52 protein-coding genes and 2 pseudogenes (1 of these 54 running past the window's edge) are annotated in these 57,671 nt (G+C 42.8%); 49 read left to right on the forward strand and 5 right to left on the reverse strand.

All coding sequences use genetic code 11. The features are described 5' to 3' along the window. Positions 1-229: 229 nt before the first annotated feature. From ACZ42W_RS10095 to ACZ42W_RS10105, 3 genes are all read left to right on the forward strand, one after another. On the forward strand, positions 230-391 hold the full coding sequence (locus ACZ42W_RS10095; RefSeq protein ID WP_464170448.1) for an aspartyl-phosphate phosphatase Spo0E family protein: 162 nt from the start codon (positions 230-232) through the stop codon (positions 389-391). A gap of 165 nt (positions 392-556) precedes the next feature. Then, positions 557-1,006 (forward strand): hypothetical protein, encoded by a 450-nt coding sequence (locus ACZ42W_RS10100; RefSeq protein WP_464170450.1) that lies wholly within the window; start codon positions 557-559, stop codon positions 1,004-1,006. A 117-nt stretch (positions 1,007-1,123) separates the two neighbouring features. Next, positions 1,124-1,309 carry a Spo0E family sporulation regulatory protein-aspartic acid phosphatase gene (locus ACZ42W_RS10105; protein WP_464170452.1) on the forward strand — a complete coding sequence of 62 codons (186 nt, stop codon included), beginning with the start codon at positions 1,124-1,126 and terminating at the stop codon, positions 1,307-1,309. A 120-nt stretch (positions 1,310-1,429) separates the two neighbouring features. Here ACZ42W_RS10105 and ACZ42W_RS10110 read toward each other — a convergent pair whose 3' ends face one another. Continuing rightward, positions 1,430-1,588, reverse strand: coding sequence for a hypothetical protein (locus tag ACZ42W_RS10110; RefSeq protein WP_464170453.1), 159 nt, complete (start codon positions 1,586-1,588; stop codon positions 1,430-1,432). 641 nt (positions 1,589-2,229) lie between these two features. Here ACZ42W_RS10110 and pylB (ACZ42W_RS10115) point away from each other — a divergent pair. From pylB (ACZ42W_RS10115) to ACZ42W_RS10135, 5 genes are all read left to right on the forward strand, one after another. Next, complete coding sequence (gene pylB, locus ACZ42W_RS10115) at positions 2,230-3,327, forward strand: methylornithine synthase PylB (RefSeq protein WP_464170455.1); 1,098 nt, start codon at positions 2,230-2,232, stop codon at positions 3,325-3,327. Continuing rightward, on the forward strand, positions 3,318-4,514 hold the full coding sequence (pylC, locus tag ACZ42W_RS10120; RefSeq protein WP_464170457.1) for a 3-methylornithine--L-lysine ligase PylC: 1,197 nt from the start codon (positions 3,318-3,320) through the stop codon (positions 4,512-4,514). The genes pylB (ACZ42W_RS10115) and pylC (ACZ42W_RS10120) overlap by 10 nt, the downstream gene beginning before the upstream one ends. After that, a complete protein-coding gene (gene pylD, locus ACZ42W_RS10125; protein WP_464170459.1) occupies positions 4,511-5,398 on the forward strand; it encodes a 3-methylornithyl-N6-L-lysine dehydrogenase PylD in 888 nt (295 codons plus the stop codon). Before pylC (ACZ42W_RS10120) ends, pylD (ACZ42W_RS10125) begins: the two co-directional genes overlap by 4 nt. Further along, the gene (pylSn, locus tag ACZ42W_RS10130; protein WP_464170946.1) at positions 5,361-5,681 is read left to right on the forward strand and encodes a pyrrolysine--tRNA(Pyl) ligase small subunit; all 321 of its coding nucleotides are present in this window, start codon (positions 5,361-5,363) and stop codon (positions 5,679-5,681) included. The genes pylD (ACZ42W_RS10125) and pylSn (ACZ42W_RS10130) overlap by 38 nt, the downstream gene beginning before the upstream one ends. Positions 5,682-5,780: 99 nt before the next feature. Beyond that, the gene (locus ACZ42W_RS10135; protein ID WP_464170461.1) at positions 5,781-6,416 is read left to right on the forward strand and encodes a corrinoid protein; all 636 of its coding nucleotides are present in this window, start codon (positions 5,781-5,783) and stop codon (positions 6,414-6,416) included. A gap of 190 nt (positions 6,417-6,606) precedes the next feature. On the opposite strand, the pseudogene mttB (ACZ42W_RS10140) reads toward ACZ42W_RS10135, so the two are convergent. Continuing rightward, positions 6,607-8,067 (reverse strand): annotated as a pseudogene (mttB, locus tag ACZ42W_RS10140) ([trimethylamine--corrinoid protein] Co-methyltransferase). Between the two features lie 355 nt (positions 8,068-8,422). Further along, the gene (locus ACZ42W_RS10145; RefSeq protein ID WP_464170463.1) at positions 8,423-9,865 is read right to left on the reverse strand and encodes a sigma-54 interaction domain-containing protein; all 1,443 of its coding nucleotides are present in this window, start codon (positions 9,863-9,865) and stop codon (positions 8,423-8,425) included. Positions 9,866-10,273: 408 nt separating this feature from the next. On the opposite strand from ACZ42W_RS10145, the gene ACZ42W_RS10150 reads away from it, so the two are divergent. The 28 genes and pseudogenes from ACZ42W_RS10150 (at position 10,274) to eutH (ending at position 36,783) form a co-directional block, all read left to right on the forward strand. Continuing rightward, positions 10,274-11,272: a DMT family transporter gene (locus ACZ42W_RS10150; RefSeq protein WP_464170465.1), complete on the forward strand. Its 999-nt coding sequence runs from the start codon at positions 10,274-10,276 to the stop codon at positions 11,270-11,272. Between the two features lie 18 nt (positions 11,273-11,290). Next, complete coding sequence (locus ACZ42W_RS10155; protein WP_464170467.1) at positions 11,291-11,599, forward strand: hypothetical protein; 309 nt, start codon at positions 11,291-11,293, stop codon at positions 11,597-11,599. Positions 11,600-11,690: 91 nt separating this feature from the next. Continuing rightward, a complete protein-coding gene (locus ACZ42W_RS10160) occupies positions 11,691-12,029 on the forward strand; it encodes a BMC domain-containing protein (protein WP_464170948.1) in 339 nt (112 codons plus the stop codon). A 34-nt stretch (positions 12,030-12,063) separates the two neighbouring features. Next, entirely contained in the window at positions 12,064-12,399 is a 336-nt protein-coding gene (locus tag ACZ42W_RS10165; RefSeq protein WP_464170469.1) for a BMC domain-containing protein, read from the forward strand. 46 nt (positions 12,400-12,445) lie between these two features. Continuing rightward, the gene (gene eutL / locus ACZ42W_RS10170; RefSeq protein WP_464170471.1) at positions 12,446-13,093 is read left to right on the forward strand and encodes an ethanolamine utilization microcompartment protein EutL; all 648 of its coding nucleotides are present in this window, start codon (positions 12,446-12,448) and stop codon (positions 13,091-13,093) included. A 17-nt stretch (positions 13,094-13,110) separates the two neighbouring features. Continuing rightward, positions 13,111-14,637, forward strand: coding sequence for an acetaldehyde dehydrogenase (acetylating) (locus tag ACZ42W_RS10175; RefSeq protein ID WP_464170473.1), 1,527 nt, complete (start codon positions 13,111-13,113; stop codon positions 14,635-14,637). A gap of 26 nt (positions 14,638-14,663) precedes the next feature. Next, positions 14,664-14,975, forward strand: a complete 312-nt coding sequence (locus ACZ42W_RS10180) for a BMC domain-containing protein (protein ID WP_464170474.1) — start codon at positions 14,664-14,666, stop codon at positions 14,973-14,975. Positions 14,976-15,054: 79 nt separating this feature from the next. Continuing rightward, positions 15,055-16,458: a phosphate propanoyltransferase gene (gene pduL / locus ACZ42W_RS10185; protein ID WP_464170476.1), complete on the forward strand. Its 1,404-nt coding sequence runs from the start codon at positions 15,055-15,057 to the stop codon at positions 16,456-16,458. Beyond that, positions 16,455-17,162: a hypothetical protein gene (locus tag ACZ42W_RS10190; protein ID WP_464170478.1), complete on the forward strand. Its 708-nt coding sequence runs from the start codon at positions 16,455-16,457 to the stop codon at positions 17,160-17,162. The genes pduL and ACZ42W_RS10190 overlap by 4 nt, the downstream gene beginning before the upstream one ends. After that, on the forward strand, positions 17,159-17,449 hold the full coding sequence (locus tag ACZ42W_RS10195; RefSeq protein ID WP_464170480.1) for a EutN/CcmL family microcompartment protein: 291 nt from the start codon (positions 17,159-17,161) through the stop codon (positions 17,447-17,449). The genes ACZ42W_RS10190 and ACZ42W_RS10195 overlap by 4 nt, the downstream gene beginning before the upstream one ends. 18 nt (positions 17,450-17,467) lie before the next feature. Next, entirely contained in the window at positions 17,468-18,793 is a 1,326-nt protein-coding gene (locus tag ACZ42W_RS10200; protein ID WP_464170482.1) for a 4Fe-4S dicluster domain-containing protein, read from the forward strand. Beyond that, entirely contained in the window at positions 18,790-19,341 is a 552-nt protein-coding gene (locus ACZ42W_RS10205; RefSeq protein ID WP_464170484.1) for a BMC domain-containing protein, read from the forward strand. The genes ACZ42W_RS10200 and ACZ42W_RS10205 overlap by 4 nt, the downstream gene beginning before the upstream one ends. Positions 19,342-19,357: 16 nt before the next feature. Then, positions 19,358-20,041, forward strand: coding sequence for a cupin domain-containing protein (locus tag ACZ42W_RS10210; RefSeq protein WP_464170486.1), 684 nt, complete (start codon positions 19,358-19,360; stop codon positions 20,039-20,041). A 30-nt stretch (positions 20,042-20,071) separates the two neighbouring features. After that, positions 20,072-21,436 carry an ethanolamine ammonia-lyase subunit EutB gene (locus ACZ42W_RS10215; RefSeq protein WP_464170488.1) on the forward strand — a complete coding sequence of 455 codons (1,365 nt, stop codon included), beginning with the start codon at positions 20,072-20,074 and terminating at the stop codon, positions 21,434-21,436. A 17-nt stretch (positions 21,437-21,453) separates the two neighbouring features. Beyond that, positions 21,454-22,356 (forward strand): ethanolamine ammonia-lyase subunit EutC, encoded by a 903-nt coding sequence (eutC, locus tag ACZ42W_RS10220; RefSeq protein ID WP_464170490.1) that lies wholly within the window; start codon positions 21,454-21,456, stop codon positions 22,354-22,356. Between the two features lie 22 nt (positions 22,357-22,378). Further along, the gene (locus ACZ42W_RS10225) at positions 22,379-23,851 is read left to right on the forward strand and encodes an ethanolamine ammonia-lyase reactivating factor EutA (protein ID WP_464170492.1); all 1,473 of its coding nucleotides are present in this window, start codon (positions 22,379-22,381) and stop codon (positions 23,849-23,851) included. A 151-nt stretch (positions 23,852-24,002) separates the two neighbouring features. After that, a complete protein-coding gene (locus ACZ42W_RS10230) occupies positions 24,003-25,277 on the forward strand; it encodes a PocR ligand-binding domain-containing protein (RefSeq protein ID WP_464170494.1) in 1,275 nt (424 codons plus the stop codon). A gap of 33 nt (positions 25,278-25,310) precedes the next feature. Beyond that, on the forward strand, positions 25,311-25,958 hold the full coding sequence (locus ACZ42W_RS10235; protein ID WP_464170496.1) for a cobalamin B12-binding domain-containing protein: 648 nt from the start codon (positions 25,311-25,313) through the stop codon (positions 25,956-25,958). A gap of 221 nt (positions 25,959-26,179) precedes the next feature. After that, complete coding sequence (locus ACZ42W_RS10240; protein ID WP_464170498.1) at positions 26,180-27,391, forward strand: phosphotransferase enzyme family protein; 1,212 nt, start codon at positions 26,180-26,182, stop codon at positions 27,389-27,391. A 52-nt stretch (positions 27,392-27,443) separates the two neighbouring features. Continuing rightward, on the forward strand, positions 27,444-28,886 hold the full coding sequence (locus ACZ42W_RS10245; protein ID WP_464170500.1) for a trimethylamine methyltransferase family protein: 1,443 nt from the start codon (positions 27,444-27,446) through the stop codon (positions 28,884-28,886). 66 nt (positions 28,887-28,952) lie between these two features. After that, complete coding sequence (locus ACZ42W_RS10250; protein ID WP_464170502.1) at positions 28,953-29,576, forward strand: corrinoid protein; 624 nt, start codon at positions 28,953-28,955, stop codon at positions 29,574-29,576. A 91-nt stretch (positions 29,577-29,667) separates the two neighbouring features. Beyond that, positions 29,668-30,471, forward strand: coding sequence for a methyltetrahydrofolate cobalamin methyltransferase (locus tag ACZ42W_RS10255; protein WP_464170504.1), 804 nt, complete (start codon positions 29,668-29,670; stop codon positions 30,469-30,471). An 88-nt stretch (positions 30,472-30,559) separates the two neighbouring features. Then, entirely contained in the window at positions 30,560-31,183 is a 624-nt protein-coding gene (locus ACZ42W_RS10260; protein ID WP_464170506.1) for an HAD family hydrolase, read from the forward strand. Between the two features lie 209 nt (positions 31,184-31,392). Continuing rightward, complete coding sequence (locus ACZ42W_RS10265; protein WP_464170508.1) at positions 31,393-31,704, forward strand: DUF6951 family protein; 312 nt, start codon at positions 31,393-31,395, stop codon at positions 31,702-31,704. A 285-nt stretch (positions 31,705-31,989) separates the two neighbouring features. Continuing rightward, positions 31,990-32,829 carry a pyrrolysine--tRNA(Pyl) ligase large subunit gene (pylSc, locus tag ACZ42W_RS10270; protein WP_464170509.1) on the forward strand — a complete coding sequence of 280 codons (840 nt, stop codon included), beginning with the start codon at positions 31,990-31,992 and terminating at the stop codon, positions 32,827-32,829. Positions 32,830-33,152: 323 nt separating this feature from the next. Next, positions 33,153-33,788: a cobalamin B12-binding domain-containing protein gene (locus ACZ42W_RS10275; protein WP_464170511.1), complete on the forward strand. Its 636-nt coding sequence runs from the start codon at positions 33,153-33,155 to the stop codon at positions 33,786-33,788. A gap of 114 nt (positions 33,789-33,902) precedes the next feature. Beyond that, positions 33,903-35,318 (forward strand): annotated as a pseudogene (gene mttB, locus ACZ42W_RS10280) ([trimethylamine--corrinoid protein] Co-methyltransferase). Between the two features lie 214 nt (positions 35,319-35,532). Next, a complete protein-coding gene (eutH, locus tag ACZ42W_RS10285) occupies positions 35,533-36,783 on the forward strand; it encodes an ethanolamine utilization protein EutH (protein ID WP_464170513.1) in 1,251 nt (416 codons plus the stop codon). 46 nt (positions 36,784-36,829) lie between these two features. Here the strand turns inward: eutH and ACZ42W_RS10290 are convergent, their stop codons facing one another. Beyond that, positions 36,830-38,287, reverse strand: coding sequence for a sigma-54 interaction domain-containing protein (locus ACZ42W_RS10290; RefSeq protein ID WP_464170515.1), 1,458 nt, complete (start codon positions 38,285-38,287; stop codon positions 36,830-36,832). Between the two features lie 655 nt (positions 38,288-38,942). Between ACZ42W_RS10290 and ACZ42W_RS10295 the strand changes: the two genes are divergently transcribed. From ACZ42W_RS10295 to pylSn (ACZ42W_RS10315), 5 genes are all read left to right on the forward strand, one after another. Next, positions 38,943-39,740 carry a methyltetrahydrofolate cobalamin methyltransferase gene (locus ACZ42W_RS10295; protein WP_464170516.1) on the forward strand — a complete coding sequence of 266 codons (798 nt, stop codon included), beginning with the start codon at positions 38,943-38,945 and terminating at the stop codon, positions 39,738-39,740. Positions 39,741-39,944: 204 nt separating this feature from the next. Then, the gene (gene pylB, locus ACZ42W_RS10300; protein WP_464170518.1) at positions 39,945-41,045 is read left to right on the forward strand and encodes a methylornithine synthase PylB; all 1,101 of its coding nucleotides are present in this window, start codon (positions 39,945-39,947) and stop codon (positions 41,043-41,045) included. Beyond that, positions 41,036-42,364 (forward strand): 3-methylornithine--L-lysine ligase PylC, encoded by a 1,329-nt coding sequence (pylC, locus tag ACZ42W_RS10305; protein ID WP_464170520.1) that lies wholly within the window; start codon positions 41,036-41,038, stop codon positions 42,362-42,364. Before pylB (ACZ42W_RS10300) ends, pylC (ACZ42W_RS10305) begins: the two co-directional genes overlap by 10 nt. Beyond that, positions 42,267-43,046 (forward strand): 3-methylornithyl-N6-L-lysine dehydrogenase PylD, encoded by a 780-nt coding sequence (pylD, locus tag ACZ42W_RS10310; protein WP_464170949.1) that lies wholly within the window; start codon positions 42,267-42,269, stop codon positions 43,044-43,046. Before pylC (ACZ42W_RS10305) ends, pylD (ACZ42W_RS10310) begins: the two co-directional genes overlap by 98 nt. 67 nt (positions 43,047-43,113) lie before the next feature. Beyond that, complete coding sequence (pylSn, locus tag ACZ42W_RS10315; protein ID WP_464170522.1) at positions 43,114-43,440, forward strand: pyrrolysine--tRNA(Pyl) ligase small subunit; 327 nt, start codon at positions 43,114-43,116, stop codon at positions 43,438-43,440. A gap of 120 nt (positions 43,441-43,560) precedes the next feature. On the opposite strand, the gene rmuC is transcribed toward pylSn (ACZ42W_RS10315), so the two are convergent. Beyond that, entirely contained in the window at positions 43,561-44,907 is a 1,347-nt protein-coding gene (gene rmuC, locus ACZ42W_RS10320; RefSeq protein WP_464170951.1) for a DNA recombination protein RmuC, read from the reverse strand. A gap of 215 nt (positions 44,908-45,122) precedes the next feature. Between rmuC and htpG the strand changes: the two genes are divergently transcribed. The 8 genes from htpG to ACZ42W_RS10360 form a co-directional block, all read left to right on the forward strand. Next, the gene (htpG, locus tag ACZ42W_RS10325) at positions 45,123-46,973 is read left to right on the forward strand and encodes a molecular chaperone HtpG (RefSeq protein ID WP_464170524.1); all 1,851 of its coding nucleotides are present in this window, start codon (positions 45,123-45,125) and stop codon (positions 46,971-46,973) included. A 382-nt stretch (positions 46,974-47,355) separates the two neighbouring features. Next, complete coding sequence (locus tag ACZ42W_RS10330) at positions 47,356-49,926, forward strand: molybdopterin-dependent oxidoreductase (RefSeq protein WP_464170525.1); 2,571 nt, start codon at positions 47,356-47,358, stop codon at positions 49,924-49,926. Continuing rightward, on the forward strand, positions 49,923-50,609 hold the full coding sequence (locus tag ACZ42W_RS10335) for a 4Fe-4S dicluster domain-containing protein (protein WP_464170526.1): 687 nt from the start codon (positions 49,923-49,925) through the stop codon (positions 50,607-50,609). Before ACZ42W_RS10330 ends, ACZ42W_RS10335 begins: the two co-directional genes overlap by 4 nt. 34 nt (positions 50,610-50,643) lie before the next feature. Then, positions 50,644-51,948, forward strand: coding sequence for an NrfD/PsrC family molybdoenzyme membrane anchor subunit (nrfD, locus tag ACZ42W_RS10340; protein WP_464170528.1), 1,305 nt, complete (start codon positions 50,644-50,646; stop codon positions 51,946-51,948). Between the two features lie 206 nt (positions 51,949-52,154). After that, positions 52,155-55,130 carry an FAD-binding and (Fe-S)-binding domain-containing protein gene (locus ACZ42W_RS10345; protein ID WP_464170530.1) on the forward strand — a complete coding sequence of 992 codons (2,976 nt, stop codon included), beginning with the start codon at positions 52,155-52,157 and terminating at the stop codon, positions 55,128-55,130. Positions 55,131-55,488: 358 nt separating this feature from the next. Beyond that, on the forward strand, positions 55,489-56,151 hold the full coding sequence (locus ACZ42W_RS10350; RefSeq protein WP_464170532.1) for a hypothetical protein: 663 nt from the start codon (positions 55,489-55,491) through the stop codon (positions 56,149-56,151). Positions 56,152-56,288: 137 nt separating this feature from the next. Next, complete coding sequence (locus ACZ42W_RS10355) at positions 56,289-56,759, forward strand: MarR family winged helix-turn-helix transcriptional regulator (protein ID WP_464170534.1); 471 nt, start codon at positions 56,289-56,291, stop codon at positions 56,757-56,759. Between the two features lie 12 nt (positions 56,760-56,771). Then, positions 56,772-57,671, forward strand: partial view of an MFS transporter gene (locus tag ACZ42W_RS10360; protein WP_464170536.1) — the 5' portion only. Its footprint extends 282 nt past the window's final position; only the first 900 of its 1,182 coding nucleotides appear in the window; its start codon is at positions 56,772-56,774; its stop codon lies beyond the right edge, outside the window.

Here is a 57,671-nt window from a genome sequence, read left to right on the forward strand (position 1 = left end):
AAAGCGGATGAGCTCCAAGAACGCAAAGATACTGACCCAGGATAAATTATAAGTAGATTGCCCTCTCTCGCCTTAGTGCGGGAGAGGGTTATTCTATTTGAATCATCTTTTTCTTACATAAATTTCGATTTTAATTTGAAGAAACTTTCATGTTACCCCGAATAAAAATCACAAATTGCGTATAGCTAAGTGGATTGTATTGTTAACATTGAAAGGGTGTCTGAGTTACATGAAATGTCAGGTTGAAGATTTATGCAAAGATATTGTTGAAGTTCATCAGGATCTTATCAAATTAGGCAAGTGCAAACCGCCTACGGATCCAGAGGTAGCTGAACTGCGCCAACTTTTTGATAGATTGCTCAAAGAATATCTACGAATAGCGAAGCAATAGTATCCCTATAGTATTCTATATGAGATTTCCTTCTTATTCCGGAGCCTAGGCTTCGGCCTTTTTGTATTATTTACAAGGCTACATACACAATGGTAGTGTGGTTAGAATAGCATCATCCTTAATTGGAACACTATATCTTAACGATAAACTTAAGGAGGAAATTCCGTGAGATTTGATAAACCTTTAGTAGCCTTTTTAATAGGAGCATTGGCAACAATACCGCAGGAAATCTATACATGGATATTACTTTATCTTGGGGTGGGAAGGTACTCTGTGTATCAGCTGAATAGTTTAGTAATTACAATAAATCGACCTAACGAAGTTTTAGGAATACTATCAACATTTTTGACAGGTGGAGTCATTTCAGTCATTTTATATTATTTACTTAATAGGATTGGAACTGACTATATTGTGTTAAAGAGTTTATCGGCGGGTTTGCTAAGTTGGATATTTACTGAGGCAATTTTTACTTGGCTGTTGGAAGGACCAGGACAAATTCAACATCGTCCGATAAGTGATTATTTTTTACAATCATCTGGATCAGCTGTATTCGGCTTAGTTCTCGGTTTTCTTTATAAAAAGTATTTAATTGCGGATTCTCGTATTCAGAGTTGAGCAACTCTTTATTTTTAGGCTCATCTAACAAGGTTGTGGTGTGACCCTGTTCACTTTTATTCGACAAAGCTTCCTATAGATTCGGCGGACAACCTTGTAGTACAATAGGATTCGTGAGTGCCAAAGAAAGGAAGTTTGAGTACCGTGGTATACCAAGTCGCACGATTGCGAATAGCTATTGAAGAAATGCGCAGGGAGCTGCTCAATTTAGGTAAACGCAAACCTCTTACTGATCCAGAGGTCGTAAATCTAAGCCAGAGATTAGATCGGTTACTAAACGAATATTATCGTGTAGCAATATGATTATGATGCTCCTGCCGAAAGGTAGGGTTTTTTTATGTTTAGTTTTTGATTACTGGGTGTATGAATTAATAAAAGGCTATCACCTTTTTTTATGATAGCCAGTTTTTTCAAAAGAATTTTTTAGAAGATCACACCTAAAGCGATAAGAATTAATATAGCAATTGCAATAATTCCTACACCGACGCCACTACCGATGCCGCCACATGGGACAACAGGGGGATGACAACATGCTCCACCCATTCCACCGTAACCTACTCCACCGTAACCCATTCCAAACATTAATATTTCCTCCTTTCTATTTAGAATACGATTCCCAATGCGATAAGCAGAAGAATAATTACGACAACTACAGCGATACCTGCGCCCAAACCACGTCCTGTTCCGCAAGCAGCTCCATCAATACCACCAAATGCCATTTGCATTTCCTCCTTTGTTAAGAGATAGTTCATTATATGCATGGTTTGGGATATATGGAACAATATGGAAATAAAATGACACTGTATAAAAAAGACGCCGAAGATTAACCACGGCGGCTTTGATCTTAGCCCTCACTGTAATGGTGGGCTTATTTATTTACTTTTCTCCCAAAACAGGAAAAAGCTCAACAAGGATTCCCATCAGCACCGATTATTGCAATATACAAAAAGCCATGGAAGCCATGAAATATCCGCATCTCAAGTTAAGAATGACTTAAGTACCGTATTCTCGACTCGAATTTTAACTCACTAAAAGCTTACTGCTTGTTTTTTTAAGAATCTTAGATGTTCTTTCTTCGGTATTCATAGGGTTTTCCATAATTCCCAAGGGTGTATGAAGGCTGGCACAAGATTTGCAATAAGTTAAAGGATAAAAGTAAAGTTCTGATAATCGAAATTGTATACTAATAGAACAAGTTTCATCATGGCAGAGGAGGTAGCTACATGCAAGCGTTAAAATTGGACGAAATTCTCAAGAAAGCGGAGCAAGAAACTCAAATTACCCATGAAGATATTTTGAGCTTGTTGAGCATAACCTCGCAAAATGAGCTAAATCAAGTTTCTCTCGTCGCACGGAAAATTCTAAATCGCTATTTCAAGAATAAGGTATTTCTGTATGGCTTTGTTTACTTCTCGACACACTGTCGGAACGATTGTACCTTTTGCCTCTACCGTAAGTCAAACCAAAGTAATCCGCGTTATCGAAAAACCCGTGAAGAAATCATCTATACAGGGCATTGTCTAGTAGATTCAGGGGTACATCTGTTAGATCTGACAATGGGTGAAGATCCCCTATATCATAATTCAAAGCATGGATTTAACGACCTTGTACAAATAGTTAGAGATATCAAACGAGAAACGAACACGCCTATTATGATTTCCCCTGGTGTGATTTCTCCAGAAATACTTTGGCAGTTCAAGGAAGCAGGTGCCGATTGGTACGCATGTTATCAAGAAACTCATAATATAACCCTTTATAACCGATTGCGAATTGAGCAGTGTTATGACGAACGAATGAACCGGAAGTTACTCGCTAAGGAAATGGGCTATCTAATCGAAGAAGGCTTGTTGAGCGGAGTGGGCGATAGTAATGAAGATATTGCAAATTCTATACTCACCATGAAAAGGATGGGAGCTGATCAAGTTCGAGTCATGAGTTTTGTTCCTCAGAAAAACACACCATTAGCGAACTGGGAAGCTCATTCTCATTTTCGCGAGTTGTTGATCATCGCGATCATGCGTCTGGTTATGCCAGACCGCCTGATCCCTGCATCTTTAGATGTCGATGGATTGAAAGGATTAGAACAACGGCTAAATTCTGGGGCGAACGTGATTACTTCGATTATCCCGCCTACATCGGGCATGGCAGGTGTTTCCCAAAGTTCTCTCGATATTGGTGAGGGGAACCGTACAGTGGAAAAAGTCCTTCCCGTAATAAAGGCCAATCACTTAGAACCTGCTACTTGCGCTGAATATCAAGCTTGGGTTAAATCTCGTCAAGCTTACACTACCCAAGAGAAAGGCGGTATTCTATGCGTGTAGCGATTATTGGAGGGAAATTGCAAGGGGTTGAAGCATGCTATTTAGCGAAAAAAGCAGGTTGGGAAGTCGTCTTATTTGACCGAAGGGAACAAGCACAAGCGGTTGGACTTGCTGATGCGTTTTATTGTTTGGATATTCTCACTTCTTCGGAAGAAGTTATCACTCACCTTGTGGGAGTCGATGTTATCCTTCCGGCGATAGAGGATATTGAGGTCTTGAATGCTCTAGGAGAAATATCAATAATCACCCGGATTCCGTTGGCTTTTGATTTCGATGCCTATGCTGTATCTTCCTCAAAGCGGATTTCCAATCGTCTGTTTCGCGATCTAGATATTCCATCACCTCGTCCCTGGCCCGATTGCCAATTTCCGGTCCTTCTGAAACCTTCAGGGCGAAGTGGAAGCGAGGGCGTTCAAATTATTCATACAAGGGAAGAGTTAGATAACCTCTGTAATCAGAATTCTGATGAAGATTGGATCATAGAAGAGTATCTGGCTGGTCCATCCTTCTCGATTGAGGTTTTTGGATTCGCTGGAGAGTATCGGGTATTTCAGGTCACCGAATTAGAAATGGACAGCGAATATGATTGCAAACGTGTTCTAGCTCCAACAGGGCTTGACTATCCTACCATAGATGAATTCGAAGAGCTTGCCCTTAAAATAGCTAGTGAACTCTCACTGAATGGGATTATGGATGTTGAGACAATTCTTCATAATGGAAAGTTAAAGGTTTTAGAAATCGACGCTCGTTTGCCGAGCCAGACCCCAACTGCAGTCTATCAATCATCAGGAATTAATATGGTCGAGTGCTTGGGGTATTCCTTTGTACAGGAAAACCTGTATATTCCTATTCCGAAACGACCTGCGCAGAACGATCGATATGTTATTTACGAGCATCTCCAAGTGACTCCTGAAAAAATCGAGATTTTTGGTGAGCATATCTTGGCAGAGGCAGGTCCGCTACGTCAGATGACTGACTTTTTGGGGGCAGATGAAGTTCTCACTGACTATACTCACGATAAGAAAGAATGGGTATTAACCTTAATAACAAGGGGAACGACCCCCGAGAATACATGGAAGAAACGCGATGAGGTTCTTCATAGAATTCAGATCGAATTCAATATTCCGAAGCTTCAAGATTCATATCCATCGAACGTTCTGGACTTAAGGAGTTGGAAGATGGCATGACTCGTCTAAAAGAGAGTGACATAGATCAAATTGTTTGTCAAATGAGACAGTACAATCATGAACTCATGAGTAAAACTGGACATACACTTTCCGAAATAGCGGCCCATGCTGTCGGAATGAGTCGTGTGGATGGGTCAGAAGTTCGTGACCATGGTCCGATTGCTGTCATCCCGATGACCTGTGGACAGGGAGTTATAGGAGGGTTCTCTGAGACAGTCGCGGGTATATTAACCTTTCTTGGTATGGAGGCTTTTGTTCCAGACTCATCTGATGCCAAAGGTTTTGCCGAAGCTCTCGAGCGAAAGGCTGAAATTATTTTCATGGCAGATGATGACCGATTTATTGCTGTTCATTTAAAGACGGGCCACTGTTCGGATAATAGTGAGGCTACAGGTATGGGGTACGTTGCCGCTTTAGATTACATGACCGGAGGACTAAAGGATCAAAGCGTTCTCATTTTGGGTGCAGGTCCTGTAGGTTGTGCTGCGGCGTTCTCCGTTCTCAAATTTGGAGGGGAAGTTCATATTTACGATACAAACAATAAAGCAAGTGAAAAACTCGCTAAGGATGTTCTGCAATGTAATAAGAAGACTGTATATATTGAGAAGGATTTGGATTCAGCCTTAAAAGGACACCGGGCTGTCGTTGATGCATGTCCTGATGCAGAATTTATCACACGGGAGTATCTTTATCCAAATAGTTATATTGCAGCCCCAGGAGTGCCTTTAGGAATCCACGCAGAGGCCATAGAGCAAATTCAATCAAGGCTAGTTCATGATCCACTTCAATTGGGAGTTGCAACTATGCTCTATGACGTCTTAAAGGAGGTGGAGTCAAGTGAATCAGGTGACAAACTCCCAAGAAAAGAAGAGGTATTATCGTAAAAATGTTGACTTTTTCAATTTTGTTGAAAAAGTTAAGCTTTGGCCATCTCGTAGTGGAACTTTACATGGAATCAAGTCCATAAACCGAAGAGGAGATAGAGCAGAAATTGTGACTCACTGTAATCGAACCTTTATTATATACAATTCCAGGCACAGCCGTGCTGCTCGATGGATGAGAAACAAGTGGTTTTTTGGTCTTTGTCCAACTTGTAGGGTGCCAGAATGGAAACTGCAGAAATATTCATCGACTGTAATGAGCCAACATTATGGTGCACATCTTTAAAAGTTTTCCTCTAGCTTACTGACTCCATTTAATTCGCTTATTGTAGTAAGCAAGGGGTTAAATCAAATTTAAAATTTGAAATCCAAGGGAGGAAAAAGAATGCCCACATTTAACGACCTTGCCCAAAGCGTAATCGATGGTAACGTAGATCAGGTTAAAGCTCAAGTCAATTTCTTGATTTCCAGTGGATCTGATCCCCTAGAAATCATCAACCAAGGTTTAATTGGCGGAATGAATGTGGTCGGAACCCGTTTTAAGGCAGGGGATATGTATGTTCCTGAAGTTCTCATGTCTGCACGCTCGATGGGTTCTGGACTCGAATTGGTTAAGCCATTAATCGCAGATCAAGACATTAAAAGTCAAGGAAAAGTTATCTTGGGCACGGTTAAAGGGGACCTCCATGATATCGGGAAGAATCTCGTTTCCATGATGATGGAAAGCGGTGGGCTGGAAGTAGTTAACTTGGGCATTGATGTTCCACCAGAAAAGTTTATCGAAGCAGTTAAAGAACATAATCCGGATATCGTGGCTATGTCCGCTTTGTTGACGACGACAATGCCTGGAATGAAAGAGACCATTGAGCTTCTAGAGGAAGAAGGACTTAGAGACAAAGTGAAAGTCATCATTGGTGGCGCTCCAGTTTCCAGGGAATTTGCAAATTCTATCGGTGCAGATGGCTATGCTCCAGATGCTGCTTCAGCTACGGATCTTTGTAAAGAACTTATGAGTGTATAAGATTTACATAATCTATAAGCCGGTAATGGTTAAGGTTATCTCGATGGGATAACCTTTTTCCTGTTTACGACCAGTTGAAGCAATAATGTTAAAGAATTAGAAACTCGAATTCCTAAGTTAGTGAAGTGATAAAGGGAGGAAACCCAAATCCTCTTTGGCTTCCCTCCCTAATCGTCCGATAGGAATATCTTTAGAACTTTGCTTTTTTTCGTGAAGCTTCTTTTTCTTTTGCTTTAATTTCAGTCGTTTCTGCCTCAGCTTCTTTAACAATTTCGTGAAGTTGCCGTTGAATATCCTCGGGAAGGGGGCTTGGATTCTTGAAGTTCTCGAGAATATCCTGGGCTTTTTCATAGGAGCGCTCGACGATATCTTTGCCGCCGTCAGCTAACCAAGCCTCTCGGTTCCTGCGGTCAAGCAATTGAGCTCTCGAAAGCTCCTTGAAATTCTTATAGGTATGATCATGGCTAATGAATTCTCCGCCGGGTCCTACCGCGCGAACAACTTCGACAGCCATCTTATCATCCGTAACAGGAATTCCTTTAACAGTGTGCAGTATCATTCGGGCCATTTCATTCTGCATCACCAGTTGAGCGTAGTCCCAAGTCAGGCCGCCTTCGAGCATTCCTAAGCCGTAAATCATGTTAGCACCTGCTAATGCCGGTAATAAGGCTGTAAGAGTGAACTCATGGGCTGCTTGGGCATCAGGGACTTTGCTATCAGTCTATCCCCCGGCGACCCAGCTCGGCAAATTATAGAACTGGGCAAGTTTGGCTACCGCAGAACTGAAAAGTGCAAGTTCTGGGGTACCAACACATGCGACTGTCGTTCGGAGGTCCATCATGGTCGTGGAAGTTCCATAGACCATCGGGTGGCCCTTTTTCACCATCTGGCTAAGTACAAGCATGCTGAGAATTTCAGCATTGTGAGTCACCAGGGTACTAGCTAAGTGAACACAAGTGGTTCCGCCTGCTAATCCCATTGAATTGACCTTGGCAGGAACCCCCAAGCGAATCGCTTGAATAAGAGTATCCGTTGCTCCTTTTGAGTGAACTAAAGGACTGACGGGGTCTGTGCTTTGCGAGAAAAGAGGTCGTTCGCGGAATTTATCTTCTCCACCAGAGACCACATAACCCATCTTAGCAACAGCACGCATATTCTCAGGGCGATTCATCCCAATGTAGGCATGTTTTGTCGAGTAATTATAGAAAGACTCAGCGATATGGACTTGAGCAACGTCAGGATCTACTTCTGAGGGCCCAATTGCTCGTTCAAAGATAATAATTTGATCCATCGCTTCGCAGAAGCGCGTAACGTCGTCGACATCTTTTTTGAGGGGCTTGCGCATTTCGCGAGAGTAAGGGTCAATCATGCGCACCGCTTCACCGAAGTTGACAAAACCAGTACGATTTCCTTCATTCAACCAATCGTTTTCAGGATTTCTTCCACAGGCCCGAAAGGTTTTTGGAATGGAGCGTAGAGAGTCCTCTACTAGGTATGCAGGGATTTTTATGATATTGGTATCCCGGTTTAGAGTACAACCATTACAATAAAAGATCTCACGGGCTTCTTCGCTCTCAACTTTGACACCGATGTTCCATAGAACATCGAGCGTAGCAAGGTGGATATCATAGAGCTCATCATAGGTAAACATGTTGAGTCCGATCCCTTCCAAGCGGCTGGAACCGGCGTGTAACCCTCTGACTGTCAAATACTTCACCTCCGAAATTATTTATCTATGTGCTATGGTGTTGCCATTGTTCCGACCGTAGAAAAGGGTTCACCTCCTCCCAAAGATTGGCCAACCATAACTTACATCTATAGATAATAGAGCAGGGGTTCCATCACAAATCTACATATATGCAATAATTATGCCAAAAAGTTAGAATGCAAAGAGACCACCCGAAAGAATCGGGTGGTCTCTTTAAACCCTTGATTATTAAGAGGTAATTAGAAATCTTAGGAGTGTTTTCAAGGCGTTCGATACAGGTTGCATTCAATCACTCAAATCAAAAATGATTTAAGGTAAGTTTATTTTGGGTAGCAAGCGTATACTTTCGTATGAGTCGGCTGGCCTTACTTTGGCTAATTTTTAGTGTTTTAGCTACTTCGTAGGAGCTACCTAACGTTTGGTAGGCTTGAAGAATTAGATTTTTTTCCACTTCATTAACCGCTTCCTCTAGGGAAAGGTTGTCGTTAGAAGGGGTGGGGAAATTTGGAACACTTTGAGACTCCTGCTTTGCATTTTGAATTGGGCTGAAGCTTTTTGGAAGATCAAAATCATCGATGAGAGAATTTTTATTGACAACAACTAAACGTTCTATCATATTCTCAAGTTCACGGGCATTACCTGGCCAAGAATACTGTAAGAATAAGTTAATAACTTTCTCAGATAATTGTCGTTCACATTTATATTTAAAATTAAATTTGTCTAAGAAATATAAGGCTAGTGGGATGATCTCCTCTTTCCTTTCGCGTAGTGGAGGGAGCTCGATCTCGAAGATATTCAACCGATAATATAAATCTTCACGGAATTGGCCTTGTCTGACCATCTCATGAAGGTTTCGGTTAGTTGCCGCTATGATACGGCAATTGACCTGTTGGACTTCTCTTCCACCCACTTTATAGTATTGATTTTCATGGAGGACTTGGAGGAGTTTGGCTTGCAAGCGGAGGGGAAGTTCGGCAATTTCGTCTAAAAAGAGGGTTCCTTCACTAGCAAGCTCTATTAGACCAATATTCCCTTTCACATTAGCCCCTGTAAAAGCTCCTTTAGAATAGCCGAACATTTCGGATTCCATGAGTTCAGAGGGAATCGATGCACAATTTACGGTGATGAACGGTCCCTCCTTGCGAGGACTGTTTTTATGGATGTGCTTTGCCATATGACTTTTACCTGAACCCGATTCTCCGAGAAGCAGAACAGTCGAGTCCACTTGAGAGATACGATGGACAAGATCTAACAGATTTCCCATCTTGCGGCTTTTGGTGATGAAATCAGGGATATTCATCTCTTGTTTGCGGAGAGCTTCCACTTCCATTTGGTAGCGATCTAACAACTCTTGGCTCTTGGCAAGCTCTAATTTGATGCCAGCAGATTCAGAGATATCCCTTGCATTTTCAATAATATATTCTAGATTCCCGTTGGCATCAAAAATAGGAGTGGCAGTGGTTAAAAGAGTTTTACCTGTTCGCGTCTTTTGTTCTAAGGTGACGCTTTTCTTTTTTTCTAAGGCGATCGGACTTACTCGTGGAAACCAATAATGTCCATCAGAAAGCTCTTTTGAACTTTTACCGATAATTTCAGAGGCTTTAATTCCACAATGTTTTTCTACTGCATGATTTACATAGAGGACAATCCCCTGAGAATTGGTAACATAAATCTCGTCATATGCATGGTCTAAGATTTTCTTTAGGAGTTCGTAATTGAGTTGGGCTGTTTCTGGCATCATGTCCACCTCGTTTCTGATCGTAACAGTGATGTCGAAAGGGGAGAGGTAAAGTGGGAGAAAAATAAAGTTCATCAATAATATAATAGTAAACTAACTTCGCTAGATCAGATAGGAATTCCTTCTCAGAATGCAGAACCTTTAAGAAAATTGCGACAAAACTGACTTAAGAAGTCAGTTTTGATTTATCAGAATTAAATTTATATTGTGGCGGATTTGCGAAACTGAGCTATATGTACATAATTTACTGCTACTAGTGCTGGCATGCTTCTTGCAAAAATAAGATTTAATATATCTATTCGTTGCAATATTCTTTAAGAATTGGAAAAGGGGGAAAGTAATCGGAATCATTATACTTTTTAACGCTTGGCGGTATGTACAAGATCGTTGAAAAAGAAATGGAGGGAGAATATGTCCAATTTAAGTACAGCGAAATTGCAAGAACTGCAGACAAGCAAGGATCTTTCTCATGCAAAGACAGGACTTATATGGGGGGTTATTTCCGGAGCAACTTGGGGCTTGGATGGAGTCATTCTTGGGATGGCTTTAGCAATGGCCCCCTTTACTGGAGGGGCAACACTCTATGCCGCTCCAATTGCTGGGGCTTGTCTGCACGATGGGTTCGCTGGTTTTTGGCTATTTCTTTATAACTTATTTACAGGACGCTGGAGAGAGTATGTACGGACTTTAAGGACGAAGCCTGGCATGATTGTCTGCTTAGCTGCCTTATTTGGTGGACCGGTCGGTATGACGGGTTACCTCTTGGGAATCAACCTGGCAGGAGCATCTTATGCACTCTCTATTACGGCCATGTATCCTGCAGTAGGGGCTATCCTCGCCTTTTTCGTACTTAAAGAAAGAATTAAACCCCGGGTTTGGTTGGGTATCTTTCTATGCATTTTGGGTGCCATTACAGTAAGCTATGTACCACCTGAAGGAGATTTCCCTCATTTTTATCTTGGTTTGGCCTTAGCCTTGCTGGCTACAGTTGGGTGGGGTACAGAGGGAGTGCTCTCCGGCTTCGGTATGGATATGGTCGATCCGGCTATTGCCATCGGAATTCGGCAAGCATCCTCCTTTGTTGTCTATTTTATTGCATTAGTACCCGCTGTAGCAGGAATGGTAATTTTCTGGGATGCATTTCTTGCTAACGCGATTCTTTATATCGCCTTAGCCGGATTTTTAGGAGGATTATCCTACCTTGCTTGGTATCGTGCCATTAATATGACGGGAGTCGCCCGTGCCATGGCTTTTAATATTTCCTATGCCCTTTGGGGAGTTTTCTTTGGCTGGCTTTTAGCAGATCTTCAAATTACTCCAACTCTTCTTGGGGGTGCAGCCATTATCACCTTTGGAACAATTTTAGTCACTGCAAATCCTAAAGAACTCATTAAGCTAAGAAACAATTAAGGAAAGGTGGAGCAGGTTATGATCCTACCCATGCGATTTCGCATTCTCCATTTACTTACTCAACGTGAAGATGGACTTTCCGAACTAGATATTATGGAGGCCTTAAAGCCTGAATACGGGTCCGAGGGGCAATATAAAAGAAGTATCATCGATACTCACCTTGCTTCGATGAAGGCGGTTGGGATGATTGAAATTGCAGATCTAGCTATGGGAAGCGATGGAAAATTAGAGCATAAATTTAAAGTTACCGATTACGGGAAAAATTACCGTAAATATCTTCCAAAGGAATGGAATAGTGATAACCCATCCAAACCTATCTCACAGTAAACATGTGAAACCAATGTACCCGTCGGACACAACCAGAGTGCTGTTGTTCGGCGGGTTCATGTCGACTTTTCCAAGGAATGGGGAGTGAATGATGGGCGAAAAGCAACGTGTTATTCAAGAGTATGTACCTGGTAAACAAGTAACGATGGCCCACATTATTCCAAATCCTCAAGGAGATATACATGAACGTCTTGGGATAACCAGTCAAGGTGCGATTGGAATTATGACGATCACACCGAGTGAAGCAGCAATCATTGCGGCAGATGCGGCTAGCAAAGCCGGAGATATTGAAGTTGGTTTTTTAGATCGGTTCACGGGTTCCTTAGTCATTACTGGAGATGTTGCAAGTATAGAAGCTGCAATTCACGCGGCGGTAAATACCTTAGTTACCATCTTAGGTTTTAGCTCAACGGAAGTGACAAAAAGCTGATGATATATGACAGAAATGAAAGGAGATAAAAGCAATGGCGTACAAAGAAGAACTCATTGCCCTCGGTATGGTTGAAACTAAAGGGGTTGTTGGAGCGATTGAAGCAGCTGATGCCATGGTAAAAGCCGCCAATGTCTGCCTCATTGGAAAAGTCAAAGTTGGGGGAGGACTTGTTACCGTTATGGTACGTGGAGATGTGGGTGCGGTTAAGGCCTCAGTCGATGCAGGTGCAGCAGCTGCAGAACGCGTTGGGGAACTTATGAGTTGCCATGTCATTCCGCGCCCTCATCAAGAATTAGAGCAAATACTTCCGAAGCTTCCCAATTTTGATGAAAAACCTAAAAGCAAAAATTCAGATGCCACAAAGTAACCTACGAAAACAAGGTAAGTGATTAAGACAAGTAGGGAGGGTCCTTATGATTGAGCCCATTAAGCCTCAAGTTTTAGCCGTTCGGCTCATTCCGAATGTTGCACCTGATCTTGCAGAGAAACTCGGATTAAAGTATTTTCAACGTTCTATAGGGATGATTACATCGAATATCGATGATTCCACTTACACCGCTTTGGACGAAGCTACGAAAAAGGCTGAAGTTGAGGTGGTCTATGCAAAAAGTTTTTACGCCGGTGCGGCCCATGCTTCAGGACCACGCTCCGGAGAAATCATCGGAATCTTAGCCGCTCCGAATCCTGCTGAAGTTCGGGCTGGGGTTGATGCATGTATCGATTATTTAGAAAACGATGCATTCTTCTATACTTGTGATGGAGGAAAAACGGCATGGTTTCCTCATACGATTTCCCGAACGGGAAGCTATCTATCAAAGGTTGCCGGCATTCAGGAAGGAGAGCCTTTGGCTTATCTAATTGCTCCTCCCATCGAGGCAATCTATGGCATAGATGCTGCGCTTAAGGCGGCAGAAGTGGAAATGAAAGCATTCTACGGGCCGCCAACAGAGACGAACTTTGGTGGTGCTTTGCTAACGGGTTCGCAAAGCGCTTGCCGTGCTGCTTGTGACGCCTTCCAACGTGCAGTAATGGATGTCGTTGAGAATGGTTTGAAGTTTTAGCAAAGGAGGTCAGTCAGATGGAACTTGACCGAGACTTAGCCTCCCTGCAGGAAGCACGTATTTTGGTTCGCGCCGCCCGAAAAGCTCAGGAAATCATTAAAAACTTCACACAAGAGCAGATTGACCGAATCATCGATTATATGCGTGAGGCCGGCGAGGCCAACTCAGCAAGGTTAGCCATGATGGCCGTCTCGGAAACAGGGATGGGAAAATACGAAGATAAGTGTATCAAAAATTATTTTGCTTCGCGACAGGTATACGAATATATCAAGGATATGAAGACGGTCGGGATTATTCGTGAGGATAAGAAACAAAGAATCTGGGAGATCGCTGAACCCGTAGGGGTTATTGCTGGTATCGTTCCAACGACGAATCCCACCTCGACCGTGATTTACAAAGCCATGATTGCCCTGAAATCTCGGAATGCCATCGTCTTCTCGCCTCATCCTTCGGCCATTCGCTGTACTCTTGAGGCGGCAAAATTAATGAACCAAGCCGCTGTGACTGCAGGAGCTCCAGATGGGGTAATCTGTTGTTTGAGCATTGTGACCATGGGTGCAACGAATGAGCTCATGAAACATCCGGACACTGCGCTTATTTTGGCAACGGGCGGAAGCGGATTGGTGAAAGCTGCGTATTCCAGTGGGAAACCGGCATTGGGAGTTGGTCCGGGGAATGTTCCGGCTTTTGTTGAACGAAGTGCGAACCTGGCCAAGGCGGCTGAACACATCATTTTGGGCAAATCCTTTGATAATGGGACAATTTGCGCTTCAGAGCAGGCTATCGTAGCCGAGGATTGTATCGCTAATGAACTGATCCATCACTTAAAAAGAAATGGTGCATATTTCCTCGAACCAGATGAAGTCCAGAAAGTATCAAAACTTGTTATGCTCCCAAATGGAGGAATGAATCCTAAAGTCGTTGGAAAAGAAGCAAAATTTATCGCCCAATATGCAGGAATCAGGGTTCCTGAAAATGCAAAGTGCCTAGTGGCTCCACTTCAGGGAGTGGGTCCACAATATCCACTTTCTTATGAAAAGCTAACTACAGTGCTTGGTTTTTATAACGTTCGAGATTGGCATGAGGGGTGTGAACGCTGTATTGAACTTCTCCAAGCAGGTGGAATTGGGCATAGCCTGGTCATTCATAGTGAAAACGAAGAAATCATTCGAGAATTCGGATTGAAAAAGCCTATCTTTCGCGTCTTAGTGAACACGCCATCCTCTTTGGGTGGGGTAGGTGCAACCACGGGTCTTGCTCCTTCATTTACCTTAGGATGTGGAACTTGGGGAGGTTCAAGCATTTCGGAAAACGTAACCCCAATGCATCTAATCAATATTAAACGAGTAGCTTGGCTTATTAGAGATCCAGAACAACTGTATTCGCAGAATCACTCAGTACAAAGCAATTTTTCGAATCAGATTGAGGTCGAGAATCCATTATTCCAACAATCAAATCCTTCAACTCCGTCATCCCTAAGTCCAGGAATGATTCAAGAGATTGTTGAGCAGGTCATTCGCCATATCAATAGTTGCAAATGTTAAATTCGGAATCATTAGGAGGTTATATTATGGCTAACGAACGTAGTGTTATAGCCCTAGGCATGATCGAAACAAAGGGGTTAATTCCTGCTATTGAAGCCGCTGATCAGATGCTGAAGGCAGCAAATGTTACACTTTGCGGAAAAGAACATGTTACAGGTGGTTTAGTCTCTGTAATGGTCAGGGGTGATGTAGGTGCTGTCAAAGCTGCGGTTGATGCTGGAGCGGCAGCAGCACAACGAGTCGGCGATTTATTAAGTGTACATGTCATACCGCGCCCACATCGTGACGTGGAGTATATATTGCCCATCGGAGACAATAAATCCTTTGGTGAAAAATAATAGCTTCGGCTTAGCGACTTCCGCCTTCGCTAAGGCTCGACGTGAGTCGGGTTTTCTTTAGAGAAGAAGAGGTGAGGACTTGATTATTACAGAATTCGAACTCAGAGCCAATTGGCATAAAACGAAAGATAAGATTATTACTCTCCCGGCGGGGAGTGTGATTACACCATCAGCACGGGATTTTATCCGCTCAAAAGGAATACAAGTTCAGATCGAAGATGATGGAATTTACGATCTGAATAAAAATACCTTTTCAAGTGCGGAACATACTCGTGCCCTAGCAGAGCTCTCTCATAAATCAGAAGATATGCTCAGAAACGGTTATGTTCCAAAACGGATGAGTCTGAAGAATTCGGAGATTTCTCCCCAACTCGATAAGCCTGAACATAAGACTCATCTACGTCAGGAAACGCTTGTTAACAAAACCCATCCAATCATCGCCTTGCGAGGTCAAATTGACCTTTTTCAGACAGAGTTGATTGAAACACAAGTGTTTTTCCAGGCTACGGGCGAGAGTAGTCTCGTGGAGAAATTGGAAGAAATCACAGCAATGACACGGGAGCTGATGCTCGCAGAGGTAAAGGACCAACCCTTCGAGTTAAAGGAATTACTGGGGCTTAGCTCGGATGAAATTCGAGAACGCTCACACTATCCAAAGAAATACTTTGGGATAGCCCATTCCCCATTAAGTTATACACATGGTGCTGTGGTTACTAAGCTTCAGCATTTGCGAGCGAAGGTAAGGGAAGTGGAGTTGTATGCTAATCGGGCCTTCACGGATGAGCGGGGAGAATGCATACGCACTGATATCGTGCAAGCCTTGAATCGTTTGTCGAGTGCATTTTATATTCTTGCCTGTGAGGTTCGTAGTAAGCAGGAAAAGGACGACATTTGTAAAGACTCAGAAAGGCAAGTCCCAGTCGGGATATCTAATCGACATATACATCTATCAGAAGATGACCTATGTAATCTTTTCGGCTGTGGATTTAACTTGACAAAGCAAAAAGAATTATCTCAGCCCGGACAATTTGCAGCTGTGGAAACGGTCACCTTAGTCGGGCCAAAAGGAACCCTTGAAAGTGTTCGTGTCCTAGGCCCTACCCGTAAGAAGACTCAGATCGAATTAAGTGCGACCGACTGTTATAGAATCGGAGTTCACCCCGTTGTTAGAGATTCTGGGGATTATCAGGGCACCCCAGGATGTATAGTTGCAGGTCCGGCAGGTAATATCGAATTAGAGAATGGAGTCATCGTCGCAAGTCGGCATATCCATCTACACCCTAACGATGCGGAAGAGCTCAAATTAAAGGATGGAGATAAAGTCCATGTCCAAATAATAAGTCAAAGACCGCTCGTGTTTGAAGATGTTCTTATTCGTGTTAGTAAGGATTATAAAAGAGAGATGCATTTGGATTTGGATGAGGGGAATGCTGCTTTACTTGGGACGAGGTCAAGTGGTCTGATTTTGGAGGGAGAACGATGAAGGATGAGTTCATTCGCAATCTTGTCCTTCGGATTTTAGAGGATCCCGACATGCAGCAGTATCTCCAGGGCAAAGCCGGCAAAGAATCCGCACTCCCCAAAGGATTGATTCTATTAGAAGGTGGGGCTGGACGAGAAAATCTTCTTCTTGAATGGGCGCAACGTTGGGGGAAGGAATATAACCTTTTCGTTTTAAGAAAAGAGTATTACTCAACAAATTCGGATGATAATTGGGTATGGCCTCATGGAGTTAATCCAGTAAGCGTGCCAGATGCCTTAGCTGAGAAAAATTGGAGCCACCTATTCTTCCCAGATTGCTTGGCAGATACTATAGCCAAGTCAGCTTTAGGAATAGAGGATACCTCATTTACCAAGCTGATGGCATGGGGAATACGAGAAGGAATTCCGATTACACTTGCCACAAATTTTCTCGGACTTGGCACTAAGACCCCTGAACCTTATCGAAAGATGTTTGAAGAGTATATTCAAAAACTTCGTCAGTTTGGTGTGAAAATGCTCGATGGGCTCGTGGAACAACCCATGCAGCGCTATGAAAAGAAATTTTTATCAGATCATGATGCCTTTACTCTTGTTCCCCAGACGATTCTGCTGTTACGCAAAGGAACCATCATTTCTCCACTCGCTAGGGACACCTTGAAAGAGAAAAAGATTCAGCTCAGGATTGAGACGGAGGGAACGTTATGATTTTAGCGCGTGTAATAGGAAACGTCTGGTCGACGAGAAAAGAAGATTCTCTAAGGGGATTGAAATTCTTAGTGGTACAACCTGTTACTCTTACTTACCAAGAGGACCAGCCTATCCTTACTGAATTTGGGAATACCTTGGTTGCTGCGGATAGGATAGGGGCTGGAGAGACTGAGATTGTCATGATCACTAATGGGTCTTCCTCCCGACAAAGCTTGGAGAATCCTCAAGTTCCTATTGATGCGATGGTTGTTGGTATCATCGATAAAGAAACCTTCGAAGGATAGCCTTAGGTGGGTGGTAACATGAATCAAATTGCGATGAAAGTTCGAGATGCAGGGGTAGTTGGAGCGGGAGGAGCAGGCTTTCCTGCTCATGTCAAACTTAATGCCCGGGCGGAGATTGTGATCGTTAATGGAGCGGAGTGTGAACCTCTACTTAAGACAGATCAACAACTCGCTGCACAGTATCCAGAAGAGTTAATTCGAGGGTTAAGTTATGCGATGGAAGCTACGGGGGCAAGTGAAGGAATCATCGCCTTGAAAGCCAAGTACGCGCAGACAATTCAGCGCTTAGAGCCCCTTCTGCTGGACAAAATGAAGATCTCCATTTTGCGTGATGTTTATCCAGCTGGGGATGAAGTCATAACGATTTGGTTCGCTACAGGGCGTCGTGTTCCACCCGGTGGGCTTCCGTTGCAGATTGGTGTCGTCGTCCATAATATCCAAAGCATAATGAATATTGCCAAAGCGATGACAGATGAACCCGTAACCCACCGTACGTTGACGGTTACAGGACTCGTTCACCAGCCAAGCACGCTCAGGGTTCCCATTGGCACACGATTTCAGGAGGTCTTGAATTGGGCAGGAGGGATAAACTCTTCAGATGTCGCTGTAATCGAAGGCGGCCCCGTCATGGGTAATTTGGTCGCTGATCTAGCAAGCCCGGTCACGAAAACAACAGGTGGACTTATCGTTCTGCCAGAAGATCATCCCCTAGTTCAGTCTAAACGACAAAGCCTATCCTCGATATTAAGGATTGCTAAAACGGTTTGCGAACAGTGTCAAATGTGTACAGACCTTTGCCCACGTCATATCCTTGGGCATGCCATTTCCCCTCACATGTTGATACGTTCTGTAAATTACAATACGATTGGGGATCCGCAGCTTTTGACCAGTGCATTGATCTGTTCGGAGTGCGGGGTATGTGAGGTTTATGCATGTCCAGTTGGGATTTCGCCACGGCAGGTTAATATTGCCTTAAAACAAGGATTCCGGGCTAAAGGAGTAAAGTATGCTGGGGAGATTCGCAAGGAAGACCCGATGGCAGAATTCCGACTTGTGCCAACCAACCGCTTGATTCAGCGACTCCGCTTAAAACCTTATTATCGGGAAGCACCACTTACTTTACTAGACCTTGAACCAGAGGAGGTCCTGATAAAACTTCAACAACACATTGGTGCACCCTCCCTTCCGTTGGTTCAGCCCGGTGATTACGTGAGTAAGGGGCAGCTCCTAGGGGAAATTCCAGAAAATACACTTGGAGCAAGGGTACACGCGAGTATTTCAGGAGTGGTTACCGAAGTAAGCTCAGGATTTATCCGGATAGTCAAAGGTGGTATCGTATCATGATTCATGCCATAGGATTGGTAGAGTTCTCTAGCATTGCCCAAGGAATTGAAGGAGCCGATATCATGGCTAAGACGGCAGATGTAGCCATTCTCGTTGCAAAAACGACCTGTCCGGGTAAGTATATCGTACTCATTGGTGGAGATGTTTCTTCAGTTCAACAATCGGTGAATGCTGGAATCGAGCTTTGTCCGGAAAACGTTATCGATTCGTTCCTGATTCCCAATGTTCATCCATCGATTCTTCCTGCAGTGAGCGGTGTTAATGAGGTGAAAGCTGTCAAGGCCATAGGGATAATCGAAACCTACAGTGTTGCTTCTTCGATCGAAGCGGCTGACCGCGCTGTAAAAGCTGGAGAGGTTGAACCCCTTAGGATACACTTAGCCTTTGGGATTGGGGGAAAAAGTTATTCCTTAGTCACAGGTGAAGTGGCTTCCGTGAAGTCTGCCGTGGAAGAGGGAAGCAAGGTCGCTGCAGAAAAGGGATTGCTTGTACGTAAAGTTGTCATTCCTCGTCCACATAATCAAGTCATTGAAAGTTTACTCATGTAGTTGGGAGGTGTAATATTTGGGACGTTTTATATCTGCTGCAGTCTTACGAGAACTCGCAAAACAAGGAAGTCGGATCGAATTGGAAAGAGATTCTGTCTTGACGCCCTCTGCCAAGGATTTGGTCAAAGAACTTGGGCTCACAATAACCCGTGGAAATCAAGTCCTATCTGCATCAGGGGGTAGAGTAGTCACGGTGGATCAGACTGTATGCTTTAATGCACAATCAACTCCTCCTTCGCTGGCTTCTTTATCTGCTTCCGAAGGGTGGATCCAAGATGGAGGGGATAAGGATCTTAAGAAAAAGGTTCAAAGTATTATAGAGCAAACTCTAAAACCTGCTTGCTGCAATCCTAGAGCACTTCATGTGAGGGGAGATCAAGTAGTTATTAAGCCCTTTGAAGAGGCTCCACCAGGACAGAAAGTTGGCCTGACAGATGTTGTGACAGCCCGGGAGGGAAATCTTTGCGCCGGGTTCATGACTTTCGATCATTCAGAACTCCCCTGGTTTTTGAATTATGATGAAGCCGATTATATTATCGAGGGTGACTTCATGCTGAAGGTAGGAGAGCAACTCTTTCAGGCTAAGGCCGGGGATGTCGTCTACATTCCAAAAGGGAGTCAGGTTGTTTTTTCTTCCCCTACATTTTGTAAAGTATTTTATGTGACATATCCTGCAAACTGGTCTGATTTTTGTGACTGATATAGGTAGAAGAGATTGGGGGAACATCTGATGATTTTAAAGGCTAAGGTCTACAATAAAATCTTTGCCTTTAAGGACCTAAAAGAGGTCTTGGCTAAGGCGAATGAAGAAAAGTCCGGAGATATCCTGGTGGGAATCGCAGCGCAATCCGCTTCAGAACGGGTTGCCGCCAAACTTGTTCTGAGCAACCTCACTCTTGAGGAGATCTATAATAACCCAGTGATACCTTATGAAGAAGATGAAGTAACCCGAGTTATTTATGATGGTTTAAATTTAAGGATTTATCAGGATATCAAAGGTTGGACAGTCGGCCAGCTTCGAGAATATATCCTAGATCATAAGACATCTTCGGATAATCTTTCGCACATTAGCCGTGGACTCACGAGCGAAATGATCGCCGGAGTAGCTAAGCTCATGTCCAGTATTGATTTGGTTTATGGCTCGAAGAAGATGCGTCACGAAGCACGTTGTAATACGACGATCGGAAGACCAGGAACTTTGGCTTTCCGTAATCAGCCAAATCATCCCACAGACCATGTCGAAGGGGTTTTGGCTTCGTTAAAAGAAGGACTTTCCTACGGATCCGGGGATGCGGTGATCGGAATTAACCCGGTGGAAGATAATGTAGAAACGGTAGCACGTTTGCTAGATACGGTGAAGAACTTCATGGTGAAATGGGAAATTCCGACTCAAAACTGCGTACTAGCCCATGTCACTACTCAAATGAAAGCCATCGAGAAGGGAGCACCAGTTGACCTCGTGTTCCAAAGCATTGCTGGAACCCAGAAGGCGAACGAGGCCTTTGGAATTTCCCAAGCGATGATCGATGAAGCCTTTGAATTGGTCCAGCGTAAAGGAACGGCAACCGGGCCAAACCTTATGTATTTTGAGACGGGTCAAGGTTCAGAAGTGTCACTCAATGCACATCATGGAATCGACATGATGACACTTGAAGCTCGGACCTACGGATTTGGACGAAAATATCGACCGTTCATGTTAAACAATGTCTCAGGATTTATCGGTCCAGAGACCATCTATTCGGGACGTGAAGTTATTCGAGCGGATTTGGAAGATTTGTTCATGGGTAAGCTGCATGGACTACCGATGGGTATTGCCCCCTGCTACACCAATCATATGAAAGCAGATCAGAATGATCAAGAGATCGGAACCCTGCTTTGCGCCATGGCTGGTGCCAATTACTTCATGGGTGTACCAGGCGGAGATGATATTATGCTTAGCTACCAAGACACAAGTTATCACGATGATGCGGCCACCCGTGAGATCTTAGGGTTACGTCCGCTTCCCGAATTTGAAAAATGGCTTGAGAAGATGGGAATCATGGAAAACGGCCACCTTACTGAGCGTGCAGGAGACCCATCTATCTTTAATCAATAAAAGTGAGGTGAGGAAATGTGTCGGTAGCACCGAATGACTTAGAAAAAATTGTCCAGGATGTCTTGGCAGAGTTAACCAAGAGGGGATTAAACTCTCCGACTGCAAAAGACCATGTCATGTCAGTAGCGATTAAGAATTCTACGCTTTCTCCCCTTGCTGAGGAGAAAATGGTAAGCCTCGTTTCGGCAGATGAGATTTTGGTCGATCATCCTGTGAATCTCGAAGCCATTAAGGCCATGAAAAAAGCGACAACAGCACGAATCGGGATTGGGAGGGCCGGGTCACGGCTCAAAACTGCGTCTTGGTTAAAACTTCTTGCCGATCATGCAGTTGCCCAAGACGCGGTCTTTGTGGATGTTTCTGATGATTTTTTGAAACGGATGGATTTATTTTCTGTACAGAGTGCAGCGGAGACTAAGGAACTATTTCTTACCCGACCTGATCTTGGCCGTCGCTTATCTGAAGAAGGGGTCCAGACTGTGCTGCAAAAATGCCAAAAGGATGTTCAAGTCCAGATTCTCGTAGTTGATGGACTAAGCTCTACGGCTATTGAGGCGAATGTAGCGGATATCTTGCCAGCTTTACTTCAAGGCTTGAAAGCGTCAGGAATCAAAGTGGGTACCCCTTTCTTTGTGAAGCATGGAAGGGTTTGGGTTCAAGACGAGGTTGCTAAGCTCGTGAATGCAGAAGTGATAATCTCCTTGATTGGGGAACGCCCTGGTTTGGGGACGGCGGAAAGCCTCAGTGCCTACATGATTTATCGACCTAATGAAAAAACCGTAGAAGCAGATCGTACCGTGGTATCAAATATTCATAGAGGGGGTATTCCACCTGCAGAAGCGGGAGCTCATCTCGTGGATCTTTTAAAACAGATACTTAAGGTCAAAGCCAGTGGGGTGAGCCTGACTCGCAATTCTTAAATTCTTTACGAGGTGAGTAGTGATGAATGACACAACAGTTCAGACCATGACGAGTGTGGGGATTGATATCGGAACGACAACCACTCAATTGGTCATCAGCCGGCTCACCCTTGAGAATACTGCATCTGCAACTTTAGTCCCACGTGTGCAAATTACAGGTAAAGAAGTGATTCACCGAAGTCAGATTTATTTCACTCCGTTGCTCGATCATCATTTAGTGAATGCAGTAGAAATCTCACGGATTGTTGAAGAAGAGTATGAAAAGGCCGGAGTTTCCCCTCGGGATATCGACACAGGAGCAGTGATCATTACAGGGGAAACTGCAAAAAAGGAGAATGCCAAAGGAATCCTCGAAGCCTTAGCCAATTTTGCCGGGGATTTCGTCGTTGCGACCGCAGGGCCGAATCTCGAATCAGTTTATGCCGGAAAGGGATCAGGAGCGGCTGCTTATTCGTCGGAAAGGCATCAGATCATCGTGAATATCGATGTTGGCGGGGGGACATCGAATTATGCTGTATTTCAGGAGGGGGAGGCTTTAGATACTGCCTGTCTGAATGTAGGCGGGCATCTCATTGAAATTGAGCCGGGGAAGAGGCGTGTTACCTACATATCAGAAGCAGCTCAAGTCATACTGAGAACCCTGAATCGGACGATCCAGGTCGGGGAGTCGATCAGCTTACCCCTTCTCAAAGACGTGGCAGAAACGATGGCAAGGAGTGTAGTCGAATTACTTGAGGACAAAGTCCCATCTGAGTTAACACGCCACCTTCTTATGACCCCGCCACTTTCCTTATCCTATCCTCTACGAAAGGTAATGATTTCTGGAGGAGTAGCAGATTATGTCTATTCATATCAGCCTCCTTATACTGTAGAGGAAGTTAGTCGTTTTGGGGATTTTGGCCCACTGTTGGGTTGGGCACTTCGCGAAGCTCTCCTCGAAGATGGTTTTGAGCTTATTAAACCTTTGGAGACAGTACGTGCAACAGTTATCGGTACAGGAACACAGTCGGTTAATCTAAGCGGAAGTACAATTCATGTTGAAGAGCATACTCTGCCTCTACGCAATGTACTTGTGGCTCTGCCGTTTATGAGTTATCCGGGTGATATGCCAGAAACTGCAGAGCAGATCTCTCGAATCATAGGCAAATCCATCAATACTTTAGCGACAGAGGGGGATAACCACCCTATCGCTCTAGCCCTTCAAGGGCCACGTACCCTATCCTTCCGAGATATCCAAGTCCTTGCTCAAGGAATTATTTTAGGAATGGAAGAATATCTCAATCATACGAACACACTTATCCTAATTATCGAGCAAGATTGCGGGAAAATTCTGGGTCAGTCAATATCTGCCTTGTATCCTAAGCACTTAGAGTTGATTTGTATCGACCAACTTTCTGTAGGAAGCTCGGACTATATTGATATAGGAAAACCTTTGATGGGTGGACGTGTTGTTCCAGTCATCATTAAAACCCTTGTCTTCTCTACCAAAAAGTAAGGGCTGGAAAAATGGGCTCAGCTCATTGTTTTCTGCCCTAATTTAGTCGGACTATGATGAATTTTGGTAGATTCTGGAGATGAGAGAGGATTACTTCAGAAGATAGAGAATATTCTTATTACTGGAATATTGACATGCGGGAGGCTTTGAAATGAGCACGTATCCTCAAGAAGGGTTAATCGATCCAAAGTATCTTGAGAAACTTCTCAGTAGTTTTTCTACAGCTACCGGATTACGGATTGAAGCAATCAATAATGAGGGGGAAACGGTTTCCATCCCAGGAAAACGGGAACGTTCTGACTTTTGCAGCTATATTCGAAGTCTTCCCCAGGGTGAACAAAAGTGTGTGGAATCGTATAAACGAGCTAGTCTAGAGGCAAATAAATGGGTAGAACCCTATTTCTTTCGGTGTCATGCAGGACTTGTTATTTGGGCTGTCCCTATTGTTCTTCAGGGTATTTCTCTGGGGTGTATTATTTGTGGGCAAGTCCTCATGTGGGAACCAGATCGTTTCTTTTTTAAAGAATTAAGAAGATCACAGCTTCTGACCTTAGATTATGATATTATTCACAAGTTTGCTGCTCAATTGGATATCATCTCAGCACAACGATCGCAAGCCGCTGCTGACATGCTTTTTGTTGTAGTAAATCACCATGTCCAGAGAGATTTATATGTTTTAGAGAAAATGGATGCGACTCAAATTCAACAACAAAAAATTCGACAGGAGCTTCAGGAAAGAAAAACAAGGGGAACTCCAGAACTTAGTGATTATGCTGTTTATTTACGAAAAGAGCGTCGCTTTCTACGCTATATACGACTGGGAGACCGCACTCGAGCACAGCATAATCTACAAAGTTTGTTGACCGATCTTTATAAGCAAGCAGGTGGGGAAAAGACCACGATTAAAGTTAGAATCCTCGAACTTGCCGCTTTGACCTCAAGAGCCGCTGTTGAAGGGGGAGCAGACGCAGAACGTATCATGCTTATACTTGAAGATTTCACTGAGGAAATCAATGCCATGGACAGAGTCGAAGAGTTCTTTATCAAAATTCATGGGATTGTTGAAACGTTTTTAGAAGGAATTATGGCCCTAGCAAGCAAAAAGCACCTTAGCCTAGTACAGAAGGCTCGTGATTTTATCCTGGAAAACTATAACCAACCCTTAACCATTGAAGGTGTAGCCCGTCATTTGTACATTAGCCCCTCGCATTTATCTCGACTCTTTCGAGAAGAACTCGGCTGTACCATTAACGACTATATTACTCGTGTGAGAATTGAACAAGCGGTCGAACTGATGAAGAAGCCAGAACTGAGCGTATCTCAAGTATCAAAGGCGATAGGAATTAGCAACCAAAGCTATTTTGCAAAGGTATTTCGTAAATATATCGGGGTTACACCCTTGGTTTATAAGAATAGCCTATTCTGATGTGGAACCGAAGCCATTCTCTAGGAGGTTATTATGGTTTTTGAAGCACTTAATCACTCGATCACGACTGGAGAAGCGGAGCTCACTATAGAACTTGTCAAGTCATTACTAGGGCAAGGATATTCCGCAGAGATAATTCTAGAAAAAGGTCTTATAACTGGGATGAATCAGGTGGCTGAAAAATTTATAGAACAACGGGTGATGATTCCTGAAGTCCTTATGTCTTCTCGAGCTATGAATGCAGGCTTAAGTGAGATTGAGCCACACCTAATTCAGCCCCAGCGGACCCTGGGTAAGGTAGTCTTGGGTACAGTAGCCGGTGATTTACATGACATTGGACTAAACCTTGTAAAAATGATGGTGATGACCACTGGAGTAGAAGTTATTGATTGTGGCGTGGATGTTACACCAGAAACCTTTTCCAAGATTGTACAAAAAGAAAAACCAGAGTTTCTTCTTATGTCCGCTCTCTTAACGACGACCATGCCTGTCATGAAAGCTGTCATCGAACGACTTGAAGCAGACGGTTTGAGAAAGAAAGTGAAAATCATTGTTGGTGGAGCTCCAGTTGATGAGCTCTTTGCAAAAAGAATCGGTGCAGACTACTACTTTGAAGATGCTTTTGAAGTTCAAACGTTTCTGAGGCAAAATCTTCCGAAACTAATGACTCGCAAACGCTAGGTTGTCTGTAATGTAATTACTTATTATGTACTCACTCATAATTGGATGAGTGTAAATAGAAGTTAGACTATTTATAATTATTGATCGATTTGAGTTAAAACGAGCAGGAATGAGTTTGAAGATTCAGATATAATTCGTGTTATCATTTAACCAAAGGGGAAGAAGTGGAGAATTCAAAAAATTGAGTCAACTTCTTCTATTATTTGAAAGGGAGGAACAGTATGGATACAAGTAAGATGAAACTATTTGAAGCATTTAGTACTGAAAAAAACTTCTCTGTGCTTACGGAAGTCGAGGAGGTAAGACGTTTAACAAATAACGTTTTTGAGTCAATGGAGACTTCGCTAGTTCGGAATCAAATTCTTGAAGCCCTCGAAGAGTATGATCTAGGGACAATCAAAGAGGTCTATGAAATATTTGGAGGCTATATTAACCGTAGTTTTGGTATTTATTCTGAGAGAGATGGTAGACGCAATGAGTATTTCGTTCGCAAGTACAAAAAGGGCATAACCGAGAAAGAAATTCTATTTGAACATTCTCTCATCGATTTTTCTGTAGTGAATGGACTGAGTATTGCTGCACGTTTGATTCCAGCTCGAGATGGACGGACCTTTGTCAAAAAATCTGAAGGATCGAATGGAAGTCAATCGGTAAATTACTTCGCGGTCTATGAATACTTAGCTGGAGAGGATAAGTACACGTGGGATAATCCAATAATGAATGACGAGGAATATGCGAGTGCTGCAGAAGTGATGGCTCTGTTCCATAATGCTTCTAGAAATTTCGATCCGAAGGGCCTAGAACGGATAGAGCCTAAGATTCTGGAGTTCTTGCCGACCCTTCCTGATGTATATCAAGGTTTTGCTCAATTAGAATGTACCTCCAAATTCCACCGTTATTATCTTAAAAATCTTGCTGAAATTTTGGAAGTGATTCAGCGGACTCAGATTCCTGAGGAAGCAGTTGCCCAAATGCCCTACAATCCCTGTCATAATGATTTTCATCCAGGTAATTTAAAATTCTTAGAGAATAAAGCTGTAGGTATCTTTGATTTTGACTGGTCCAAAATTGAATTACGCCTTTTTGATGTCAGTCTCGCAATGACATATTGTTGTAGCTCGTGGAGTGATCAAGAGGATGGCACTTTACTCTTGGATAAATGTTCGATCTTCTTAAATTCCTATCAAAGAAAACTTGTAGAAATCGGGGAACTTGAACCCCTCAATACGATTGAAATTGAATACTTGCCTATCATGATGGCTGCCGCCAACCTTTATCTTATTAACTGGGATGTTACGGCATATTATGATGGAACCAATCTCAATGATTACGAGTATTTAGCCTACTTACAGCACAATGTTCGCCTGATGAAATGGATTGAGGCCCATAAACCAGAGATTTCTGAAATGGCTAAGTCGGCTAAGTCAGTTTAATTATTATTTTGGGGTTGAGACAACCAAAATCGTGGGAGAGGGGATAAAGCATATGGACTTTACTAAGTTTTTCACGAGTGACGAAACGATAAGAATCCATGAAGCCTCACTAGAGTTATTAGAAAATACGGGTGTATTAGTGCGTAATGATAAAGCACGGGAGATATTTGGCCAGCATGGCTGCCTGGTAGATACCCAGTCGGGCATCGTAAAGTTTCCACGCAATATCGTTGAACAGGCGCGCCAATCATTTGTCCCAACCTATACCTTCACAGCTCAAGATCCAAAATTTGACCTTACGATGCCAGATAACCGTCCAATTGTAGTTACAGGAAGTTCTGCCCCGAATATTATTGATCCCAAAACGGGAGAGGAACGGAGAGCCACTTCAAGAGATATTTCCAATATTGCTTATCTTATTAATGAGTTGCCTGGCTTTGATGTGTTCTCAATCTCAACCCTAGCTGAGGATGCTCCCAATGGACAATTTAGCTTATCACGCTTTTATCCGGCTTTGAAGAATTGCAAAAAACCTGTTCGCAGTAATACTCCAAACATGCAGGACCTAAAGATGGTTCTCGAGTTGGGAGAGCTAATTGCCGGTGGAAAAGAAGCCTATAGTGAGCGCCCCTTTATTAACCACCATTATTGCCCGGTTGTTTCTCCATTAACCTTTGATGTCGAGTCCACCGAAGCGGTTATATGGTTAACTGAGCAAGGATTGCCTGTTTATGGCACAATCGTACCTAATGCTGGAATGACCTCACCGATGAGCCTTATGGGAACCTTGGTTGTCGGAAATGCAGAATTTTTAGCACTGGCAACGCTTATCCAAATGATTCGACCGGGTGCCCCGATGATCTATGCGGTGTTATCTACTGTGGCGGATATGCGTACGGGTGCTTATGCACCAGGTGCAATTGAAACTGGGATACTGCAAATGGCTCATACAGAGATGGCACGTTTCTATAATGTTCCCTCAGGTGGCTACATCGGCTTAACGAACTCTCATTCCAATGACGCACAATCAGGATATGAAACTGGTATGAATACGACGGCAGCACTCCTAGCTGGTGCAGATCTCTTTAATATGGGAGGATTACTTGGTAGTTTGATGGCCTTTGACTTTGCTAAAGCTGTTATAGATAACGAAATTGCATTGATGCTTAAACAAATAGAGCGTGGCATGATGTTTAGTGAAGAGAGCCTCTGCATTGACCTTATCGCGAAAGTCGGTCCGGGTGGAAGCTATATGGATCTGCCCCACACGATGAAGAATATGCGTAAAACAGGCTTGCTAACAAAAGTAGCTAATCGAGATATGCGTCGTCGCTGGGAGGATGAAGGCCGTCCCGATACTCATGCCCGTGCGATGAAAGAAGCAAATCGCATTTTAAGTAAACCCAACCCTGCTCGCTTCACTGATGAACTGGATGCAAAAATCCGGGCGCATTTCCCCGGGATCGTTGCTGGAGATTCGGTCTGGGAAGTTTAGGAGTAGTCGTCCAACGTTTTGAAGCTTGGAGATTGTATAGTAAACGAAGATGAAGGGGGTACATATATGAGTATAGATAAGGTGTATAATGCAGTCATCGATTTTGATAATGAGCAAGTCGTTAAATTTGTTCAAGAAGAATTAGCTAAAGGAACAGATGTTTCGAAAATCTTAAGTGAAGGCCTAATTGGTGCAATGGATGAAGTCGGTCGCCGATTTAGTGAGGGAGAGTTTTTTGTTCCAGAAATGCTCATGGCCGCTAAAGCTATGAAAGCCGGACTTGATGTCTTAAAACCACTTCTTGCTGAGGGTGGAGAGGAGAAAAAAGGGACGATCGTAATCGGTACAGTTAAGGGAGATCTCCATGATATCGGGAAAAACTTGGTTTCCATGATGATGGAAGGGGCGGGCTTTGAGGTCTTTGATCTCGGTGTCGATGTTGACACAGATAAGTTCATCCAAACGGCTAAAGAGAAAAATGCTAACATTATTTGTATGTCTGCATTATTAACAACGACAATGCCAGGTATGGAAGAGACGATTAAGAAGATTAAAGCTGAAGGCCTCTCGATTAAGACCATGGTAGGTGGGGCACCAGTTACGCAAGGTTTTGCAGAGAGAATTGGTGCAGATGGATGGAGTGAAGACGGACCAAAAGCTGTAGAGACAGCACGAAAACTCCTTGCCTGACCCTAAGTGAAGACTTATTCGGTAGTAAAGCTGTTCGGCTAAACTTATTCTTTGTATGAGTAAGATAATGAGAATGGAAGGAAGTGCTCTGATGCTAATCGTTGGTGAATTGATTAATGCGAGCAGGAAAGTCATCGCTCCAGCAATTGAAGCTCAGGATAAGGAATATATTCAAAAGGTTGCAAGGGACCAAAAGGAAGCTGGTGCTAACTTCATCGATGTCAATGCGGGCATTTTTGTTGGTAAGGAAGGGGAATATTTGCAGTGGTTGGTGGAGACTGTTCAAGAAGCAGTTGATGCACCTTGCTGTATAGACAGTCCTGATCCTAAAGCTATAGAAAAGGCTCTAGCAGTTCATAAAGGTGTAGCGATGATCAATTCCATCTCCCTTGAGAAGGCTCGCTATGATGCACTTCTTCCAGTCGTTGCAGGGACAGATCTGAAGATTGTCGCATTGTGCATGAGTGATGCTGGAATGCCCGAAACAACTGACGATCGTCTTGCTAATGCTGATAAGCTCATTAACAGCTTGGTAAAGAACAATGTGCCGATTGGTAACATCTATGTTGACCCTCTAGTTCAACCCGTATCCACAAATGGTCAATTTGGTGTTGAATTTTTGAATGCCGTTGAAGGGATTATGACTCGTTTCCCAGGAGTTCACACCATGTGTGGATTGTCCAATGTCTCTTTTGGATTACCCATAAGGAAATTCATGAATCAAGCGTTTGCTGTTATGGCAATTGCAAAGGGTCTTGACGGCCTAATCATTAATCCACTGGATCCCCTAATGATGGCTAGCCTAATCACTGCTGAAACCTTAGCGGGTCGGGATGAGTATTGTACAAAATACCTTAAAGCTTATCGAGATAAGAGATTCGAATTTTTAGGTTAGACGATTAAAATTTGCCATTTATACGTTACCGAGGTGTGGCAGGTCCAACCTCGGTAATTTTCTTATATTTATGAGGGAGAGATTGAATATGGGACTTGTGATGTTTGATTATGATGGGGTTATTGTCGATTCGTTGGAAGTCTTTGCTCTGAACTTCACAGCAGCTTGTCATGACCATGGATTTTTAGAGGTCGCGACTGCTCAAGATGTCATCGACTTATTCGAAGGAAATGTTTATGCGAGCATGGTCGAACGGGGTGTAGAGGAGCCCACCATTGATGCAATACTCGAGGACTATAAAGTGCGACAGGAACCTTTTCTATTAAATATACCGCTTTTTGCGGGGATTCCAGAGGCGCTCGAGCAGATATCCCAAAAACACGCTATTTTCATTATTACCTCTAATCTCTCTTCAGCGACACGAGCGGTTCTTAATAAACATAGGCTTTTATGTATAGAAGATGTGATAGGAGCAGAGCAAGAAAAAAGTAAAGTCAAAAAAATTGAACGAATACGAGCGTTATATCCGGATATGCCAGCATTTTATATTGGGGATACGAAGGGGGATATGCTTGAAGGCCGTGAGGCAGGCGCCCACCCTATTGCTGTAACATGGGGATGGCACACAGAGGAACGGTTAATTATGGGCGATCCTGACTATGTGGCCCATACCCCGCAGGAACTTGCGGAGATACTATGTCATTCTACCTAATTTTTTAGAGCACGAGGATATCGCTCAATGATGCGAGAATAGATTTGAATTGATTTGAATAGATGAGATAGAGAGTACAGATGAGACTAGAATGAAGGGGAAAAGGGGTTTGAGGGTTGGAGATTGAAAATCCACACTAGGCTTATTAAATGAACAGTATGTATTTAGAAAAACGAAGTAGATGAAAGATTAGGAGGGGGAGGGAGCTTATGTCTAAGGTCATTGTTAACCCAGGTGTCTGTGGATTTCTGACTCAGATTGAAGTGGATACCCAAGATTCAAGGAATTGTTCTGTAACCCTGGTTACCCAGTGCCCGAATATCAAGTCAATGGGTGAAGAACTCCAAAACGTTGATGGTTTTAAAGAATGCTTTGCGAAAGTGGGAGATTCTCAAGTTTTTGAAGTTGCTCGAAGGCACTGTAAGCATGCCGCTTGTCCAGTTCCTACTGGGATCATAAAAGGGATCGAAGTGGCTTGCAAATTGGCTCTTCCGAAGAATGCCGAGATTAGATTCGAGTAAACTTTCTTTAAGAAGTCTAAGGATTCGAAGATTGTTTTTGTGAGTCTTGAAGGCCTTCTCCATAAGGAAAAATTCAGCCGTGGTCTTTATTAAGGGAATTTTAAATATTTCTAATTTTCCCATATTAATCCTTGCACCTAATTTACATTAATGTAAAAATAGAGATGAAGCATGGGGGGTAGATCGAATAGATCACACGGACTCTAAATTCGTGCAGGCGGGTGAGACTCCCGTACTCCCCGCCAATTCTACTTCTGAGTGTTCTTGACAGGAGGGCTACATCTCGTGAGTATCACTTGGACAACGGTTCAATCACAACGATTAAAAGAACTCAACGCATCAACTGCACAACTAGAGATGAACTTTGCGGAAGCAGTAAGCCGCGACCGCGCTTTTCAAGATGCCGAACATCGATTGGTTAACCATGGAAAATTACAGCTTGAAAAATTGCGTGACGTGAAGCACCGGCCAGCGTTGCTTGAGCTTGAAGATCGATTGGCGAGCGCATTATTCCAGCATGGATTTGTTCAAGTCGTTACACCGACGATTATTTCGAAATCTGCCTTAGCGAAAATGACGATTTCAGACGACCATCCGCTATTTTCCCAAGTTTTTTGGTTAGATGACAAACGATGCATGCGCCCGATGTTAGCTCCGAATCTTTATACCCTGTGGAGAGACCTGGTACGCCTCTGGGATAAACCCATTCGTATATTTGAAATTGGAACCTGCTATCGAAAAGAATCACAAGGCGCACAACATCTCAATGAATTTACAATGCTTAACCTAACAGAACTGGGCACACCGCTTGAAGACCGACATCAACGGCTCGAAGAAATGGCCCAATGGGTGATGGAAGCAGCGGGAATAGATGGTTACGGACTTCTTACGGAATCTTCTGTGGTCTACGGAGATACCGTAGATGTTATGAAAGGTGAAGTAGAGCTTGGATCCGGCGCAATGGGACCTCATTTTCTGGACGAAAAATGGGCGATCTTTGATCCTTGGGTTGGTATAGGTTTCGGGTTGGAAAGGCTTCTTATGATTCGCGAAGGAACACAGAATGTACAGAGTATGGCTAGAAGCTTAACCTATCTGGATGGGGTTCGGTTGAATATTAAATAGAGATGCTAATTCCGATTCGAGTAAGTTACGTACCTAGTAATTATTTTTGTCATAGAAAAATTTGATTACACCTATTTTGAGAAGTAAACATCATCTAGACTGTAAACAAACATTTACAGTTTATGGGTGATGTTTTTTTGTATATTTAACTAAAACTCCGAAATCCCCTCTCCCATCTCGTTTTGCGGTTATGTCACACATTGGCATCAAACTTGCTTATTCTTATGATGAACACAAAGTGGGAGGGAGGAATAAAAGCAACTTATAAATTAAGTATAACTCTTAAAGGTAAAGTAAATTGATGAAATGGAGGAGGTAATCAAATGGCGAGCTTTGATGATTTGTCTAAAGCCGTAATAAGCGGAGAAGATGATCAGGTAACAGCACTAACTAAAACCTTAATCGATAGTGGGACCGATCCTTTAGAAATTGTTAATCAAGGTCTAATTGCAGGAATGAATGTTGTTGGAACTCGGTTTAAAAAAGGAGATATGTTTGTTCCAGAGGTGCTCATGTCTGCAAGAGCGATGTCAGTAGGTATCAATTTAGTAAGACCACTCATTTCTGAAACGGATATGCCCTCAGAAGGTAAAGTTTTGATAGGCACTGTGAAAGGTGACCTTCATGATATTGGAAAGAACCTGGTAGGGATGCTAATGGAAAGTGAAGGCTTTACGGTCATCAATTTAGGAGTTGATATTGCCCCAGAACAGTTTGTAGCTGCTGCAAAGGAACACAATGCAGATATTATAGCCATGTCCGCACTGCTGACTACTACTATGTTATCTATGAAAGATACCATAGACATGTTTGTAAAAGAGGGCCTTAGGGATAAGGTCAGCATTATTATTGGCGGAGCTCCGATCTCTCAGGAATTTGCAGATGAAATTGGTGCCGACGGTTTTGCACCAGATGCTGCTACAGCTTGCGAACTCAGTAAAAGGCTACTGGCTAAATGATTCAACCCATGGGTGATCGACGTTAAATACAAAATTCTCGGAAGGGTGAGCTGAAAGGTGACTATAAGAAATCCTAGGGCAAATAATCCTCAAAAGCATGGTTTTAGTCTGAACATGTATTCAGAAGAAGAATTAAGGCAAATCCATTATGCAACTCTAGAGGTCCTTTGGCAGGAAGGGGTGCATATCACTTCTAAGGAAGCACTTGATCTTTTCCAAGATGCTGGAGCTACGGTGGATCGCAGTGAATCTGTAGTACGTATTCCTGCGCACCTTGTAGAAGATGCAATCAGGTCTGCTCCCAGCACCATTACACTTGCTGGACGTAATCCAAAGAATGATACTGTTTTGGAAGGCAGCCGGGTAAATTTCACTACCTTTGGTGCTGGTGTAAAAATTGTCGACCCTTATACAGGTGTTTTAAGGAATACGACAAAGGCGGACGTAGCTGGAACTGCATTAGTTGCCGACTATCTGGATGAGGTTGACGTTTATTCTCATGCGGTTTCAGCAAGAGACTGTCCTAAAGTATCTGTAGATTTACATGAAGCTGAAGCTTTTTTGAGTAATACCAGTAAGCACGTTATGCACATTGACCTTACCTCCGGTGATCATGCACAAAAATATCTTGAAATGGGCGCTGCGATTGTTGGAGGTATGGATAATCTAAGAAAACGTCCGATTCTATCTGCCCTGACCTGTCCGCAAAGTCCTCTTCAGCTTCATAAAGAGTGTTGTGAAATTATTATGACATTTGCCCGGGCAGGTGTGCCTGTCAATGTATTATCAATGGCCATGTCTGGGGCAACCACACCGGTTACCATTGCAGGTACCCTTGTGGTTCACAATGCGGAAGTTCTCACAGGAATTACTTTAGCCCAGCTCGCAAGCAGGGGTGCACCTGTAATGTACGGTAGTTCCACTACAACCTTTGATCTGCAATATGCCACCGCCCCGGTTGGATCGCCGGAGCTCGGAATTTGTAACGCAGGAGTTGCGGCTCTGGCACAGTTCTACTTATTGCCCAGTTATACAGCAGGAACATAGGCAGATAGCAAATTGTCCGACGCTCAAGCAGGACATGAAAAAACCATTACAGCCTTGTTACCGGCCTTAGCAGGCGTTAACATGATTTACGGAATGGGAATGCTGGAGTTAGGGGTAACCTTTAGCTATGCCCAATTACTTATCGATGCTGAAATAGCAAAGATGGTAAAAAGAGTGGTTCGTGGTGTAGACGTTAACGATGATACTCTGGCCGTTGACCTCATTAAGAAAGTAGGCGGAGGTAGCGGTAAACACTATCTGACGGAAAAGCATACCATGGCGCATATGAGGGCAGAACAATCCAGAGCTACACTATTTGACCGGAGAATGCGCCAGGTTTGGGAAGCGGAGACCGGGGGTAAAGATGTTGCGGAGTGTGCCGCTGAAAAGGCACGAGAAATTCTCAACGAATACAAACCCGAGCCGTTGGATAAGGAAGTACAACAAAAACTCAGAAGTATCATCGAAGAAGTAGAAAAATAAGTCTTTACTAAAACCCTGAATTTCAATATGTTCAAAAAATAACAGTGAATAGGTTTACTGGATGAGTGGTAGGTGCCATCTTTTTCAAGGGCCAAGACACTGGTAGAAACACGGAGGAGATGTAGGTACATTTCCTCCGTTTTCAATCTTAAGATTCAAAGTTGAAGTTTATAAAATTTTTCTCACAGTATATTTTGTTGGGAGGAGATAAGGAATGGTTATCTTTGGTAAAATAATGATCTACATTATAATGGCTTGTTGTTTAGCAGGAGCTATCGCTTCGGTGGTTAAAGAGGATTCTGAATTAGGGCAGTCATTTATTAAAGGAATAGAAACGATAGGAACTATTTTTCTACCTATCGCGGGAATTATGATCGCTATTCCATATCTAACGGTCTTTATTGAGAGAGCCTTTGGCTCAATCTATGGTTTTATGGGCGCGGATTTGTCGATAGCAGCGACAACTTTTATCCCTAGCGATTTAGGTGGATATTTACTAGGCCAAGTCCTTGCACAGTCTCCTGAAACTTGGATCATGTCTATGGTGGTGGGCATTATGGTTGCCCCGACGATTCTGTATAATATTCCGATTGGTCTAACCATGTTAGAAAAAAAAGATCACCAGTATTTAGCCTTGGGCATGATGTCTGGAATCCTGGCCGCTCCTTTTGGGGTTTTTGTCACATGTATGATACTCTTCTTTTCCAATATCCCCATTCGAGAAGTTATTTCGACCAATGCTGATGCTACTTATGTTTTATCCTTTAGCTTAGATAGTATTTTTATCAACATTCTTCCGTTAATTATAATCTGCGCTTTATTTGCCTTGGGGCTAAAGTTGATACCCCAAAAGATGATTAAGGGCTTTATGATATATGGGAAGGTACTTATGTCAGCCTTAAAACTTGTGGTCGCTTTTGCTATCATAGAATATTTTACCGGAATTTTTTCCTCGGTTTTAGGCGGATGGGGTTTTGATCCTCTTATTGCAGATGAAAAAGATCAATTACGGGCTTTGGAAATATCGGGAATTATCGGGATTATGCTAGCTGGGGCATTTCCCATGGTTTATCTGTTGAAAAAGTATTTGCAAAAGCCCTTAACAAGAATTGGGATAAAATTAGGGTTAACTTACGATGGCAGTGCCGGGCTTTTAGCTGGTTCGGCCAATGTCTTGGCTATGTATGCCACCATTAAAGATATGCCTCCAAAGGATAAGGTTAAATGCATCGCTTACAGCGTTTGTGCCGGTTACCTTTTGGGAGATTATTTAAGCTTCACTGCTAATTTCCAACCAACCTTGATTGTGCCTGTATTTATAGGACAGTTTTGTGGAGGAATTATAGGTATTTTCTTTGCCGATAAGCTCTCGGTTCCGCAGGCCATTAGAATTGCTGAAGAACATGAACGGGAAGAAAAAATAGGAAATGGAAAGCAATCTAGTCAAAAAGCCACCTCATCGTAAATTTTTCATACAAAGAGATGGCTATTGATTTTTATCGTTCAATTACCTACTTATTATTCGTTTCAATTCCTAAAGATTTAAGTTTATGATGCAAATTTTGTCTTGAAATACCCAGTTCTTGGGATGCCTTAGTGATATTACCATTATTCAGTGCTAAAATGCTTTCAATCATAGTTTTTTCTGTTTCCGACAAAACACTTTGAAGTGTCCCATTATGAATGAACGAGGTTTGTAAATCTTTTCTCTGGAAAAGCCTTTCTCTGAAATACTCCGGTAAATGGTGTAATTTTAATATCCTATCCCTATTTTGAACAAAATTCATTGCACCTTCAATAAAGTTTTCCAACTCCCTAACATTACCTGGCCAGTGATATTGCTCAAAAAGATTGAGCAATTCCTCTGAAATATTATTAACAAATAGCCCGAATTCAATATTGCATTTTTTTATAAAATGCATAGCTAATACGCTTATATCTTCTTTTCTTTCCCTCAGGGGAGGAACATTTAGGGTAACGGTTGCTAAACGAAAATATACGTCAGATCGAATGAGTTGTTTTTCAATGGCCTCAATAGGATCCATATTAGTAGCACTGATGATTCTGCAATTTAGTGGTATTTGAGCACTACTTCCGAGTCTTCGTACGGACTTATCCTGTAGTAGTCTGAGTAGTTTAGCCTGCAGGGAAATGGACATGGAATTAATTTCATCTAAGAAGATGGTTCCGTCTTCGGCTTGCTCAAATAGGCCGGGCGTTTCTGTGGCACCAGTAAAAGCACCTTTAACGGTACCAAAGAGTAGGCTTTCTAAAAGTGTATCTGGAATAGCTGCACAATTTATAGGAATAAAGGGACCTTTTGAATGCAAACTCGCATTATGAATTCCCTGAGCAAAAAGTTCTTTGCCTGTGCCCGTTTCCCCCACGATTAAAACGGGGGAGTTACGACGGGCAATGTTACGTGCTTCTGTCGTAATTTTTTTCATTGTACTATTTCCTATTATATCGTCAAGAAGAAACATAGCTCCAATAGGAGGATTATTCTCTTCCTTGCTAAACTTTTTTTGCATCTCTAACGTAATCGCTATAAAATCACTAATTTGATTCATATTGCGAAAAATAACATAGACTGCTGCGATTTGTCCCCTGTAGAAAAATGGGAATGCACTATAAATCATATTGGTTTTTCTTCCATCATTTAAATAATACCAATAGGGCTGTTCAATCAGGGCTTTCTCTGTTCTTAAAATTTTTTTTGTTACTTCGTCCGAAAAGTAATAGGGCTGAGCAAACACATCATCTTCTTTTTTACCTAATAGATCTTTTCTACTCAGTCCTTCCATTTTTTCTGATTCACTATTATATAGAATAATTTCATCTTTCTCATTGACCACATACACAGATTCATGAATACTATCAATGATGGTTTTCAGTAGTTCGTTTTCTTTTAGTAGTTCTTCATTTTTTTGTACTAGTTCTTCGATTGTGGTACTTGCTGGTCTTTTCAATTAAAATACCCCCACAGACAAGTCTAATTTTCTTCTTTTAAATTACTTGTTGCATTTAGTATTTAATTTTCGGTAGCTTACTTAAGCAAAGTTCTTGGATGAATACTGTAAACGTTTTTTTCATAGAAAAATTGTATTACATCTATTTTAGTTGAATTGATCCTTCAAACTGTAAATGAACATTTACAGTTAGGGAAGATGTATTATATTTTGAATAAACTATGCTTCGAAATCCTTACTGCCGTCAGGCTTTGCAGTTCTGTTATAAAATTGGCATCAAACTTGCTTGTTATATTGGTAAAAGGGGAAGGGCGATTTAAGAAGTTATAACTCTAAGTCACTTAGGCGTAAAGCGTAAGGCGGTAGAAAAAAGTATTTATAAATATATAGTAATCTTGTTCGTACATGCTGACAAGTCAAAATATTCTGTAATTTATGACAAAAAACCTATTTTTATTGGTGTGGAAAAAGAAAATAAGTTTATATAAATTTAATTTCTTTTACCCATAACCTAATTAAGGTAATGGAGAATCATTGGAAAGGAGAATAATAGGATTTACTGATTAAATGAGTACCGACGGTGTTAAGCTATCACGCTTTGTAAACAAATGGGGAAAGTGGATTAGGGTAGAGGATATCATTTGGAGGGAAAAAGATGTTAATTGTAGGAGAACTCATCAATGCCAGTCGAAAGGCCATAGGAGAAGCCATTCGAACTCAAGATGTAGAGACCGTTAGAAAGGTTGCCATCGACCAACACGCAGCTGGAGCGAATTTCATTGATGTGAATGCAGGGATCTTCGTGGGGAAAGAAGCGGAATATCTCCAGTGGCTTGTAAAAACTGTTCAAGAGGCTACAGACGCGCCCTGCTGTCTGGATAGCCCGGATCCGCAGGCTATTCATGCGGCACTATCTGTACATAAAGGTACAGCCATGATTAACTCCATTTCTTTGGAAAAGAGTCGGTATGATGCTCTAGTGCCTGTCGTCGCTGGAACCGATCTCAAGGTCATTGCTCTATGCATGAGTGATGAAGGAATGCCAGAGACAACCGAGCAACGACTCAAAATTGCAGACAGACTCATCAATGGATTAGTACAAAACAATGTCTCAATCGATAATATTTACGTAGATCCTCTAGTGCAACCTGTTGCGACCAACAAAGATTTTGGGATTGAATTTCTCAATGCAGTTGAGGCCATTTCCAAAGAGTTTAAAGGCGTTCACACCATGTGCGGATTGTCAAACATCTCGTATGGATTGCCTAACCGTAAATTTATTAACCAAGCCTTTGCTATTATGGCCATAGCTAAAGGTCTTGATGGTCTGATTATCAATCCACTGGATAAACGAATGATGGCAAGTCTTGTTACAGCAGAAACCTTGGTAGGACGTGACAATTTCTGCGGTAATTACCTTAGAGCCTTTCGTTCGGAAATGTTCGAATTCTAGACTACGTCTAATACGAATAACCACCAAAGGAACGAGATAACATTCCTTTGGTGGTCGTTATATTTAACAGATGAAAACTCGACATAGAAATTGTATGAGATAAAAGAGAGTTGGGGGGGGGTGATCGAATGGATCACACGGACTTTAAATCCCTGTAGGCGGGTGTAACTCCCGTTCTCCCCGCTATTTTAAGGAGGCAACTCTATGCAGAATTTAAAGCTCGACGAGATACTCGAGACGGCGCGGCAAGAATCTCAGCTTAGTCGTGAGGAAATCTTAAGCTTATTAGATATCACCACCGAGAATGACTTAGATAAGGTCGCTCAAGTTGCTCGGGAACTCCGTGAAGCGTATTTTCACAATAAAATATTTCTCTATGGTTTTGTGTATTTTTCCACCTACTGCCGGAACGACTGTACCTTTTGCCTCTACCGTAAATCGAATTCAAGTTATCCTCGCTATAGGAAAACCAGTGAAGAAATCATGGTTACTGCCCATTGCTTAGCTGATTCTGGGGTACATCTATTAGATCTAACCATGGGTGAGGATCCACTGTATCATAATCAAAAACAGGGATTTGATGATCTCCTAAAAATGGTCAAAGAGATAAAACGAGAAATAAAAACTCCGATTATGATTTCCCCGGGCGTGGTTTCTCAGGAAATCCTATGGAAATTCAAAGAAGCGGGAGCAGATTGGTATGCCTGTTACCAAGAAACTCATAATAAGACCCTTTATAATCAATTGCGAATTAAACAGAATTATGATGAACGGATGAATCGGAAGATTACGGCTAAAAAAATGGGTTATTTGATTGAAGAAGGTTTATTAGCCGGAGTCGGAGATACCAATGAGGATATTGCAGATTCTATCCTTACTATGAAAAGAATTGGGGCTGACCAAGTTCGGGTCATGAGCTTCGTCCCTCAGGAAAATACACCCTTAGCGAATTGGAAAACAAATTCACATTTTCGTGAGCTGTTAATCATTGCTATTATGCGTCTGGTCATGCCCGATCGATTGATACCAGCCTCCCTCGATGTCGATGGTTTAAAGGGATTAGAACAACGGCTGAATTCCGGAGCAAATGTCATTACATCAATTATTCCGTCTTCCTCGGGTATGGCCGGGGTCTCTCAAAGTACTCTGGATATTGATGATGGAAATCGGTCAGTTGGGAAGGTTCTCCCCGTTCTGAAAGCCAACAGTTTAGAACCTGCAACTCTTGGAGAATATCAAGCCTGGGTGAACTCTCGTCAAGCAATGCACACTTACTCGGGGGAAGGAGTTATTCAATGCGGGTAGCGATTATCGGAGGGAAGCTGCAAGGGGTTGAAGCGACTTATTTGGCAAAGAAGGCGGGTTGGGAAGTCGTACTATTTGACCGTAGAGAACTTGCTCAAGCGTCACGCCTGGCCGATAGATTCCATTGTATGGATATTCTTGCTTGTACGAAAGAATTTATTTCTTGCCTTGATGGAATCGATGTGATTCTGCCAGCGATTGAGGATAGAGAGGTGCTAAGGGCTCTACAGGAAATTTCAACAATGACTAAAATTCCATTGGCTTTTGACCCCGTTGCCTATTCCGTTTCTTCATCAAAGCGTATTTCTAATCGACTGTTCCGTGATTGGGAAGTTCCGTCTCCCCGTCCATGGCCAGAATGCAACTTCCCGATTCTTCTAAAACCATCTGATCGGAGTGGAAGTGAGGGAGTTAGAGTAATTCATACGAGAGAAGAGTTAGATGATATCCAAGGGAGTAACCTTAATGAAGATTGGATCATAGAAGAGTATCTCGAGGGTCCATCCTACTCGATTGAGGTTTTCGGATTTGCGGGAGAATACCGGGTATTTCAGATTACACAATTAGAAATGGACGGGCAGTACGATTGCAAGCGGGTTCTTGCCCCTGCTGAACTTGATTATTCGCTCATGACGCAATTCGAAGAGCTTGCCCTAAAATTAGCGAATGAGCTTTCCCTGAATGGAATTATGGATGTCGAAACGATTCTTCATGACGGAAAGCTTAAAGTCTTAGAGATTGATGCACGTTTACCAAGTCAGACCCCTACTGCAGTCTATCACTCATCGGGGATCAATATGGTAGAATGCTTGGGTTACTCTTTTGTACAGGGAAATCTATATGTGCCTATTCCAAAGTGGCCTGCACAGAACGAGCGATATGTTATTTATGAGCATTTTCTAGTGACTAAGGAGAAAATCGAGACCTCTGGTGAACATATCTTGGCACAAGCAGGTCCACTAAGATTATTAACGGATTTCTTCGGAGCAGATGAGGTTTTAACAGACTATACTCCCGATAAGAAGGAATGGGTATTAACCTTAATCACTCGAGGTGAAAGTATCGAGGATACTCGGAAGAAAAGAGATAAAGTTCTTCAGAGTATTCAGGAAAAATTCGAAATTCCTAAAGTGTTAGATCCCTATCCTATGAGCTTAAATAAGGAGCTGAATAGTTATGACCCGTCTCAGAGAAAGCGATATCAACTTAATTGTCCGGCAAATGAAGGAGTACAACGAAGAGTTAGTGCGAAAGACCGGTCATACACTTTCCGATATCGCAGCCCATGCTGTTGGAATGCACTGTACAGACGTGCATGATCCAGGCCCTATTGCTGTGTTACCCATGACCTGTGGACAGGGAGTCATTAGCGGATTCTCTGAAACTGTTGCAGGAATATTAACGTTTCTTGGAATGAGTACATTTGTTCCTTCCTCCACAGATGCTAAGGGTTTTGCTGAAGCCTTGGAGCGTGGGGCAGAAATTGTCTTTATGGCCGATGATGACCGATTTATTGCAGCTCATCTGAAAACAGGGCGATTCTCTGATAATAGCGTGGCAACAGGAAAGGGATATGTTGCAGCTTTAGATTATATGACCGGAGGGCTAGAGGAGCAGAGTGTACTGATATTGGGCGCAGGACCAGTGGGGCGATCTGCGGCTTTTTCGATTCTCGACTTCGGAGGAAAAATTCATATTTACGATAAGGATAATAAGGCAAGTGAAAAATTGGCTCAAGACGTCTTTAGTCAACGCGGTAAGAGTGTTTTTATTGAAGGCAATCTGGATTCGGCCTTGAAGAGCCATCGAGCAATACTTGTTGCCTGTCCCGAAGCTGGGTTTATTACAGAGAATCATCTTTATTCTGATAGTTTTGTGGCGGCCCCCGGAGTGCCTTTAGGTATTCATTCCGAGGCTTTGGATCAAATCTCATCACGTTTGGTTCATGATCCAGTTCAATTGGGAGTGGCGACAATGCTTTATGAAATCTTAAGAGGCTGAAATTTAAAAGAGTGTATCGAGTTTTTTGTATCATGTGATTATTCATGCTAAAAGGAGATGAGATCAAATGGTCCAAGCGGCTCTCAAAGAAAAGAAAAGGTATTATCGTAAAAATGTAGATTTCTTTAATTTAATAGAAAAGATCAAACTATGGCCATCCCGTAAGGGTACATTACATGGAATTAAGTCCATGACGCGAAGAGGAGATATGGCAGAGATTTTAACTCACTGTAATCGACGTTTTATTATCTACAATTCTAAACATGGCCGAGTCGCACGTTGGATGAGGAACAAATGGTTTTTTGGACTCTGTCCTACGTGTAAGGTGCCGGAGTGGAAGCTCCAAAAGTATTCATCGACGGTTATGAGTCAACATTATGGAGCACACCTTTAAAATAAGTAACCATTCGTCAAATCACTTGAGGAAAGGCAATAGAGGTCATAGAGGTTGCTAATCTATGCATAAAGGGAGTCAAGCTTGCGTCACCGCAACTTGGCTCCCTCTTGTTCATGTTTACTCTGTTTCCTCACCTGCAGCTAATAAAGCAGTTGTCTCTTCGATAGGCAGCGTTTGTACACTTTTAAGCTTCCGTTCGATCGTCCGCGACTTCTTCGTGGCTGTATCGATCGTATTGCTCGCTTCTTGTAATTTCTTCTGAGTCTTTTCGAGAATCTCAACAAACTTTCCAAATTCGGTTTTTACTGCACTTAGCAGGTTCCAGACTTCACTGGATCGTTTTTCAATCGCTAATGTTCTGAAACCCATTTGTAGGCTATTGAGAAGAGCTGCGATCGTTGTAGGCCCTGTAATTACGACTTTATAGTCTCTTTGTAACATTTCGACGAGTCCAGGTCTACGAAGGACTTCGGCGTAAAGCCCTTCAATAGGAAGGAAGAGTATCCCGAAATCTGTCGTATGGGGTGGATCAATATATTTTTCGCGAATGGTTTTTGCTTCTGTCTTGATTCGATACTCAAGGGCTTTCCCCAATTCTTCAATCCGAGGGAGGTTAGCCTGATCTTGTGCTTCAAGAAGGCGCTCATAATCTTCCATCGGGAACTTGGCATCGATCGGTAAATAGATGATTCCATCATTTCCATCCTTCGCAGGAATCTTAATGGCATACTCTACTCGGTCATTACTCCCGAGTTTTGTTATGACATTCGTGGTATATTGCTCAGGAGTGAGGACTTGTTCCAAGAGATTTCCCAGTTGTATCTCTCCCCATGTACCTCGAGTTTTAACATTGCTTAAGACCTTCTTTAGATCCCCTACACCTGAAGCCAGAGATTGCATTTCTCCTAGTCCTTTATGTACGAGCTCTAGTCGATCGCTAACAAGTTTAAAGGATTCTCCGAGACGCTGCTCTAAGGTGGAGGTAAGCTTTTCATCGACTGTTGCTCTCATCAATTCGAGTTTTTGAGAATTGTCTTGCTGAAGAAGGTGAAGCCGTTCTTCTACGGTTTTGCGAAGCTGTTCTAACTTTTGTTCATTCGTCTGGGAAAGGTTATTCATCTGACGAGCAAAGATATCGAGTTGGCTCCGCTCGAGGTTAGCTATCTCAGTCATTTGAGAGAGTACCGAGTCATTAAAGCGTTTTAGAGATTGACTCATCTCTTCACGAGCGAGGCGAGAATTTGAGGTGCCTTCTTCACGATTGCGAGCAATTTCATCTTGAAAAACTCGCTCTTGTCGTTCTAGGTTCTTTTCAAGCAAGAGCAATTTGTTATCGAGATAACCAAGTTTCGTATCAAGTCCTTTCAGGGAATCGTCGAAATTTGAAATTTTGATTCTTGAAAACTGGAATAAAAGAAGGAGTATAAGAACAATAGAGAGTCCCGCCATACCTGTATTCACCATTAGAAAAGTCTCATTCATAAAAATTCCTCCAAAACATGATGTCTATGCAGTGTCCCTTAGGACATTGTAATTGCGCTAAGCACCTAGGTTATACAGTACTTACTTTACCACATTTAAAGGACATTTTTCTGAAACTCTTGCACTCTGACCAAATTTGATTAAAATATTAATTGTAGAATATTGGGTAATATAATTTAATGGAGGATTTAAAGTCGATGAGTAATATGGAGACCAAAGAGTTCCAAACAGAAATCAGGCAGTTGCTCGATATTGTAATTAACTCTCTATATACAGATCAAGAGATTTTCTTACGTGAGCTGATTTCGAATGCTGCCGATGCTTCAGAAAAATTACGGTATATACAGCTAACAGGCCTGGAAATCAATGATAAGGATCAATTACTCGAAATTCGAATTACACCGGACGAGGAAGCTAAAACTTTAACGATCGAAGATGCTGGGATCGGAATGACGAAAGAAGATTTAATAGAGAATCTAGGAACCATTGCTCATTCTGGGTCAAAGGCATTTATTCAACGTTTAGCAGAAGCTGGGGATAAAAAGGATGTTAACTTGATTGGACAATTTGGGGTTGGCTTTTATTCAGCCTTCATGGTTGCAGATAAAGTTACCCTGACCACACGGTCTTACCAATTAGATGCTCAGGGGTATCGTTGGGAATCTGATGGTAGAGGAAGTTATAGTATCTCTGAAGAACAGGATCTTCCCCGCGGAACTCGAATTACACTACATCTCAAAGAAGATGCTTTAACTTATGCAAATATGGATACGGTCAAACGCATCATTAAACAGTATTCGAGCTTCGTTCCTTATCCAGTGCTAGTAAATGAAGATAAGATTAATACAGTACAAGCACTATGGACAAAGAACAAGAATGAAATTACCGAGGAGGATTATACCGAATTCTATAAGTTTATCGCCAATGCATATGATGAGCCAATGTTTAAGATGCATTTTTCCTCGGATGCACCTATTAATATCAACACTTTGCTTTTTGTACCAAAATCCAATCTTGAACGCTTTGGCTTTGGGCGCATGGAAGCAGGAGTCAATCTCTATTGTAAAAAGGTTTTAATTCAAGAAAAAGCCAAGGATATTTTACCTGAGTGGCTTCGTTTCGTGAGAGGTGTCGTTGATAGTGAAGAACTCCCACTGAACATTTCCCGCGAAACCATGCAAGACAGCGCCTTAGTCGCCAAACTTAACAAAGTGGTTACTAGCCGTTTTCTTAAGTTCCTCGATGAGCAAGCGAAGTCTGAACCTGATAAATTCAAAGAGTTCTGGAATGAATTTGGGATCTTCATTAAAGAAGGGGCTGCCAACGATTTTACTCACCGTAATGAACTTGTGAAGCTACTGCGGTTTGAATCCTCTAAAACTTCTGAAGGAGAAATGATTTCTCTTGATGGTTATGTCAGCCGGATGAAGGAAGGGCAAGAAGCAATTTATTTTCTGAATGGTCCGACCCGTAAAGTCATTGAAGAGGGGCCCTATCTAGAGGCCTTCCAGGATAAGGACTATGAGGTTATCTATACCTACGAGGGAATCGATGACTATGTCTTTGATATGCTTAGAGAATATGATGGTAAAAAACTAATATCTGCGGATCATTCCGATTTAAACCTTTCTGGAAACGAATCTGTCAATGAGGGAGACGAAGAAGCCCGGTTGAATGAGGATGAGACTAAAGAATTTAGTGCTTGGCTTAAGGAAACACTAGGCACGAAAGTAACTGAAGTTCGAGAGTCTAAACGATTAGTAGATAGCCCTGCAATCATTCTTAGTCATTATGGAACACACAGTATGCAAAGGATGATGCAACTGATGAATCGTGATCTTCAGGACGTTCCCCCGGGAATTTTAGAAATCAACCCCAAACATGCACTCATTGAGCGCCTCAATGAGCTGAGAAAACAAGAAGACTCCTTTGCATTACTCGCAGCTGAGCAGCTCTTTGCTAATGCTCAAATAGCAGCTGGTATCATCGTGGATCCACGTAGCATGGTTCATCGTCTCAATGAAATCTTAGAAAAGGCCCTAGGGTAAGAGTTAATCTAATAAGAAATAAAGGGTTTTAATTCAAAAAAGGCTATTTCGAAAGAGCTTATATCTATCGAAATGGCCTTTTTTGTCGTTTTTGGCATGAAGCATTCAAAATGTGATTGGAATCACAACTTTTTCTTTCTAACAAAGCTATGCTTGATTTAAAAAGGGGGAACTTATTATGAATTCAAGCTGTTCCAAAAGTTAAGACGGTAGATATACTCTACCAAAAGTTAAGACGGTAGATATACTCTAAATACTCAGCATCGGCATATAAATACTTCTATAACCTCTAAAACCCTTGTGGGTATACTACACGAATTTATTCTGGGTATAACACTACTTACATTAGCTAGTAGATTCCTATGAATTGGAGTGATCTAAAGTGGGAAAAGGAAAAGTTAAGCTATCGCGGCGCCAATTTCTTCAAGCGACGGCTGCCACAGGTGTTCTAATCGGAACGGTGGGAGCAGTAGGAGTTGCAAAGAAGGCAATCGCAGAGGGGGAATCTACGCCTCCAAATATTAAAACAATAAGGACGACGTGTTCTCCGAACTGTACGGGTGCCTGTGGAATGAACGCCATCGTAGAAAATAATGAGATTAGGGCTATCGTGCAAGCGGCTGATTATCCAGATCCAGAGTATAATCCCCGCGGTTGTCTCAAGGGATTATCCATGATGAACCTAGTCTATGGACCTGATCGATTACAAACCCCGCTGATTCAAAAGGGTAAACCCGGTTCAAAGGAATTTCAAAAGTCCACGTGGGATGAGACGTTGGACTTTACAGCAAAACGTCTTAAGGAAATTGCCGAAAAATATGGACCTGAATCGATTGGCGTGATTTTCCAAGTCGGGGGGACGGGATATGTTCACAAGGGGGCAATGGTCCGTTTATCCACACTAGCAGGTTGGAACATGCACCACGCCTATGATCAAAATGGAGATTTACCGATGTTCTGGCCGATGACCTTTGGGGTACAGTCGGAAGAACTCGAACCGCTCGAATGGCTCAATTCACGTTACGTCGCAATCTTCGGTTCGAATATTATGGCGACCCGCCTCCCGGATGCTCACTTCCTCGTTGAGGCGAGAAATCGCGGGGCAAAGATTGCTGTCTTCGACCCCAACTTTAGTCCAACAGCAGCTAAAGCTGATGAATGGATATCGATTAAAGGGAGCAGTGATGCAGCGGTTGGGCTTGGCATTTCGAAAGTGATTCTTGATGAAAAGCTCTATGATGATGCATTCATTAAAACGTATACCGATATGCCTCTTCTTGTCCGCTTAGATAACGGAAAACGCCTAAAAGCAGATGAGGTACAGGGACTTACTAAACCCATAGATACACCGACTTATCGGGAAGCTTATGTTGCGTATAACGGTCAATTCATTGTCGTTCATCCAGAAAAGCTAGATCTTCCACTCGACATTATTCTCGAAGGGGAAGTCGAGGTTCTTCTTAAGAGTGGGGAAAAAGTCAAAGCAGCACCGGCTTTTAAGCTTCTTAAAGAAAGCTTGAAAAAGTATACCCCTGAAGAAGTAGAAAAGGAGTCTGGGATTAAGAAGGATACTCTCGTACGTGTTGCTCGGGAAATGGCAACGATCAAGCCTCTACACATTGTGTATGGTGCAAGTAATTATCAATGGTATCATGGAGATCTCAAAGGAAGGGCTCTTGCTTTGATTAACGTTCTGACAGAGAACCTTGGAAGTTCGGGTGCAGGGATCTCAACATATGCTGGACAATACCGTATCCGCCTAAAAGTCGCTCAGTGGTGGGTTCCTGAAGGACGTAAACAAAACTGGCTCCCGTGGTTATATGTCTTAAACGGCCCCACGAAAACGATGAAGGCAAAGTATCCAGAACATGGAATTAAGGCCTTGATCGTAGGGTGGGGAAATCCCTTTGATCAGCACAACATGTCGAACAAACTTCGGGAAATGGTCGATACGGGTGATCTCGAATTCGTTGCAACAATGGACTTCCAGATGACCACAAGCTGCCAGTATAGCCATGTCGTACTCCCCGCTGTGACTTGGTATGAAAAAATGGAGCTCGTTGCGACTCCAGTACAACCGTATTTGCAGCTTCAGCAGCCTGCAATTAAACCCGTTTATGAAGGAAAACCAGAGCTCTGGATTATGAGGGAACTGGCTAAACGATTAAATCCAGAATTTGAGAAATACTTTTACCCTGGACTTGACCCCGACCAAGCGGCAGAAGAAGCGATCAAACTTCTTTTAAAAACCGGAGGACCTGCAGTAGAAGGGATTACGCTGGAACAACTGAAAAAGGGACCCGTACGTTTGAAATCCGAAGTCCCAGGAAATCGTCAGATTCCTTTTTATGAGCAAATCCAACATAAGAAGCCCTTCCCACCGGAAAGCCTTCCAGCAAAACTTGAGCAGACGGCACAATTTGTGAAAAGTGGGCGAATTGAATTTTACAAAGATGAAGATATTTTCCTTCAAGCTGGAGAAGCACTGCCCGTTCATAAACCTCCTTTTGAGGAAAGCGAGTATGTGCTCAACCCAAAGGCTCGTGAGAAATACACGTTTTCTTATGTTACTCGGAATGCAATCTATCGCGTGCACTCCACTCATTCTAATAATATTTGGATGAACGAACTCCAAGAGGGTAAACCCCATGTTTGGTTGAGTCCTACAGATGCATCTGAAAAGGGTATTAAAGATGGGGACGAAGTCGAGATTTATAATGACCGAGGGAAAATTACCGCTTTCGCTATCGTGGACCCAGGAGTTGGTCGAAAAGTGGCCGTCTTTGAAGAAGGGTGGTGGAGTCGGTATTTGAAAGGAGCTTCATTTAATTCCTTAACGTATCCTTTTATTAAGCCGACTCATGAAGTATACTTTGTTCCCGGGATGTGGGCCCCGAATACTGCATGGAATGAATGCCTCTGTGATGTAAAGAAGGTGGGTGATGCACTATGAGAATGGGCATGGTGATCGACTTAGATAAATGTATTGGGTGCCGTTCGTGTGCGGTAGCGTGTAAATCCCATAATGCTCAACCCCCAGGAACCTGGTGGAACCGAGTATTTACTCCCGGGAGTTCCTTTCATCAGACTGCTGTCGGCGAAGGCGGGCACTTACAGATGAATTTCCTCCCCGTTTCTTGCCAAATGTGTGATAACGCTCCCTGTGAGAAAGTTTGCCCAGTTGGTGCGACTTACAAGGATGAGAGGGGTGTCATCCTCATCGATTACGACCGCTGTATTGGGTGTCGCTACTGTATTGCAGCTTGCCCATATAATGTTCGGCAGTTTAATTGGGAGGATCCGAAAAAAGCAAAAGAACGGGCGGGATATAAGGAAGGGTATAATTATGGCTATCCAGCGGATGTCAGAGATAAGGATGGACAGCTTGTTTATACACCAAACCGTCCAAAAGGGACGGTTGAGAAATGTACCTTTTGTTTCCAATACACCTCGCAAGGAGAGCTTCCTGCCTGTGTTCGTTCTTGCCCCTCGAAGGCTAGGACTTTTGGGGATCTCGATGATCCGGACTCTGAAGTCAATCGTTTAATTCGTGATCGTCAGGCTATCCGACTCAAAGAAGAATTGGGAACCCAACCAAAGGTCTATTATCTTCCAGCAAGTAAACCAAATCGTTAGGATTCATCAAATACATTATGAGAGGGTGTAAGATGTGACGCTGAATAATGCGGTTTCACCCCGTACAGTAACCGTTCCGAGTAAACGACTCAACAGTTTGCTCGTGATCTCGATTATCATGCTTCTCGTTAGCTTGAGCGCATGGGGCTTCCAGCTGAAGCAGGGACTTATAGTCACAAATATGCGAAACTCCTTTAGTTGGGGACTCTATATATCAACCTTTGCGTTCTTCGTCGGAATAGCTGCGGGAGGTCTCATCGTTTCCTCCTCGGTCTATCTCTTTAACCTTGAGAAATTAAAGCCCTTGACCAAGATTGCCTCCTTATCCGCTTTCGCTTGTTCCCTCGGCGCAGGAGCGATGATTTTACCGGATATGGGGCGGGTTGATCGAGTCTATAATATCCTTCTCCATCCCAACTTTCGTTCTCCACTTGTTTGGGACGTCATCGTGATTAGTGCGTACCTTGTCGTGACCTTCTTAAGTGTCTATGTGCAACTTCTGCCGGATTGGAAAATAGAAAGTCGAGGCTTTTTGAATGGCTGGACAAAACGACATTCTCTCGAAGACATTCAAACGTTCTCAAAAAAGTGGTCCAGGCGAGTCGCATACCTCGGACTCCCGTTTGCTGTGCTCATTCACACCGTAACCGCTTTAATCTTTGCCACCCAGGCTTCGCGCGGTTGGTGGAATACCGCCATTCTTCCTCCTGATTTCATCTCAGTAGCCGTGGCTTCAGGGACCGCTTTAGTATTATTGATCTCGCTGCTATTTGCTGGCAAAGATCGCTTTACTGAATATCAGGATGCCTTTAAAACCTTAGCAAGCATTGTTGCTGGAGCGTTAGTGGTTCACTTTTTCTTTGTTGCTATAGATCTCCTGGTTCATGGTTGGTGGGGAGGGGCAGAATCGGAGGAAATTTTCTCCCTAGTTTTTGGACGGTATGGAGGGGTCTATGCAACAGAAATCCTTTTACCAAGTTTTACAATGATTTATTTCTTCACACAGAGGGGGAAAAGTTCTCGCAAAGCGTTGATTCTCGGATGTGTACTCCTTTTCATCGGCGTCTTTGCTCATCGAATGATGCTGATGTTCCCCTCTTTTAATGCAATTCCTTTAACCTTAACAATACATGGTGCCGGGATTGAGAATTGGACTTATCCTGTTGCGGTAGGGCAGTATCGGGAAGGAATCTCGTCCTTTGCAAGCTCTTGGCCCTATTTCCCCACCCTTCTCGAAATGGCACTCGGATTGCTACCTTTTGGATTGGTTCTTTTCGTAGTATCCTTCTTTCTTAAACTCTATTCGTTTTTGCCAAAGCGTTCCGACGTGATAAAATAAATGCAAAGAAACTTGCCACAGGTCGAACACATCTTTGAGGTACACAACTCTATGGAAATAAACCACTAAACATCGACTAATGCTACTTTTAGTAAGTGGCATTAGTCGATGTTCTTCCCCTTTGTTCGGGATTGTCTTAGAATTTGAATCTTACTTGCATACTTTGCAAACACTAAATTCATCGTGCACGAAAGGACGTGACTTTAATGACTCATTGGAGAAGTGGTACTCAGCAAATGAATTACCCTTTGAACCCCAAAGATCCAAGAAATCCAGTACAGAAGCATGAGGATCTCAATGCTCTTCCTAAGCTCTATCAAGATTTTTACCGAGAAGTGACTCAGTTTGTTCCTCATCAACGTATTTATATTGATCCCCTTTATACATTAGGCTTTGGGATCGATGCTAGCTTTTATCGGCTGATCCCCAAAGTTGTTATTAAGGTTGTGAGCAATGATGAGATGTCTGAGATTCTCAAACTTGCGCAGAAGCTCAATGTTCCAGTGACGTTTAGAACCGCTGGGACAAGCCTTTCTGGTCAGGCATTGACTGATTCGGTCCTTCTCATGCTCCAGGGGGCTTGGAGAAACTATGAGGTTCAAGACGAAGGAAAGAAAATAACTTTAGAACCCGGAATCCTCGGAGTGGAGGCCAATCGATACCTCAGATCCTACAAACGGAAAATTGGCCCGGATCCGGCCTCGATTGACCATTGTATGATTGGTGGAATTGCAGCTAATAATGCGAGCGGTATGTGCTGCGGTACGGCAGACAATAGTTATAAGACCGTTGAGGATATGCGAATTATTTTTGATGATGGTACGGTCCTTGATACAGCAATTCCTGCCTCCAGAAGCGCTTTTAAGCAAAGAAAATCGGAACTCATTCGCCAGATCGAAGCCATTCGTGATGAAATCAAAGCAGAACCTGAGCTCACAGCGATGATTCAGAAAAAGTATAAGATTAAGAATACCACTGGGTATAGTATTAACGCCTTCGTCGACTATGACGATCCAATCGATATTATTAAGCACATCATGATTGGGTCAGAAGGGACCCTAGGCTTCATTTCTCAAATCACTTATAAAACGGTCGTCGAGCATGATCATAAAGCCTCAGCTTTGATAATCTATCCAGATATGGACCATGCCTGCCGCGCTGTCATGAGGCTCAATAGAGACATCGTTTCAGCCGCAGAGATGATGGATAGAGCTTCCCTAAAATCTGTGGAAGATGCCCCAGGAATGCCAGATTATCTTAAAACCCTCTCAGATACAGCAACGACACTCCTTGTGGAAGTCCGTGCTGAAAATCACGAGGTTCTTGAAAGACGGATTCAAGTGGCCAAAGAAAAGCTCGAGGATATTTCGACGGTTCTACCTATTAATTTCACAGCAGTAAAATCAGAGTATGAAGTTTTCTGGAAAATTCGCAAAGATATCTTTCCTGCGGTAGGTGGAATACGAGAGCAGGGGACAGCTGTACTTATTGAAGACGTTGCCTTTCCCTTAGATCGCTTAGCTGAAGCAACGGTAGATCTTCGGAATAGCCTAAACAAATACAGATACCGAGATGCCATTATCTACGGGCATGCGTTGGATGGGAATTGGCATTTTATTTTTACTCCGAAATTTGAGACAGATGAGGAAATCGCTCGTTATGAAGGACTAATGAATGAAGTAAATGAGTTCGTTGTCAAGAAATACAATGGGTCACTTAAAGCCGAGCATGGCACCGGACGGAATATGGCACCTTTTGTTGAACTCGAGTGGGGGAAAAAGGCCTATCAACTCATGAGACGGATTAAATCCGCCTTTGATCCACATAGTCTCTTAAATCCTGGCGTTATTATCAATGACAATAAAAATGTCTATCTCGAAAACTTAAAAATGATGCCTCAATCCCATGAAACCATTGATCGTTGCACAAACTGTGGCTTTTGTCAGGATATCTGTCCTTCAAAGAATTTGACGACTACTCCGAGGATGCGGATAATTCTGCAACGAGAAATTTCATTTTTGAAACGGACAGGAAAAGAACCGGAACGATTAATGCGGTTGCTTAAAGCCTACGATTATGTGGGAAATGCGACCTGTGCTACAGATGGACTCTGTGCGAAATCATGTCCACTTTCCATCAATACAGGAGACAACACAAAATATCTTCGTTCTCAAGCGATTACTCCCTCTACACGGTTTATCGCTAGAAGTCTAGCAAGGAACATGAATGGGGTTACGGCCTTTATGCGTTTTGGACTTGGGGCGGTAGATGCGGCTCATTCTTTAGTGGGTACGAAGATGATGGATACCTTGGCTACTAAAGCGCATCATGTGACACATAGTAAGATCCCACTCTGGAATCCTTGGATGCCGAAGAGAGGAACCACCCTGAAAAAACCAGGTTCGGCAATTTCTGCGAGCGTTGCTCATGCTTCTTCTGAGAAGGCTACATCTGGAAGTGAACCCTTAAAAGTCGTCTATTTCCCAAGTTGCATAAGTCGATCTATGGGACCAGCCCCGAATGACAAGGATCAAAGACCACTCAATGAGGTTATGCTTTCCGTTTCGGCGAAGGCTGGCTACGAAGTGATTTATCCCCCCAACATCGATAAGCTCTGCTGTGGTATGCCTTGGGAGAGCAAGGGATTTTTTGATATTGCAGATCAGAAGAGCGCTGAGTTAGAAAAAGTGCTCATCGAAGCGAGCGTGAACGGAAAATATCCGATTCTCTGTGATACAAGCCCCTGTCTCTACCGCATGAAGCGTGCCTTTAAATCCGGGATTGAGTTACATGATTCAGTTGAGTTTATCCATGATTTCTTGCTTCATCGCTTGAAAATCCAGCAGGTTCCCGAGACAGTGGCCGTTCATGTGACCTGTAGTGCCGTAAAGATGCATCTTAGTGAGAAATTCAAGGCAGTCGCTGAAGCGTGTGCTGAAAACGTCATTATGCCTGATGATGTACACTGCTGTGGGTTTGCCGGGGATAAGGGCTTTACCTATCCGGAACTGAATCGTTCAGCACTAGCAGGCCTAAAACCCTCACTTCCAGAAAATTGCACAGCCGGTTACTCCAATAGTCGTACATGTGAGATCGGTCTCTCTTTTAATAGCGGGATCAGTTATCAATCGATTATTTACCTAGTGGACCGTTGCTCTACTCCATTACTCGTTCGAGAATAAAAGCTACCGCCTGGATACTTCGGTCTCCGGGCTTTTTCGTGTAGTCACATTGGGGGCACTGTATTGTTCTGCCTAGAAAAAGTCACTGATTACCGTGACTTTTTTTTGTGTTAAAAAAAAGGTTTAAACATATAAATTATTGAGACAAGCTTCAAGGAAATATGGGGGCTAAAATTAACGGAGGTGTAGCCTTGGGGAGTATGTGAAGGAAGAAGCATATCCGATTTTACAATGGAGTGAGCTATATTTACCAAAACGTGCAATAAGATCGTCTAATTCACTTATATTCAATCGACTAAAGCTAAGTCTGCGGGATTACGAAAGAATTTTCACCGACTTACGTTGTGAGAACTTTGACATGATTGCAACCTACCGTCCTTATCATTTTAATGGGGAAGATTTTGGCCTTTATATTTATTCTGAACTGTTTAGCATGCTCGTTTTAAGTATTCTTCAACGAACATCAATGGGTCTTCGAGATGCTCACACTCTTGCGCTTGATTCTATCCTTACCCATGGTTCATTCCATTACCTAATTGAACGTTATGCAACCTTTTCAGAAGATAGTTCATCAGTAGAAACTCCACAAATTTACCCAAACTATAAAAGAAACATCTACAGTCAAGTATGGGGGACTTCCGATTGTTTCGAAGAAACCTTAGCTAATGCTTTTATACTTAAAGCAAATCCAATGTGGAGTAATATACAGAGGAACTATATCGAATTCCTTTTTACTCGACAAAGGGATGGCTATTGTCAAGTGATAGAGGTGGGGAAGGAGAATTGCTATGGAATGTTTGACCAGCTCGAAACACAAATCGTTGGACGAAATCGAGTTAACAGTGAAAGAATTCTTTGGAGTGGTTCTTCGCAAAAGTCAAGAAATATTCCGCGGCTCGCTGAATATATCGAAGCAAATATACCTTTTCGCCTTTTCAGACTTCCCGTGTACTTAGTGAATGATTGTAAGTGTCCAGAGGATTTTGAACGAATCGTGGAAATGCTATTTCCACAGCTATGAAATAAACCATGAAAAAGCTGTCTTACTCTACTTCAAATATAGAGGAGCAGCTTTTAAATTTTTTTAATTTATTAGTTATTGGTATAAATACTTATTGTCATAAACTATTTATGTGGCTTATAATAAGGAGAATAGAAATGAATGTGAAGGTGAGCATAATGACTAAAGATATTAAGGTAGATTTGCTGAAGAAAACAGGTCACTTGTTTCGAAGAATATGGCAGGAATACGAGGAATACTTGATGCCAGAGAGTATCCAGCTCTCACCTCATCAGATGTATTTTCTTAATTTCCTAGATCAAAGGAAAAAATTAACTCCTTCTGAGATTGCCGACCAGTTGGGAATTACTTTAGGTGCCGTGACAGGGTTTATGGACCGACTATACAAACTCGGGCTGATTACCAGGACACGGAGTGAAGAAGACCGCCGTTTGGTTTATATTGAACTCTCAGAAGAGGGAAAAAACCAGCTTCAGGCCTTCGATGAGCAGCGTAAGAAGAAACATGCTGAGATCCTGGAACAGTTTGGCCCTAATGAAATTGAACAACTGAATCAATCTTTAGATAGGTTTAGGTTGGTGTTAGATGAATTAAGAGAGAAGAAATAGGAGAATTTGTTTATGCAAAAACAATATGTACGCCCCATGGTTATTCTCTTGATTGTGCAGTTCCTCGTCATGGTTGGCTTCGGAATTGTCATCCCAATTTTACCTTTTCTTGTAGAGAAACTTGGTGGGGGAGCACTTTCCCTTGGAATCTTTATGTCAGCCTACTCCATAATGCAATTTTTCTTTGCTACGTTCTGGGGAAGACTCTCGGACCGAATTGGAAGGCGCCCGGTCCTTCTGATTGGATTAAGTGGGTATGGGGTAACTTTCTTTCTCTTCGGCTTGGCTACTAACCTGCCTCTATTGATTGCAATTCGAGCCGTTTCTGGGGTAATTTCCTCTGCCACTTTGCCGACCGCCATGGCGTACTTGGCTGATATTACAGAGGGTGCGGAACGTTCGAAGAGCATGGGAATGGTTGGAGCAGCGATGGGTTTAGGTATGATCTTCGGACCGGCTCTTGGGGGATGGCTCGGGCAATATAGCTTTTCTTTACCTTTTTTCGTTGCAGGAGGGCTTGCTTTACTCGTCCTGCCTTTTGCCTGGAGCTTCTTACCGGAAACGTTAAAGAAGATTGGTGTAACACCGGCACGTAAGCCAAGAAGATTAAGTTGGGAAGTCATTAAAGATCCTTTGTTTACCCTTTTTGCTATAAACTTTACCCTTAGTTTTACGATGGCCATGTTTGAAACTACCTTTGCCTTACTAGCCGCTTTAAAAGTTGGGTTTGGTCCTAAGGAAATGGGAATGACCTTTGTGATCATCGGGATAGCGAGTACTATTGTCCAAGGGGGGCTAATTGGCAAACTTGTTAAACGATTTGGGGATGCAAAGCTTGTAAAAATGGGCATGTATATGAGTGCCGCAGGACTAATATTCATCCTATTGTCCCAGAATACGTTTTTCATCATC

The sequence above is a fragment of the Desulfitobacterium elongatum genome (assembly GCF_055378975.1).

What these genes read in the sequence shown, in the direction of transcription:
- pylD (WP_464170459.1), top strand. Translation starts at nt 4,511, where the DNA reads ATGACTCGTCTAAAAGAGAGTGACATAGATCAAATTGTTTGTCAAATG.
- ACZ42W_RS10250 (WP_464170502.1), top strand. Translation starts at nt 28,953, where the DNA reads ATGAGTATAGATAAGGTGTATAATGCAGTCATCGATTTTGATAATGAG.
- ACZ42W_RS10145 (WP_464170463.1), bottom strand. Translation starts at nt 9,865, where the DNA reads ATGATGCCAGAAACAGCCCAACTCAATTACGAACTCCTAAAGAAAATC.
- ACZ42W_RS10215 (WP_464170488.1), top strand. Translation starts at nt 20,072, where the DNA reads ATGATTTTAAAGGCTAAGGTCTACAATAAAATCTTTGCCTTTAAGGAC.
- ACZ42W_RS10180 (WP_464170474.1), top strand. Translation starts at nt 14,664, where the DNA reads ATGGCTAACGAACGTAGTGTTATAGCCCTAGGCATGATCGAAACAAAG.
- ACZ42W_RS10190 (WP_464170478.1), top strand. Translation starts at nt 16,455, where the DNA reads ATGAAGGATGAGTTCATTCGCAATCTTGTCCTTCGGATTTTAGAGGAT.
- ACZ42W_RS10335 (WP_464170526.1), top strand. Translation starts at nt 49,923, where the DNA reads ATGAGAATGGGCATGGTGATCGACTTAGATAAATGTATTGGGTGCCGT.
- ACZ42W_RS10110 (WP_464170453.1), bottom strand. Translation starts at nt 1,588, where the DNA reads ATGTTTGGAATGGGTTACGGTGGAGTAGGTTACGGTGGAATGGGTGGA.
- rmuC (WP_464170951.1), bottom strand. Translation starts at nt 44,907, where the DNA reads ATGGTGAATACAGGTATGGCGGGACTCTCTATTGTTCTTATACTCCTT.
- ACZ42W_RS10165 (WP_464170469.1), top strand. Translation starts at nt 12,064, where the DNA reads ATGGCGTACAAAGAAGAACTCATTGCCCTCGGTATGGTTGAAACTAAA.
- ACZ42W_RS10135 (WP_464170461.1), top strand. Translation starts at nt 5,781, where the DNA reads ATGCCCACATTTAACGACCTTGCCCAAAGCGTAATCGATGGTAACGTA.
- pylC (WP_464170457.1), top strand. Translation starts at nt 3,318, where the DNA reads ATGCGTGTAGCGATTATTGGAGGGAAATTGCAAGGGGTTGAAGCATGC.
- ACZ42W_RS10205 (WP_464170484.1), top strand. Translation starts at nt 18,790, where the DNA reads ATGATTCATGCCATAGGATTGGTAGAGTTCTCTAGCATTGCCCAAGGA.
- ACZ42W_RS10260 (WP_464170506.1), top strand. Translation starts at nt 30,560, where the DNA reads ATGGGACTTGTGATGTTTGATTATGATGGGGTTATTGTCGATTCGTTG.
- ACZ42W_RS10235 (WP_464170496.1), top strand. Translation starts at nt 25,311, where the DNA reads ATGGTTTTTGAAGCACTTAATCACTCGATCACGACTGGAGAAGCGGAG.
- ACZ42W_RS10160 (WP_464170948.1), top strand. Translation starts at nt 11,691, where the DNA reads ATGGGCGAAAAGCAACGTGTTATTCAAGAGTATGTACCTGGTAAACAA.
- pylC (WP_464170520.1), top strand. Translation starts at nt 41,036, where the DNA reads ATGCGGGTAGCGATTATCGGAGGGAAGCTGCAAGGGGTTGAAGCGACT.
- ACZ42W_RS10195 (WP_464170480.1), top strand. Translation starts at nt 17,159, where the DNA reads ATGATTTTAGCGCGTGTAATAGGAAACGTCTGGTCGACGAGAAAAGAA.
- ACZ42W_RS10240 (WP_464170498.1), top strand. Translation starts at nt 26,180, where the DNA reads ATGGATACAAGTAAGATGAAACTATTTGAAGCATTTAGTACTGAAAAA.
- ACZ42W_RS10155 (WP_464170467.1), top strand. Translation starts at nt 11,291, where the DNA reads ATGATCCTACCCATGCGATTTCGCATTCTCCATTTACTTACTCAACGT.
- ACZ42W_RS10255 (WP_464170504.1), top strand. Translation starts at nt 29,668, where the DNA reads ATGCTAATCGTTGGTGAATTGATTAATGCGAGCAGGAAAGTCATCGCT.
- eutL (WP_464170471.1), top strand. Translation starts at nt 12,446, where the DNA reads ATGATTGAGCCCATTAAGCCTCAAGTTTTAGCCGTTCGGCTCATTCCG.
- ACZ42W_RS10350 (WP_464170532.1), top strand. Translation starts at nt 55,489, where the DNA reads ATGATTGCAACCTACCGTCCTTATCATTTTAATGGGGAAGATTTTGGC.
- pylSn (WP_464170522.1), top strand. Translation starts at nt 43,114, where the DNA reads ATGGTCCAAGCGGCTCTCAAAGAAAAGAAAAGGTATTATCGTAAAAAT.
- ACZ42W_RS10225 (WP_464170492.1), top strand. Translation starts at nt 22,379, where the DNA reads ATGAATGACACAACAGTTCAGACCATGACGAGTGTGGGGATTGATATC.
- htpG (WP_464170524.1), top strand. Translation starts at nt 45,123, where the DNA reads ATGAGTAATATGGAGACCAAAGAGTTCCAAACAGAAATCAGGCAGTTG.
- pylB (WP_464170518.1), top strand. Translation starts at nt 39,945, where the DNA reads ATGCAGAATTTAAAGCTCGACGAGATACTCGAGACGGCGCGGCAAGAA.
- ACZ42W_RS10150 (WP_464170465.1), top strand. Translation starts at nt 10,274, where the DNA reads ATGTCCAATTTAAGTACAGCGAAATTGCAAGAACTGCAGACAAGCAAG.
- ACZ42W_RS10200 (WP_464170482.1), top strand. Translation starts at nt 17,468, where the DNA reads ATGAATCAAATTGCGATGAAAGTTCGAGATGCAGGGGTAGTTGGAGCG.
- ACZ42W_RS10355 (WP_464170534.1), top strand. Translation starts at nt 56,289, where the DNA reads ATGAATGTGAAGGTGAGCATAATGACTAAAGATATTAAGGTAGATTTG.
- ACZ42W_RS10265 (WP_464170508.1), top strand. Translation starts at nt 31,393, where the DNA reads ATGTCTAAGGTCATTGTTAACCCAGGTGTCTGTGGATTTCTGACTCAG.
- pylD (WP_464170949.1), top strand. Translation starts at nt 42,267, where the DNA reads ATGAAGGAGTACAACGAAGAGTTAGTGCGAAAGACCGGTCATACACTT.
- ACZ42W_RS10275 (WP_464170511.1), top strand. Translation starts at nt 33,153, where the DNA reads ATGGCGAGCTTTGATGATTTGTCTAAAGCCGTAATAAGCGGAGAAGAT.
- ACZ42W_RS10230 (WP_464170494.1), top strand. Translation starts at nt 24,003, where the DNA reads ATGAGCACGTATCCTCAAGAAGGGTTAATCGATCCAAAGTATCTTGAG.
- ACZ42W_RS10345 (WP_464170530.1), top strand. Translation starts at nt 52,155, where the DNA reads ATGACTCATTGGAGAAGTGGTACTCAGCAAATGAATTACCCTTTGAAC.
- eutH (WP_464170513.1), top strand. Translation starts at nt 35,533, where the DNA reads ATGGTTATCTTTGGTAAAATAATGATCTACATTATAATGGCTTGTTGT.
- ACZ42W_RS10245 (WP_464170500.1), top strand. Translation starts at nt 27,444, where the DNA reads ATGGACTTTACTAAGTTTTTCACGAGTGACGAAACGATAAGAATCCAT.
- ACZ42W_RS10095 (WP_464170448.1), top strand. Translation starts at nt 230, where the DNA reads ATGAAATGTCAGGTTGAAGATTTATGCAAAGATATTGTTGAAGTTCAT.
- pylB (WP_464170455.1), top strand. Translation starts at nt 2,230, where the DNA reads ATGCAAGCGTTAAAATTGGACGAAATTCTCAAGAAAGCGGAGCAAGAA.
- ACZ42W_RS10295 (WP_464170516.1), top strand. Translation starts at nt 38,943, where the DNA reads ATGTTAATTGTAGGAGAACTCATCAATGCCAGTCGAAAGGCCATAGGA.
- ACZ42W_RS10175 (WP_464170473.1), top strand. Translation starts at nt 13,111, where the DNA reads ATGGAACTTGACCGAGACTTAGCCTCCCTGCAGGAAGCACGTATTTTG.